We start from the raw sequence: 42,074 nt of genomic DNA, 5'->3' as shown, positions 1-42,074 counted from the left end.
AACTGTTCTACAAGACTATCCACGCAAAAACTGTTGTTGTATTGTATCGGGTAATTTCGAGGGAATTCCTCAGACCGGCGAAGCTGCCGGTATCTTCCACAGAAAGAATTTCTGTAAGTAGAGTTACTATAGCATACATGTCATTTAAAAACAATGCCTTACTTTACGAAATGCAAAAAGAGAAACCGATTGCGCCTCGCATTTGGTCTCTCTTTTTATCATCCTATTTTTCGCTGTAATGATGAGTTTCTTCCAACATCATATCTTTCACTTTCATTAAGCGAATCTGTGTACTTCTTTCATTCTCATCCAGCTTCATCGTAATATATTTTATACTTTGTTCCGTCTCCGGAATGATCACATGCTCAAGTGCATTGACACGGCGTCTCGTCTTCTCGATCTCCGCCGCCATAAGCTGGCAGGCTTTCTCACATTCAGCAAGACGGATCATATCCGGAAGAACATCTGCAAGCGATTTTACTGCTCCGTCCAAGTCTCCTGACGTAAAAGCAAAACCATAAGAATAAATATCATTTTCATCCGCCGTTCTTGTTTTATACTGAAATGTCGGAATATCCACGCTCATGACGTTTTTTTCTCCGGCTTCCAGATTCACTTCCTGCTTCGGAGCCATAAGCGCCGTATTCAGAGCCGCCTCTGACATGCCTGCTTTTGCGATTACGAAGTTTTTATTTGCAGAGCGGATTCCCGCTTCTACTTTTTTACGAACTTCCATGTTTTCCCGCACGAGATCAAGGTACTGACGCATCAGCTCGTCACGTTTATCTTTCAAAAGCTTATGACCACGAATCGCCGTGATCCGCTTCTTTTTAAGCCGCGTCAGCTCCATTCTGGTCGGATTCACTTGTTTTGCCGCCAAAATTCTACCTCCTTTTCCTGCTGCCGCAGATGATCGCAGCATGCTTCCTCTCAGTTTTTTGAAGATATTTCTCCACTTTCTTTTGCGCGCTGTATCTCTGCGGCTGATTTGTAAGTATCGCAGATTGCCTTGCGGCAACTATGATACATTCTCTTACTCTGCGTAATACTGATCTAAATATTTATCATCAATACGTTTCAATTCGGTTCTCGGCAGCATTCTAAGCAATTTCCATCCGATATCAAGAGTTTCTTCAATACTTCTGTCTGCGTTATATCCCTGCGATACATATTCCGCTTCAAAAGCGTCCGCAAATTTGGCGTACATCAAGTCGATCTCTGTCAACGCTGCTTCACCCAGAATGACCATCAGCTCTTTTGCATCTTTTCCTCGTGCATAAGCTGAGAAAAGCTGGTTCATCGTATTCGAGTGATCGGCTCTTGTTTTGCCTTCTCCGATTCCTTTGTCTTTCAGACGGGAAAGGGACGGAAGAACATCGATCGGAGGCGTGACTCCTTTTCTGTAAAGATCACGGCTCAAGATGATCTGACCTTCCGTAATATACCCTGTCAAGTCAGGAATCGGGTGTGTTTTATCATCTTCCGGCATCGTCAGAATCGGGATCATCGTAATACTTCCGTTCTTACCGTTTTGTCTTCCTGCTCTTTCATAAATAGAAGCCAAATCTGTATACATATATCCCGGATATCCGCGGCGTCCCGGAACTTCCTTACGAGCAGCCGACACTTCACGGAGAGCATCCGCATAATTTGTAATGTCTGTCAGAATAACGAGTACATGCATCTCTTTTTCAAAGGCAAGATACTCTGCTGCTGTAAGCGCCATCTTCGGAGTTGCGATACGTTCGATCGCCGGATCATTTGCAAGGTTAATAAACAAAACTGTTCTGTCAAGCGCTCCTGTCTCGCGGAAACTTTCCACGAAGAAGTTCGACTCTTCAAACGTAATACCCATAGCGGCAAACACTACGGCAAAGTTTTCATCTGTTCCAAGCACCTTAGCCTGTCTTGCGATCTGAGCCGCAAGCTGCGCGTGAGGCAGCCCTGACGCCGAGAAGATCGGCAGTTTCTGACCGCGGACAAGTGTATTCAGTCCGTCAATAGCGGAAACTCCTGTCTGGATAAACTCTTCCGGATAGCATCTGGCCGCCGGATTCATCGGCAGTCCGTTAATATCCATACGGGCATCCGGCAAAATTTCCGGGCCATCGTCAATCGGTCTTCCGAGACCGTCAAATACTCTTCCAAGCATATCTTCCGACACGCCAAGCTCCATGCTTCTTCCAAGAAAACGGACTTTACTGTTGGAAAGGTTGATTCCCGTCGCGCTCTCGAACAACTGGACGAGCACGTCGCTTCCGTTGACTTCCAACACTTTACATCTTCTTGTTTCTCCGCTTGCAAGCTCGATTTCTCCGAGCTCATCATAAGTCACGCCTTCTACGCCGCGCACAAGCATCAGCGGTCCGGCTACTTCCTGTATGGTTCTATACTCTTTCGGCATTTAGCGGTCCTCCTTTACAAATGCATTTGCAATCTGAGCGCTTAATTCCTCGTCTACTTTCACAAATTCCGCATCTAATGCATCTTCTTTCACATATTTAAAACGTCCGATCTGCTCACGAACCGGCATAGAGATCAGTTTCCGGAGAGACGCTCCTTCGCCAAGCGCGGCAACAGATCTTTCATAAAATGCATTTACTAATCTCATCATCATGTGCTGTTTCTTCAGAGAGGTATACGTATCTACTTCATGGAATGAGTTCTGATGAAGGAAGTCCTCTCGAATCGATCTGGCTGCTTCCATTTTCAGGCGGTCTGTCGGAGAAAGTGCATCCATTCCGACCATTTTTACAATTTCTTCCAGCTCTGCCTCTTCCTGGAGAAGTGTCATCATTTTCTGACGTCCTTCCATCCAGTCTTCCGCCACATTTCCGTTAAACCATTTTTCCATATCGTCAAGATACAGAGAATAACTGTTCAGCCAGTTGATCGCCGGGAAGTGTCTCTTATACGCAAGAGCTGAGTCAAGACCCCAGAATACTTTTACGATACGAAGCGTTGCCTGCGATACCGGCTCGGACGTATCGCCACCCGGAGGCGATACTGCGCCGATTACGGAAAGCGCTCCTTCCCTTCCGTCTTTTCCGAGAGAGATCACATGTCCTGCACGCTCATAAAACTGTGCCAGACGGCTTCCCAGATAAGCCGGATATCCTTCCTCGCCCGGCATCTCTTCAAGACGTCCCGACATCTCTCGAAGCGCCTCTGCCCAACGAGATGTAGAATCTGCCATCAGCGCTACAGAATAACCCATGTCACGGAAATACTCCGCGATCGTAATTCCCGTATAAATCGACGCTTCACGGGCAGCAACCGGCATATCAGACGTATTGGCGATCAGAACTGTTCTTTGCATCAGCGCCTGACCTGTCTTCGGGTCTTTCAATTCCGGAAACTCGTTCAAAACGTCTGTCATCTCATTTCCACGCTCTCCGCATCCGATATACACAACGATATCTGCTTCCGCCCATTTTGCAAGCTGATGCTGGATCACTGTCTTACCGCTTCCGAACGGTCCCGGCACTGCTGCCACACCGCCTTTTGCAATCGGGAAAAACGTATCGATCACTCGCTGTCCTGTTACAAGCGGCATCTTTGGCGGAAGTTTCTTTTTATACGGACGTCCACGGCGAACCGGCCATTTCTGCATCAATGTCAGTTCTCTGTCTCCGTTTTCCGTCTCAACGACAGCCACAACTTCTTCTACTGTAAACTCTCCTGCCTTGATTTCTTTAATTGTTCCCTTTACTCCATAAGGAACCATGATCTTCTGCTGCACGAGAACCGTCTCCTGCACTGTTCCGATCACGTCTCCCGTCTCGACTTCATCTCCGACTTTTGCAGTCGGAACAAATTCCCATTTCAGGTTTCGTTTCAAAGACGGAACTTCCACGCCGCGCTTTAAGCTGTTTCCCGATACTTTCATAATATCGTCCAACGGTCTTTGTATTCCGTCATATATACTTGTAATCAGTCCCGGTCCGAGTTCTACGGACATCGGCACTTCCATTGACTCTACCGGCTCTCCCGGTCCAAGTCCCGAAGTCTCTTCATATACCTGAATCGAAGCTTCATCTCCGTGCATCTCGATAATCTCTCCGATCAGACGCTGATTCGACACGCGGACTACGTCAAACATATTTGCATCGCGCATTCCCTCTGCAATAACAAGTGGTCCTGCGACTTTCTTAATCACTCCTGTGCTCATTAGCTTACTCCTCCAAACAGAATATCCGAACCGACCGCCTGTTCCACGGTCTTCTTTACACCGTTTACTCCCGCTCCCGTATTGCCTGACACGCCCGGTATCTGAATAATTGCCGGAAGCGTATTTTCACGGTACTGCTCTATCTCTTCTTCGATCTGTGCAGCCACGGCTTCGGTAATATATATAATCCCGTACTGACCGTCTGCAAGCTGTTTTAATTTTTTTCTGGCATCTTCCCGGGTCTTTACAGGGCAGATGCTAAGACCTAATGTGGCGAATCCGTAAATGCTGTCGTAATCGCCGATGACTGCTATCTTATACATACATCTCCCTTATCCTTTCCCTGATCGCCTCGTCCGAAAAACCGTTCTGTTTTCCTGTCAGTATAATCCGTACGGTCTTGATCTCCGTCTCTCTTGCGATCAAATATCCAAGCAGAGGTCCTACCGAAAACGCCTCGTACTTCTGCGGCTTCAACATCTCGATCATACGGTTGTCGCACCACCGTTCAAACGCGGAGGCTGACTCTCGAAGCGCCTGTGCGCCTTTTGCATACGCTGTTCCCTCCAGATACTGTGCGATCTCATCTTCTCCGGCAAGAGCCGCGCGGATGAGCTGTTCAACATTCACCCCATCACACTCCGCCATAGCGCTTCGCATGAAATCAGCGCTTTTTCCCGTTTTCCGGGAACGCACGGCAATCTTGATATCCGCAATAGCAACCATTGTATCTGCATAATTTTCAATGATCGGTTCACCGGATTCTTTTCCCGCTTTGCGAATAGCTTCAAGCGCCGCCTTATCAATCATAATATCGCACAACTGACCGTCTCTTGTATGAAGAAGCGTTTCAAGAGCTTCCTGCGCAACATTTCCCATATGAGACGGCAAACGCGAAAACTCTCTGTTCTCCACGATCCGAAGCATCTCTTCTCCCGGTATCGGGCAGTCATCATAAAAAATATTCGGATTACGCGCTTCCGTACAAACCTCTTTGATCGCAGCTTTCAGATTATGATACAACTTCGGATAAGAGAGAACATTAAATACGCTCGCATCAGGAGCGACCTCTTTGATCACTTCCCATGTTTTCTCTTCTTCACGCCGCAGGACGACATCAGGATCATCCTGATCCGCCATATCACCCCAGCCTTTCTCGACAACAAACTGCAGCGCTTCCGCCGCCGTTTTACAGGACAAAAGCTGCTCGATGACTGCATCAGAGAACAGGGCGACTTCCAGCGCACGTATACGTGCGACTGCGTAAGTATATTTTGTATTCCCCAATTCTAAACCTCCTTATGCTGTAACAATCCGCCGCATTAAAAATGCGGATTGTTATGCTCATTGCAGATCACTGTTTACGAAAAGAGCTGTCTCTTCACTACATCTGCCAGTTCTTCTCTTTTCGCATCAAAAACTGCTTTTATCGTACAATTTTCTTCGATGCCGCCATATACAAGGATAAATCCTCCGTCAATCTTTCTCGCCTCTTCGGAAATCACAAGTTTTCCGCCTTTTGCCTTTGCCGATGCATCGATTTTCTCTGCAAATGACTTCGGCATCCTGTCGAGATCTCTTTTAGAGAAGCAAATTGCTCCATCCTGGGCAAGCATATATTTATCAAGCATTTTTCCAAGCATTTCAAAATATGCCGCGTCATCCATGTTCATCACCTGACTGTACGCATCCTCAAGCACACTGCGGATCACATCCTGTTTTGCCGCCAAAAGAGCCTGTTTTCTGTTCATATCAGCCGACGATTCCGCCCGTTTTGCATATTCTTTCGCGTCAGCCGCAGCTTTTACACGGATATGTTCTGCATCCGCCCCGGCTTTTTCAACCGCATCTTTCACGATCTTTTCCGCATCTTTTTTTGCCTGATCGAGAAGTTCTGCCGCAGACTGCTCTGCCTCCTCGAAAATCCGGGATTTCATTTTATCTAATCCGCTCATTTATCGCTGTCTCCTTTTCATCAATTCCAAACCAGACGTCTTTTCCTTAAATCTGAATTCCGTTTACGGCAAGGAATGAGATCAGCAGCGCCAGAATAGCGTATGTCTCAACCATAGCCGGGAACAACATAGCTTTACCGAACTGCTCCGGTTTCTTTGCGACGATTCCGATAGACGATGCCGCCGTTTTTCCCTGTGCAATTCCTGAAAGAAGTCCTACGATACCGATCGGAAGACACGCTGCCAATATCAAAAGACCTGAAGATACGGAAACATCCAATGCTCCGCCTCCGAGAATACCGATCTTTGAAAGTGTGATAAATCCTACAAGCAGTCCATACAGACCCTGTGTACCCGGAAGGAGCTGGATAATAAGCACTTTTGCAAACTTACTCGGATCTTCTGTCACAACGCCTGCCGCTGCCTGTCCTGCAATACCTACTCCGATCGCCGATCCTGCTCCGGCAAACAATACCGCAACTGCCGCTCCGAGCAGTGCATAAACAATTCCTAAATTTTCCGCAATATTCATGATAAAGTTTCCTCCTTAACATCTGCATATTTTGTATTTTCTTTAAAAGGATTAAACGGCTCTCCGCCGCCTTCGTAAAATTTCCCGAAAAACTCCACAAACTGCAAACGGTTTGTGTGTACATACGCACCCAAAAGATTGATCGCCAGATTGAGCGTATGACCTGCGATAAAAATTACGACAAATGCGATCACGCCGATCACATTATTCGGAAGCATGCTTCCCATCTGGTTAATAACCGATGCGATTACTCCGGTTGCAAGTCCGAGCGCCAGCAGACGAGAGTAAGACAACACGTCGCTGAGCCAGCCGCTCACATTGTAAAGATCATATGCGCCAAGCGCCAGACGAAGCGCCGGGTTTTTCTTCTCTCTTCCCGACATAAGCACGATTCCCACCGCTCCTGCTATCGCCAATGCCTTCGCTCCTGTATTGAGCCATGCCGGAAATACAATATTCATCTGTGCGATAGATGCAAAAATATCGCTCGGCAAAAGCATCAATATAAGACCGATCAAAAGCATAAACCAAAGAACAACGTCACAGAAGAAGTCCATCACTTTTCCGTCTTTCAGACAGAGATATCCTTTGATCCCCAGTCCCACAAACAGGTGGATGACACCGAATAACAGTGAGAACACAAGCAGTTTCATCGGGTCGTTCAACGGCACAAACCAAAGCGCCGGAACGGTGATCGTCGTTCCGAAAAACTTCTCCGAAACAACATCTACGATATTTCCGAAATATCCTCCGAATAAAATTCCCCACACAAGAGTGGATAATCCACAATAGAAGAATAATTTCATCGATTTTTTCATTCCCTGAGACATTCTCGGGAATTTCTTCACAAGCACAGCGCAGACGATTGCCACAATCGCTCCATACGCCGCATCCGAAAGCATCATTCCGAAAAAGAATACATAGAAAAACGACATGATCGTCGTTGGATCAAGCTCCCCTTTGTGAGGAAGTCCGTAAGACTCTACAACGCCCTCCACACTTGCCGAAAACGGATTGTTCTTTAAAATAACCGGAGCTTCTTCGTTTTCCTGCAGTTCCTCAACATCTACCATACAGTCATATTTTTCTGTCAGATAACCGGAAAGATGCGCCGCCTCACACTGAGGAATGTATCCGCTTATGACAAACGTTCTCTCCGACTGCGGGATCTGACCGAGCACTGCGTATTTGTCCGCGCGTACTCTGTAGTAATCCGCTAATATTTTTAATTTTTCTCTCTGATCCGAAAGGTCTTTCACCTCATTCTCGATCTGTTCAATCCGCGCTCTGCAGTCTGCGATCTCACTTTCCAGCTCTTCTTTTTGAAACTTCGGAACGTCTCCCCACATCTGGGAAGGTCTTGCAAACCCGGCGCTTCTAAGCGCATCTTCCGCTGCCTGCACATCTTCTTTCATGCAGACGACTGCTAGATATACCATGCCCGGTTCTGATGAAACAATGTTTACATCTGCTCCGGTTATATCCGGCGCTTTCTCTGCCAAAATCCCATATACCGTCTCCGCGTCAGTACCTCCCGGCATCGTTCCGAAAAATACTGCCGTCCGGTCTGTCTCTGCCGGTGTCAGCGGAACGTCCAGGCTGATCCACGGATTGAGACTCTCGATACTGTTGTTCAGTTTCGTAATCTCCGCCATCTGTTCAGAGCGCTCTTTATCCAGCCTTCCGATCTGTTTTGCCGTTTTCAGAAGATCTCTTCGCTCATTGCGAATCCGCTCTTCTTCTTCCCGCTCAATCAATGCCTTTCCTTCTAAAGATGCAAACATCGACTTCTTCTCAGGAACATATTTATCAAGAATATCGATCGCCTGTTCTGCCAGAGTCGACGCTTTCTCGAAACCTGCCTTTTGCCCTGCAGTGTCCATCTTCTTAAAATCTTCATCTTCTTCGATTACATGATTGATCTCCACAACACCGAGGCTCTGTAATTTTTCGAGGATTGCTTTTCGGTCTTTCTTTAAGGCGCAGATGCTGATTCTCTGCATCTTAAGTACCGCCATCTGTCTATCCCTCCTTTACAGTCTTATTTCTGTTATGTCAATCTTTCCAACACAAGAGCAGCCGCCTCTTTCTTTCGTTCAAGAGCCGCCTTTTTCATCTGTTCTGCTTCTCTGCGCGTTTCTTCCGCCGCCTGTGCCAGCATAACTTCTCCGTCTTTCTTTGCCTGATTTGCTGTTTTCAAAGCGTCTGACTTTGCTTCGTCAATCAGCTTGTCGGCAGCCTGTTTTGCTTCTTCTTTCGCGGTCTTGAGGATTCTCTTGCTTTCCTGTTCCGCTTCTTTTACGATCTGATCTGCCTTATTTTCTGTTTCCCGGATAGATTTGATCGTTTCTTCTACCATTTCCGCAACACCACCTTCCGCTTTCTTTTCTATCTTTTTAGTTTTACCATACTTTCCCGCTTCATACGGGACGTTCCCTTTTCGGGAAACGATTCCCTCCTCCTGTGCCCTATCTGAACAGACGTAACACAGTGTACAGATTCAACGTTAAACGAATGTAAAACGCCCTCCCGCACCTTATCCGAACCGATGTAACCGCAAACGTTTCTTAGCAGTTTCTTAGCACATTGACACTATTATATACCGAAAGTCTTCAATAGTGAACTACACTTTTCCCGAATTTTTTTACATTATTTCGTCATTTTGCACATATTTTCACAACTTATTTCGTTCAGGTATTCCCATGCCATTCTAATTCATGAAGCTCTCCTTCCAACTCCATTTTCGCAAATCCGTTTTGACGCAGAGCTTCATAGAGAACAACCGCCACAGAATTTCCAAGATTCAAAGATCTGATCTGTCCCATCATCGGAATGCGCACGCAAGTATCTTCATGATCTACAAGAATCTCCTCCGGTATACCTGCGCTCTCTTTTCCGAACATAATGTAACAATCCGGTTCATACGCCGCTTCGGTATATACTTTTTTCGCTTTTGTAGTTGCCATATAGATTTTGGCACCCGGATTTTTCTCAAGGAAATCCGCATAATCAATATAAGTCGTGACATCCAGATCATTCCAGTAATCCATCCCCGCGCGTTTCAATGCCTTTTCGGATAATTTGAATCCAAGAGGCTCGATCAGATGAAGACGCGTCCCTGTTGCCACACATGTTCTTCCGATATTTCCGGTATTGGCCGGAATCTCCGGCTCATAAAGTACAATATTCAGCATAATTATTTTCTCTCATTTCTCAATCGCCCGATAAATCTTTCCAGCCGGCCGATTGCTTCTTTTAGATCTTCCAACGAATATGCGTAGGATATTCTCAAAAATCCTTCGCCGCATTCGCCGAACGCCGTTCCCGGAACAACTGCGACTTTCTCTTCATTTAACAGCCTGGTTGCAAATTCTTCTGAAGTCATTCCAAATTGTTTAATACTCGGGAAAACATAAAACGCTCCGAACGGTTCAAAGCATTCCAGTCCCATCTTTTTAAACTCATGCATGAGGAAGCGCCGTCTCTGATTATAGGATTTCCTCATTTCTTCTACTTCATCCCCACAGTTTCTAAGTCCTTGCACAGCCGCATACTGGCTGTTTGTAGGCGCACACATGATTGCAAACTGATGAAGCTTCGTCATCTGAGATATGATAACTTCCGGTCCGCAGCAATATCCGAGTCTCCAGCCTGTCATTGCAAACCCTTTTGAAAATCCGTTAATAACAAGCGTCCTCTCTCTCATTCCCGGAAGGCTCGCAATCGATACATGTTCTTCTTTATATGTAAGTTCCGAATAAATCTCGTCAGACATGACATACAGATCATGCTCTTCGACAAATTTTGCGATCGGTTCTAAATCTTCCCGCGTCATGATCGCTCCTGTCGGATTGTTCGGAAACGGAAGAACGAGAACCTTTGTCTTAGGCGTCGTATATTTTTCAAGTTCTTCTGCCGTCAGTTTAAATTCATTTTTTTCCTGAAGAGGAATGATCACCGGAACTCCGTCTGCCATAACCGTACACGGCAGATAAGACACATAACTCGGCTGCGGAATGAGCACTTCATCTCCGGGGTCGAGCATACAGCGAAGTCCGACATCTATTGCCTCGCTTCCGCCTACAGTGACAAGTGTTTCATGTACTGCATCGTATTTTACATGGATCTTTCTCTCAAGATAATTACAGATCTCTTTTCTCAGTTCTTTTAATCCGGCATTAGAAGTATAAAACGTCCTTCCTTTTTCAAGGGAAAACATTCCTTCTTCTCTTATGCGCCATGGCGTATCAAAGTCCGGTTCTCCTACTCCGAGGGAAATTGCGTCTTCCATCTCGTTCGCCACATCAAAAAATTTACGGATGCCGGACGGTTGTATCTCAACGATTTTTCTTGATAATGGATTTCTCATTACAGTGTCACCGGTATCCTTTCCGACCCTTTTTTCACGCCCATGATCGTTCCGTGGTCTTTATATTTTTTCAATATAAAATAAGTTGCCGTGCTCAAAACGCCGTCAATCGTAGACAGACGTTCAGATACGAATCTCGATACTTCTTTCAGCGTCTTGCCTTCCAAAGTTACAAGCAGGTCATAACTTCCGGAAATAAGATAAACCGCATATACTTCCGGATAGTTATATAACCGTTCCGCGATCCGATCGAATCCGCTGTCTCTTTGCGGCGTCACACGCACTTCGATCAGCGCCGTCACCATCTCTACGCCGGCTTTATCCCAGTCGATCAGCGTATGATATCCGCAGATGATCTTCTCTTTCTCCATATCTGCGATCTCATTTGCCACATCTGTTTCTTCCACACCGACTAACACTGCCAGTTCTCCAAGCTCTACCCGGCTGTGCTTTTCGATATACTTCAAAATCTCCATTCTCAACGCTTCTTTTTTCTCGTTCATTTTCTGCCTCCTATACCTTTATATATCATTTCCGTTTTACTTGTTGTAAAATAATATTTTATCATGGATAAAACTTTTCATCTGTATGTATTTTTATTATTTTTCACACTTTTTATAATCCTTCTGCCATCTCGCCAGTTCATCCGGCGCAGGTCTGTCCAGATATCTTATCTCTTCTTTGCTTGTGATCACCCGCGCATTCTGCGCTTTGGCAACCCCAAGCCTGACGGCTCGCGCCCCCGCCTTTTCCAGCACTTCAATCACCTGATCCGCTTCATCGGTCAAGATCAGATAACTTCCGGCAGAAGTCAGCTGATACGGATTCAGACGATAATATTCGCAGATTTCTACAGTCTCCTGCTTCAGCGAGATCGATCCCATTGCAATTTCAAAACCGATCTTTTCTTCCTCTGCCATTTCCCATAAGGCCGCCAAGATGCCTCCGCTTCCGATCTGCCAAACCGAAATATCTCTTCCTTTTGCCGCCTCTAAAATCTGCTCCGGCGTTATGAGCTGATCACGAAGCTTTTTTGCCTGCATCAAAAATGTGTTAATAAATCTTTGCGATAATTCTTCCTCCGCCGCTTCTAAAATGCGAAGAGAACCTTCCAGACCTGCATATCCGCATAAGAGCAATTCTCGATTTTTAACAAACTTCTGTCTGTTTCCCGTTTTTTTATCTGCAGTCTCTTCTAATGCATGCATCCCCGGATCTTGTACTTTCGTTCCGCCTGCACATGCGTACACGATCGGAGTTTGCACCGCCGCCGTTCCCTCTGCCGACAAAGACGTCAGCTTTGCTTTAATGCACTCGCAGCCTTTTTGGATTTCCCCGCAAACATCCGCAAGAAACTCTTCCTCTGTCTCTTCCGGAAAAAGAATTCTTACCGATATCCCTTCTGCCTGTATTTTGCGGGCTGCCAGTTCTCCCGCCGCGCCCAAAACCGCATAATACCCTATCCCGGCATGGCCGCCGCAAACACATACGTCTGCCCACGAAAAACTTCCGTCCGTCTGATCCATATGAACTTTCTTTTTCACCGACCGGTTCCATATAGTCGGTGAGATCTTTCCGATCTTCATATTTCTTTGCTTTTCCTTCCATTGTTATTTTAAAAATTGACAGCTCCGCCGCTTTCAGTATGTCTGCCTGTCCTTTACTCTGACAGATAATAAATCGCCGCGTTTCCTGTGAGCGGATCTCGGTTTTTATAATCAAACAACACTGTTTTCCCGTCAATTCGTTCCAAATGAGTCATTTTTCTCATCTGACGTCTGTCGTATCCTTCATATGCTTTCAAATAGGTCCGCTCTTTCTCTTCTTTTTTATAAAATGCCGCCGCTTCATCCGATGAAACTCCGCTTTCTCTAAGAAATTCCGGACGTTTTTTCACATTATCCCTCAAATACATATCCAATGTCAACATTTCCATATATTGTTCCGATCTTTCTTTACACGTTTTCACGATAAAATCATATAAGATCTCATACCTTCCGATCCGTGAATGACTTACGGCAAATGCATTTTTTTCATCATAATATGCCGCCAGACATTCATACATACAAAACGGAGATGCAAATTCTTGCTCTAATGCCGCCATCGTACAGCAAAACTGCCCGCTGTTATAATACACTTCAACCATCTCTTCTATCTGCTTTAACCGGATGACCTCCGCATAAGTAAGCCATTTTGTAGAAAGGACTTCATACGGCGCACGATCCTGATACACAATCCCGTATTCCTGCGCCCTGTCATGCATAACAGATCCTTTTAAAACTTTCAGAAAACCAAGCTGAAGCTGCTCCGGATTCATTTTATATACACGGTCAAATGATTTTCCGAAGCTTTCATATCCTTCATACGGCAATCCTGCGATAAGATCGAGATGCTGATGCACATTGTTTCCTTTTTTTAATTTTGTCAACAATCGTTGACAAAACATCGATTTTCATCGTTCTGTTGATTTCCCGGATCGTAATCTCATTTGCCGATTGAACACCGATCTCAAGCTGGATCAGACCCGGACGCATACGATTGATCAACGCGATCTCTTTTTCATTCAATAAATCCGCGGAAACTTCAAAATGAAAATTTGTGATTCCGTTATCATGCTCATGAATATAAGTCCAGATCGCCATCGCATGATCATGCCGGCAATTAAACGTCCGATCCACAAATTTCACCTGAGGTACTTTCTTGTCGATAAAAAACTGAAGTTCTTTTTTTACGAGCTCTATCTCCCGGAAACGTAAACATTTGTCGATAGAGGAAAGGCAGTAACTGCATGAAAAAGGACATCCTCTGCTCGATTCATAATAGATGATCCTGTTCTCAAAATCTTCAATATGATCATAGACAAACGGAATCGTGCTCAAATCAATAACAGGACGAAAATCATTTTGGATTACAGCTTTGTCCTTATTTCTATAAGCAATTCCCGGAATATCAGAAAAGAGTTCATCTCTTTTTACTCCGGAACAAAGCGCCCCTTTTTCTTCATGATAAACACGGAGCAGTTCCGCAAACGTCTCTTCCCCTTCTCCGCACATCACGCCTTCTACTTTCGGATACTGTTCCAGCACAGCCTTCGCATCGTAAGATACCTCAGGACCTCCAAGCCAGATTTTTGTATCCGGAAGAATCTTCGGCAGTTCTCTCAAAAGCTGTCCTACATATTCAATATTCCACAAATAGCAGGAAATTCCCAATAGGTCCGGTTTTCTCCTATATATATCCTGCAAGATCGCATCAAACGTCTGATTGATCGTATATTCCGCAACTTCGATTTCTTCCGTATAAGTTCGCGCATATGCTTTTAAGCTGTGGACGGCAAGATTTGAATGAATATATTTTGCATTTACTGCCGCTAATAGTACCTTCATAATTTCTCCTATCTCTTTTTCCAACAAAATTTATACTCTATAATAACACTAAAAATAATCCGCCGCAAAGAACTGTTACATTTTACTGTGATTTTGCGCTCTATTCATTGACATTTCTCTTAAAACCATGTAAAATTAAGACTCGTGCAGCCGGGGTGTTAGCGGTACCTTGTACCTGCAATCCGCTATAGCAGGGGTGATATTGTGCAGAGGGCGACAGCCGGCAGAGCTGCCTTAGGTAAGTGGCGTTGATGTTTGGGTCTTACGCGACGGGAATCTGTGAATCGTGTCAGGTCGGGAACGGAGCAGCACTAAGCAGAACCTTCCGGGTGCCGTAAGGGCGCCTGAACTGAGTTAACTGCCTAAGTAACGTCTGTTAGCCTAGCTCGAAGCACAATGCACGAAAAAGTATTTATAAAGTTTATATGATCTCAATGAAAAGTCCGTGCCGAAACAGCTATACTGCTGTAACGTCTGCACGGGCTTTCTTTTTGTAATGGCAGCGAGCTAAAGTCCGGACTTGCCGGAGACCTTGGCGACCGCTTACAATCCCGGAATGTGCCTTTAGCGCTTCCGGCGATTCTTTTCCCTCAGTTCCCTGAAAAATCCGGTCATAAGCGCACTGCACTCTTCCTCAAGCACTCCGGTTGTCAATTCTGCCTGGTGATTAAATTGTTTTATATCCAAAAGATTCAAAACCGATCCCGCACATCCTGCTTTTGGATTCATGCATCCGACAACAACGCGGGTCAGCCTCGACTGAATGATTGCTCCTGCGCACATTTGACATGGCTCTAACGTCACATACATTGTACATTGCTCCAGCCTCCAGTCTCCCATTTTTTTGCTTGCCTTTTTGATTGCCTTAATCTCCGCATGTGCCAACGGGTCTTTATCTGTATTCCTTCTGTTATAACCTCTGCCTATGATCTTTCCTTCATAAACAATAACGCATCCGATCGGTGTTTCATTAATCGCATATGCTTTTTGCGCCTGTTTAATGGCTGCCCGCATATACTTTTCATCTAACTTCAACTTCTCATTTTCTTCCATTATATCCCTCCTGTATGTTCCTCCGCTTTCTTTCCTCCCATACGTTCTTTTTCTTTTCTTTCATGAATAGATTAGATTGAAAAGACAAGAATCGAGGTAAAAGATGGACACGGGTACTTTTTATCTATATGAATATGAAAACAATGTACGAAAGCGCAATGCGGGATTTCTGAAAATCTACCGCCGCTATCAATCCTGTATTTTTCAGGCACACATCCGAAGCATCAGCCTTGAAAATGTTTTCGAGGCGGAAATGTATGCGTTCTTTTTCAAGGAAAATCAAATCTGCGCAAAACAGATCGCTCATTTTCCCATTGACTCCATGACACACAGCATACGTTTCTGCGCTCCGCAATCTTCCTTCCCCGAATGCCGCCGTCTCGAATCGATCGACGGGTTTTTCCTGAAATGTTCCGAGTCATCCTCCCTTTGGCTTACGCCGAACTGTCCTGAAAACATAGATTCAGATCAAATTCATTTTCTGGATACCGACTCCACGATTCAAAGCGACTCATATCCCGCCTCCCTATCCACCAGACCGGACAGCCCGCAGAACAACTCTCAGGAGAAGGCGAATCCTCTCACAAAAAGCGAATCACCGGATGAGGCGGAGCCTCGCGCGAAAGACGAATCACCGGATGAGACAAAACCTCCCGCGAAAGACGAATCACCGGATGAGACAAAACCTCCCACGAAAGACGAATCACCGGATGAGACAAAACCTCCCACGAAAGACGAATCACCGGATGAACCAGAACCTCGCGCGAAAAGCGAATCAAATTCCTCCATCCGGGGAGAAGTGCGGCAAAATGAGATCTCAAAAACCGGTCTTTCTCTTCCGCGAAAACTATCGCTTTCCGATCTGACAGTTCTTCCTCGGAAATTTTGGTTTCTTTCAAACAACAGTTTTCTTCTGCACGGTTACCACAGTTACGGGCATCTTCTCCTTACCGAGCAAAACGGACGGCTCTGGCTCGGAGTTCCCGGCATATATGACTTAAGAGAAGCCCGCGCGGCAGACCTTTTCGGTTTCCCACGCTTCTGCAGATCTTACGCCGATTCTGATATGCTGACTGACGACGAGCGAAACGCAAACGCTGATTTCGGTCATTGGTTTCGCTGTGTCGGACTCCGGCCTAGATGATCCCGTTCATTTCCTGATAGAGACGTTTTGCATAACTATCTGTCATACCGCACACATAATCCGTCACAAGCAGCAGGCGGAGATACAATTTCTCCGCTTCGCTTTTGCCTTCTGATTGGATTCGGTATGCATTCTTATAATTATCCGATATAAACGATATTACTCTCCTGTCAATCGTTCCCTGCTTTTCTTTTGTATCGAAATACAAAGCCGCCTGTACAAGACGCTCCATCAAATAATCTATAACAGCCGACTCAGATACTTCCATCTTGTAGATTGCCATTGATGAAAAAACATATCTGTCCGCCATGTCTCCAAGCAGTTCCATCAGTTCTTCCCCGTTTGTTCCGTAAAACAGATCCTGACCGAACTTTCCCGACATGATCGCATCGTAATTCGCCATAAATCCTTCTGTCGCACAGTTAAGCAAAAATCCCTGTGCATTTACAATCCAATTTTTCACGGCGTAAGATTCCGGATCATGCACCCGCTTTTGTATTCCCCTCTCGTAAAGCTGCCGAAGTCTGTATGCGGGTCGAAACGTACCGTTTCGTTTCTTCTCTTCCAACTCTTTTAGTTCCCGCTCCAGATCCGCATATCGGATAAATCCTTTCACAAAAGAATCTTCAATATCCGCCGTCTTATAGGCAAGATCATCCGCCGCTTCCAACATATATGTCAGCGGATGCCGGTTTCTTCCCGCCCCTGTCTCTTTTGTCACTTTATGAAATATTTCCTCGTCCGCAAAATAATATCCCATCTTCCGGTCTTTTATATTTCCACTGTTCTCATCTATCTGCAAAGATGATCCGGGGTATTTAATGATCGTATTCAGGAGCGCATATGTCAGATTCATACCATGCTCATCGACAAGATAGTGCAGTCTTGTCACAAGACGAAGCGCCTGAGCATTTCCTTCAAAGTGAAAAAAATCCTGTTTCATCTGCGCGGTAAACATCTCGGAAACATTCTTTTGGCAAAACGTAAGTTTCGGAAGATTTCTTTCAAACCATTCCCGGATCGCAATTTCTCCAAAATGTCCGAACGGAGGATTTCCGATGTCATGGATCAAGCCCGCACACTCAAGTATATGAGAAATATCCTCTTTCATCTGAGGCGTAAATCCTGAGTTTTTCCGATGCTCCAGTATATTTTCTCCTATCGTCTGCCCCAGTGATTTCCCAAGCGAAGATACTTCCAGAGAATGAGTCAGCCTCGTCCTTACGAAATCGCTTTTATCAAGAGGGAAAACCTGCGTCTTATCCTGCAGCCGGCGAAAAGATGCACTTCCGATTATGCGGTGATAGTCTTTTTCAAATTCACTTCTTAGATCGCCCGCCTTTGCAAAATTCCCGCCTGCTCTCTCACGTTTTGTCGAAAGCAGCCTGCTCCATTCCATACGTTATCGTCTCCTTTCCTCCCGCAAACAGGCGGAAGCGCCAAAATCCACATTCCGAAGTTGTAAATGGCCGCCAAGTCTCAGGCAAGCCCGAACTTTGACATATCGCCGTTGCAAATCAACCCCACAGAAAACTCTGCGGGGCTGTATCACTTTCCTTATTGTTCAATTATCCGCCGAATTGAAACGAAACGTCAATCGAGATAAATCGGCGGTTCATACGCCTTGCCGAGTAAAGCTTTCTTACGTTCCTGAAGTCCGAGAAATGCCCACTCTGTCATATCTGTCCATTTATGGATCGTACGGTCATACACCTGAACGTATCCGATCCTTGTCGGATGCATCCGCACGCTGTTCGACTGGTATTCTTTTCCGGTGTACGGATTCACATCGCCTGCCTGAGTATCCTCATCCGCATCATCATGTGTAATGACCGGCTCAAAATCTTCCGTGCTCCCGCTTTCTGCAAATGCCGTTTCATCTTCTGCCGCATCTTCTGTCCATTTTGCATCCGACGAAACAGACTCATCTTGAACTACAGCTCCTGCTTTGTCGGCATGATCCGTATCGTTTTGATTTACATTTTCTCCGATACCGCTTTCTCCGACCGCATCCGTCTGCACTTCATTTTCTTTTGGTGAAACTTCTTTTTCCGCTTTTGACTGTGAATCTCTTCTTCTGAAAAAACTTCCGAGCCTGCGTTCTTTTTTCGGCTTTTCGAGTTCCTTTTTAATCTCTTCTATCGACTCGCCCGCCTGCACGTTCTTTTCAAGTTCATTCAACTCTTCATGAATTTCGTATAATTCGCCGATCGTCATATCGCGATCGTTCGATACCTCTTCTCCCGGTGTCTCTAACCCTTCCGTATCCGGCATACTCATATCCGCTTCTTTTTCCGGCTGGATATATTCTGCCTCCACAGATTCTTCCGGCTGGATATACTCTGCTTCCACAGGTTCTTCCGGCTGGATATACTCTGCCTCTACAGGTTCTTCCGTCTGAATATACTCTGCTTCCACAGGTTCTTCCGTCTGAATATACTCTGCTTCCACAGGTTCTTCCGGTTCAATATACTCTGCTTCTGCCTTGTTTTGTGCAAACTCTTCTGTATGCTCAAACATCTCCGGCACAGTCTCTTCGATCAGTTTTTCTTCCGGCTCTGCATACTCCGCTTCTGCCTGCTCTTTTGCTGTCAGCTCTTTATGACCGGAGGCTTCTACAGCTTCAACTCTCGCTGCCGCCGCACGCTCCAACGCCGCAATGCTTCTTACTTCCCCTGCCCCTTCTGCCGACATGATACTCAAATGAAACGGACACTCAAGCATTTCCGCGATCATACGCATATCCTGTTCCTGAAAATTATCTCTGCCAAGACGCTGTGTCAGGTTCTGTCTCGACATTTTCTTCCCTGTTTTTTCCTCGATCAATTCCGCAAGCTGCTTGATCGTCATTCCTTTCCTTCCGAGAATGATCTTGACTTGTTCCCCAAATGTTAAATCCTGCATTTTTTCCTCCTTATGTATATTTATACTCTTTACCAACCCTTTACGGTATTCCCCATATACTTTATCCTATCTCTTTTTCCCAGTCTGCGTCAAGAGATTTTCCGCAATGCGGTTTTTAGAACCAGCGCGGACTGGACTGTTGCTTATACTTATACTTATGCGATTCTTCTGCACGGTACTGTCAGGCTTTTTATTGAAGAAGATATTCTTCCAGTGTCAGATTCTTTTTCATGATCTCTTCCGCCGCCGTTTTCCCTACATACCGATAATGCCACGGTTCATAAATGATTCCCGTGATATCCACCTTTTCCGGAGGATATCTTAAAATAAATCCATATTCCCAACAATGTTCCATCAGCCATTTTTGTTCGTCCGTCTCTCCCTGCCGGTCATCCAGACCTTCATACTCGGACGCTATAATATCCACTGCAAGTCCGGTCGCATGTTCGCTCGTTCCCGGAACTGCCACTGACTTTTTCGTCTCATCATAAGCTTCCAAAGGCGTACGTCCGTTTGCCATCCAGTCCTGCATGGTTGCATTAAACACTTCCTTCTGCTTCTCAGAAGAACGGTAAGCGGAAGCAACATACATACTAAGTCCCGCTTTTGCCCCATCGTCAAGCATCTGCCGAAGAGGTTCTTCGATACGCGCATCGACAAACCGTTCGCTTTCCAACTCCACCATAGATTCCGGCACATAAGAAACATCCAGAGGATGAGAGTCGTTGACAAGAACCAATGCCCACCCTTCTTTGTCGCTTCCTAAAGCCTCTGCGCTGTTATTCGCCGCCTCATGCTTCATGATCTCTTCTTTCAGCTCATTTGTTTTCTTTTTTAATTTTTCTTTTTCTGCGGCAAATTCCGCTTTATTTTTTGACAAAACCGACTTCGCGGCAACTCCTGTACACAGAACTCCCGCCACAAGACCGATCGCTATGCCGATGACCAACATTCGTCTCAGCCGGAATTCTCCGGTCAATTTTTTCATAATTTCAACTCCATATCTATATCGGCGGCAATCTCTTTCTCTGTAGAACAGATCGCCATTTTATATAGTTTATTCGGATGCTCATATTCCCGGTAATAATAATCTTGCCGAAACAGATCCGGTTTCCGTATCAAAACCGGCGGATTTCCCAATCGTATCTCAAACGAGTCAAGCGAAAGCTTCATACCGAATCTTGTCGCTTTCAAAAAACTTTCTTTGAGCACCCAGTATCTGTAAAATATATCCGCCCTCTCCTCCGGTGTCTTTCCCGACATCACTGCCTCATATTCCGAACCGCAAAAATACCGTTTTGCCAAATGCTCCCGCGCCCTGCCGATCTGCTGAATATCACACCCGACCTGTATGCGTTTTCCCTCTGCCAAATCCCCTCCCATACAGACGGCACACATGACAAACTCCCCTGAATGTGACAGGTTAAACACTGTTTCCTTCGGAAGTCTGTATTTCTTCCTCAACTTCTCCCACAGACTCCATGCCGCCACGCTCTGCACTCTCTTTAAAGGATCTGCCTGCGCCATTGCCTTTTCTTTCCGAAAACGGGGAAGCCGTTCAAAATATTTTATATATATTTCTTTATCGTAAAGCGGCGTAATGTCCGCCGCCCATCCCTTTACCATACTTTTCCTTATCTGTCTCTTAAATATCTCACTTCAAACGTTTCAATCGTGATCGGTTTATTAAACAATGTTCCCTGTGCATAATCACAGCCGATCTCCCTGAGTACATTAAACTGATCCTGAGTTTCCACGCCCGCTGCCTGAACAGACGCTCCCAACTGTCTGCATATGTCGATAACAGCCTGCGCCACGATCCGGCTCCTTCCGTTTCCGACAATATTTGAAATCACGCTCTTATCCAGTTTCAATCCGTCGAACTCCATAAGAGACAAGATCGAAAAACTTGAATCTTTTGCACCGAAATGATCCAAGATCACTCTTACATTTCCTTTTCGTATCTTACTGCTCGTCTCTGCCAGCATCTCCTGATTCATATCGCTGCTTGATTCCGAAACTTCAACTTCGAGATACTCGCATCTGACATGATGTTTTTCTATGAGATGCAGCATTTTATCCGCAAGTCCTTCCTGCCGAAGAGTTGCCCCTGCAAAATTCACCGAAACCGGGATCATCGGAATATCTCTTACTTCCCATTTATGAAGCGTTTTGCACACTTCCTCAAACACATAAAGATCAAGGTAATGGGAAAGTTTTGTTTCTTCCAGCATATTAAGATATCTTCCCGGATCTACTATTCCGAGATCTTTGTGATGATAGCGCACAACCGCTTCCGCTCCGCCGACCTCGCCTGTGAGCGTATCGATCTTCGGAACAAGACATACGATAAAATTCCCGTTTTCAATATCTTGTAAAAGATCTTCTTTTATGATCGGTTCGTGATGTCCTTTTTGCAAATTTTTGTAATATTTTCTTTTTTCCTCGCGCATCATCACTTCCGCGTTGTTGACAAGCTTGTCTACCTCGATATCGATCTTCTCCCACGCATAGCCGATAGAAACAAGTCCGAGACTGATATTGTCAAGCTTTGTATGCACCGCATGAACCTGTTTTGTAAAATCCTGATAAGACGTATTTTCTACAAGCACGAGATACTCATCTCCCGTCAGCCGATATGCTTCCCCACTGTGAAAATACTCCTCCAGAACTTCTCCGACACGAATTACGACTTCGTCTCCGTAATCTCTCCCGAACTCTTTATTAAAATTTTTCAGTCCGTTGATATCGACGGAAAGCGCGCCGATCGATTTTAATTTCTTCTCATCCACAGTATCAAAATAGTGAACAAGACTGTTTCTGTTCAAAAGACCGGTAAGATCGTCATGATAACTCAGATATTCCTGCTGCTTCTGCATCTTCTGCAGTGCGATTGCCTGCGGAATATACTGAACGATAGCGCGCATCAAGTCGATGGTGCAGCCTCCCCGTCTGACTCCGACAACCGCAAGAACAGCAGTCACATCTTCACTGATCGGAAGAAACACGCTATAATCCCGAGCCGTCGTATCGGTAATCTCTGTTTTCATCCATTTCGGCTGACGCTCTTCCGGGAGAAGTTTCATCCGATCACGCTGCCACTCGATATTCTCATCGCACCACTCGTAGATCGTCTCGATGTCTCCTCTGTCTTTTTCAATATAATAAGCATACTCCGCATCATAATAGCTGCGAACCGTACTTAATATTTCGTTTACGATCTCGCTAAGAGACCGGATTTTGTAACCTTCACTCATAATTCCCCGCCCGTTTCATTTTCTTTGATCTGTAAATCCATATATTTATTTAAACTGTTCTGTCTGACATTTTTCTGTGCATTTTAATGCAAATAATTTACTTGCATAAGCATTATTATTTTAGTATACAGCCATATAAAATGCAAGATAAAAAAAGAGCCAGTCACTCGTGATCTGACTCTTTTTATCTGTTTCTTTTCACAAACATGCTATCGATGTATCCTTTCGACAACCGTAAGCATCTGTCACACTTAATAGTGGATCAGGTCTTTCGCTCCCTGTGCAAGTTTCAGGCGGTTCATCGCCCGAGCAAGAGATGCCTGCGTGTGGTAATATTCCTGAATGCTTTGTTTCTGCCGCATCCGCTCTTGTGCATGTTCCCTTTGTTCTCTGGCATGACGCACGTCAATATCTTCCGGGCGTTCCGCCGTATCGACGAGCAGTGTCACACGGTTATTCACGATCTCCGCAAAACCTGTTCCGACTGCGATTTCCGTCACTTCACCTTCTGTTGATTCCATGCGCGCAATACCGACAACAACGGCGATCACCATATTTTCATGGTGCGCCAGTACGCCTTTTTCTCCGTCCGGCGCCGGAATCGTCAGTTTCTTACATCTTCCATTGAAAAATACTTTATCACTTGCTATGATTCTCAATCCAAATGTATCCATAATACACCTCTGCCTACTCCGCCGCCTTTGCTTTCTCGATCACATCGTCGATTGAACCTACATTGAAAAATGCCGACTCAGGATACTCGTCCATCTCTCCGTCGATGATCATCTTAAATCCTCGGATCGTCTCTTTCAGCGGCACATATTTTCCCGGAACTCCGGTAAACGTCTCAGCCACAAAGAACGGCTGCGACAAAAACTTCTGGATTTTTCTCGCACGCATAACGGTTGCTTTATCTTCATCCGACAACTCTTCCATACCGAGGATTGCGATAATATCCTGCAGTTCTTTATATTTCTGAAGAATCGCGATCACTTTGTTCGCCACTTCGTAATGCTCTTCCCCAACGATCTCCGCTTCCAAAATACGGGAACTTGACTCCAGAGGATCAACTGCCGGATAGATACCTTGCTCTACCACTTTTCTCGAGAGAACCGTCGTCGCATCCAAATGAGCAAACGTCGTTGCCGGAGCCGGGTCTGTCAAGTCGTCGGCAGGAACGTATACCGCCTGTACGGAAGTAACCGAACCGTTTTTCGTTGACGCGATCCTCTCCTGAAGTTCTCCCATTTCCGTAGCAAGCGTCGGCTGATATCCGACCGCCGACGGCATTCTTCCAAGAAGCGCAGACACTTCCGATCCCGCCTGTGTAAAACGGAAAATATTATCAATAAACAACAAAACATTTCTGTGTTCTTCATCGCGGAAATATTCTGCCATAGTAAGCCCTGTTTCCGCCACGCGCATACGCGCTCCCGGCGGCTCGTTCATCTGACCGAACACTAACGCCGTCTTTTCAAGAACTCCCGATTCTTTCATCTCTGTCCACAAGTCATTTCCTTCACGGGAACGCTCTCCTACTCCTGTGAATATGGAGTATCCGCCATGCTCTGTCGCTATGTTTCGGATCAGCTCCTGAATAAGCACCGTTTTTCCTACTCCGGCGCCGCCAAACAGTCCGATCTTTCCCCCTTTTGCATAAGGAGCAAGAAGATCGATTACTTTGATTCCCGTTTCCAGGATCTCAACAACCGGGCTTTGGTCTTCAAATGTCGGAGGATCTCTGTGAATCACCCACTGATCTGCATCTGTGATCTGTTCGCCGTCATCTACCGTCTCTCCAAGTACGTTAAACAATCTTCCCAGCGTCTTCTCTCCGACCGGAACTTTAATCCCCGCTCCTGTTGCAGTTACTTCCATGTCTTTGTGAAGCCCTTCGCTTGCAGCCAGCATCAGACAGCGAACTTCATTGTTTCCGAGATGCTGCGCCACTTCCATAACACATTTCTTTCCGTTATTTTCAACTTCCAAAGCGTCTTTGATAAAAGGAAGGTTCCCGTCTTGAAACACAACGTCTACAACAGGACCCATAACCTGTATGATTTTTCCTTTATTCATGATCTTTCTCACTTTCTTAGAACTATAGCGGCATTCTGCCGCCTGTTTGACATACTGATCTTCCCGAGGTATCAGCCCCGGCTTTTTTCTGCTGCATTTCTATTTTCGCTGTGCCCTTGCCCCGCTGCACACTTCTGTAATTTCCTGTGTGATCGCCGCCTGCCTTGCTCTGTTATATATGATCGACAAGTCATGGATCAGACTTTTCGCACTGTCTGTCGCAGATTTCATCGCCATCATGCGGGCGTTATGTTCGCTTGCATATGCTTCCACAAGCGCTCCGTAGACGATTCCGGTCACATAATTCGGAATGATACTATCCATTACCGCTTCTGCAGACGGATACAGCGCGATTGCTTCTCTGTGCACGTTCAACGGCATTTTCATTTCGTTAAACGAGCTTCTTTCAAGCGGAAGAAGCTTCATTACTTCTGCTTCTGCCTGAACAGAATTTTCCATCCTCGTATAAACAATATAGATCTCGTCCAATTCCCTCTCCCTGAACTGGTCGAGCAGAACCGCGGCAATATCCCTCGCCCTGTGCATCGTCGGATTTTGTACCGTATATTGAAAATTGGTATCGATCTGCACGTCCCGCTTTGCAAAGTAATGACGACCGAGTTCTCCTACGATAAACAATTTATGAATCCCCGGACGGGCCAGTATCTCTTCTTCTAATTTCACGATATTATGATTATACGCCCCTGCCAGTCCTTTATCCGCCGTAATAACGATCGAACCGATCTTGCGCTCTCCTTCCGGAACATTCTCGCGCGCCGAAAAATATCCATGATGCAAGTCCGGCAAATGTCTGAGTATTCTCGATATTTCGCCTTGCAGGCCATAAAAGTAAGGCTCTGTATCCGCAAGTTTTTTCTTCGCATGGGTCATTTTCGACGAAGAGATCATATACATCGCGTTCGTAATCTTCATCGTATCTTTTACACTGTTGATACGGCTTTGTATCTCTCTGATATTTGCCATATTATCACCTGCTCTTTTTAAATTCCTCTGCGATCAACACAATCTGATCGATCAATTCATCAGACAACACTTTTTTCTCTTCGATCTCTTCGCCGATATTTGGGTATTTCGTATCAAACCACGTCATGAGATCAAGACGGAACTGACGTATTTCTTTTTTATCGATGCCGAGGAATATTTTGTGTGTCGCGGCACAAAGAGTAATTACTTTTTCATGCAGTGACATCGGATGATATAACGGCTGTTTCAAAAGTTCCATCAGTCCGCTTCCATATTCCAGCTGTTCCTTCGTCGCAGGATCCAGGTCCGAGCTAAACTGTGTAAACACTTCCATCTCTCTATACTGCGCGAGATCGATACGGATACTTCCCGACGCTTTTTTCATCGCCTTCGTCTGTGCCGCCCCGCCTACACGCGATACGGAAAGACCGACATTTACCGCCGGACGCATGCCCGCCGCAAACAATCCGCTCTCCAAAAAGATCTGTCCGTCTGTGATCGAGATCACGTTCGTAGGAATATATGCAGATACGTCTCCTGCCTGTGTCTCGATGATCGGCAGCGCAGTGATCGAACCGCCGCCGTTTTCATCACTTAATCTGCTTGAGCGTTCCAGCAGTCTTGAGTGAAGATAAAATACATCTCCCGGGTAAGCCTCTCGTCCCGGAGAACGTCCGAGCAAAAGGGAAAGCGCCCTGTATGCAACCGCATGTTTTGACAGGTCGTCATACACGATCAATACGTCTTTTCCTTTATACATAAAGTATTCTGCCATTGCGGTTCCCGCATATGGAGCAATATACTGAAGCGGCGCGCAGTCGCTTGCCGTTGATGACACGACGATCGTATAATCAAGAGCGCCGTTTGTCTTTAATGTATTAACAACTTTTGCTACCGTAGACGCTTTCTGTCCGATTGCAACATAGACACAGATCACATCTTTGTCTTTTTGATTCAAAATCGTATCAAGAGCGATCGACGTTTTCCCTGTCTGTCTGTCTCCGATGATCAGCTCTCTTTGCCCTCTTCCGATCGGAAACATAGAGTCAATAGAAAGGATTCCCGTCTCCATCGGAACACTGACAGATTTTCTGTCAACGATTCCGGGCGCTTCCTGCTCAATCGGACGATAACCGTCGGCTTCTATACTTCCTTTTCCGTCTATCGGCTCGCCAAGCGCATTTACGACTCTTCCTATATAAGCGTCTCCAACCGGAACTCCGGCTCTCTTTCCCGTACGGGTTACTTTCGTTCCTTCACTGATTCTTGTATCGCTTCCGAAAAGAATACAGCCGATCTCGTTTCTTCGGATATCCTGAACCATTCCCTTCAATCCGTTTTCAAACGTAACGATCTCACCGTACATCGCATGATCTATTCCATAAATCGAAGCGATCCCGTCGCCTACTGTAATGACAGTTCCCACTTCACTGTCTTTGCTCATCATATCAAAATTCTCAATCTCTTCTTTTAAGATCGAAATGATTTCATTTGAGTTGATCGAACTCACCTCGCTCACCTCCGTGTTAATCTTTGTTCTAATCTGTCCAGACGGCCTTTCGTGCTCCTGTCATACTCATCGTTTCCTACCCGCAGAATAAATCCGCCTATCAGAGAATCATCTTTTTTCATCTCAATATACGCGCGTTTTGCTCCGTATTTTCTGCACAAAAACGATTCCATGCCTTTTTTTTGTTCTTCACTTGGAAGCGCCGTGTAAAAAAGAACCGCTCTTATGATCTGTTCCTCCTCATCTGCCCGCATATCGTATGCGTCAAAAATTTCTCCAAGCAGACGAACCTTACGATAACGGCAGACAATCTTCAGAAAGTTTCTCATTTCCCGCGGAAACACTTTATCTATGACCTGTTCCTTCTTCTCTTGACGAATCGTCGGATTGTCCAGAACATCTGTGATCTGCGGTACTTCCGAAAATATTTCACGAGTTTTTTCTATCGTCTCTTTCGGAATATTCAGTTCAAAAAGCGTTTCTGCGTATCTCACTGCCGAAGAAGAACAAATTACTTTTCTATTTGTTTTCATTTCCGTGTCCCTCTCCTGTTTCTCTTAGAAACTGATCGAACAACTGACTCTCTCTTTCTTCGTCCGACTTCCCGCCTGCAATCTTCGCCGCCGAAGCGATCGCAAGACCGGTGATCTCGCCCTTCAGTTCATGGATCGTTTTTTCCCGTTCAATGCGGATTGTCTCTTTTGCCGACGCGATCATGCTGTCCGCTTTGTTCCCCGCTTCTTCCAGAATACGGTCATACTCTGCCTTTGCGCTTTTTCTTGCATTTTCTACGATCTGAACAGACTCCTGTTTTGCTCCGTTTAACGCCGCTTCATATTCTTGTTTCATTTTAAGAGCGCCATCCTGCGCATCCTGCGCGCTCTGCAGTCCGTCTGCAATCAGTTGTTTACGTTTCTCCATAATGTCTGTCACAGGCTTGATCAGAAAATGTCTCAGCAAGAGATAGAGAATTATCACATTTATTATTGTATAGACAAGATTCATATTTATTTCTATCATCTTTTTCCCATGCCTTTCCCGTCATTTTCACAATGTAACATCTGACTTTATTAACCGAGAAGAATGATGATCAAAATTCCGATAATAAATCCATAAATAGCCGTTGCCTCCGCAAGCGCACATCCGAGAATCAGATTCTTACTGATCTTACTCTCTGCTTCCGGCTGTCTTGCGATCGCTTCTGCCGCTTTTCCTGTTGCGATACCGATACCGACGCCTGCTCCGATACCTGTCAATACTGCTACTGCTGCTCCGATTGCTATAATTGCTTCCATGTTTTTTGTTCTCCTTTAATTTTTTAATCTGTTTGATTGTTTTTTATTGATTGTTTTTTATTCTTAATCGTTTCCATCATTTGAAACAGCCCGGCTGTTTATCTTTTGATTCTATTCCATTTCCTCCGTCATAAATAACGCGGTCAGAAATACAAATACATATGCCTGAAGAAGCCCGTCAAAGATATCAAAATAGAAACTTACGGGGATCGGGCAAATAAGCGGCACAAAATATTTCAAAAGTTCCAGCACTACAAATCCCGCCAGCATATTTCCGAAAAGCCGCATACAAAGCGACAATGGGCGGATCACAATTTCCAATATCGTAATCGGCGCCACAACCGGAACCGGCTTTGCAAAATGTTTCATCCAGTGGACTACTCCGTTTTTATGAATTCCCGAAAATTCAATCACGCACATACTCATGATCGCCAGCGCCGCAGTCACATTCAAGTCTTTTGTCGGCGGTTTAAAACCTAACAATCCGATCGTATTCGACACTGCCAGATAAAGAAGTACCGTGATAAGATACGGCACATAAGCTTTATTTTCTTTTCCGATAATTCCTTCAAAGAAATCCTGCGCCCAACCGATCATTGACTCCAATGCAAGCTGTACCTTTCCGGGATTTTCAACCTTAAGGTTTCTTACTAATATAATGGATAAAAGAACCAAAACTGCCATAATGATCCAAGTGACAACAACCGATTCCGAAATTCCTCCTAAAACAGGAAGTTTCAAAACCGTTTTACAATTCAGTTCCTCCATCAATGTTTCTGTCAGATTTCCCGTATTGCTCCCTCCTTTTTCTTTGCTTTTTTATTACAGGCTTCCGTTCGTTTTGGGTATAAAAAAAGAGCTCTTTTCCATCGAGAACCGTTCCCCATCGAACCCCTGTTATATCTTCATCTCTTAGGTCCGACCGTTTTCGGTACAAGCCGTTTTTTCTGTATTTCCGGCTTCCCTAAAAGTCGAGTAAAACATTACACCCGAAGAATATTTTTGTCAATATTTCCACTTTATTTTCTGTTTTGGCAAAAAATCCGTTTTTTTCTTTCATTTTGCCACCTCATAACATAAAAAAAGATGAAAATTTATTCAATTTTCATCTCTCTTTTTTAACAATATTCTTTTTCTGTAAATTATCAAAAATTATATACAATGCACCCGCTGTTTTTGCAATATATTTTGTCGCTTTCCACAATCTTTATGTCTATTTTTTAACAAACATTGTCAAAAATAGACTTGTTTCTGTGATAATGTTTATAAAACCACATCTATTGTACCGACTGCCGTCTCCCAAGCGCCGCTTATGACGCCTGTTTCATATACCTTTTCTTCTTTCTGTCATCTGTCTCCGTTTTTTGCACTGCCTTTCGGCACTTTCTGCGATTTCTCCTGTATATCTTGCTCCACTTCCGAAGACTCTCTCGCAATTCTCAAAAAGTCTCTGTCATGCGCTTTTCTTCTCGGTATAAAGCTTCCTGCCACCTTTCCTTTTCCTCTGCTTTTCACATAGAAAAATCCAAGTACGGAAAATACAGCCGCGCCGATAAAATTAACGATCAAATCCTGCATCGTATCAAGCAGTCCGATATCAAGATATCCTCCCAATCCAAGAGATTGTCCGTTCACCGCAACATCTGTTATGTTTTGTATCGCATACGGCACATTATGTCCGCCCGGATCAAGCATAACAGATCGAATCGTATGGATAACCGTATCTTTCTGCATATCGAGTTCCATGATCATATCCATCCCAAACTCAAAAAACTCCCACACAACTCCGATCGTCATCGAAAAACAAAACGCTACGATTGCCGTAAAAAGCGGCGACAGTGAAAAAACCGTCCGGTCACTTCTGTTCAGCAGATCAACAAGCGAAAATCCGATCGCCGCCGCAAGAAAACCGTTCAATGTATGTAACACTGTATCCCAGAACGGAAATACAAGATAAAATTCACTGATCTCGCCGAGTATCTCTGCCGAAAAAATAAATACAAGAATGATAATCTCCAATGCTGTCGGCAGTTCCACTTTAAATGTAATCTGTGCCAAACTCGGAATCACAAGCAAAAGAAGCGTAAGTATACACAAAAATACATTTTCATAATTCCGATTCAAAAGTTGGAGCACGAGCATAATGATCACAAGCGCCCTCAATGTAAAATACACTATAGCCGAACTTTTATGTTCCCTTAGCTCCATGCTAAGAGCTGTTGTCCAATTTTTAAATTTTCCGGCCGCTTTCTTATTATCTCTTTTGCCATTTACGTCATTTACATTATCATTCTTATTTTTCTTTTCTCTCATAAACCTCTTTCCTCTGTTTCTGATCTTTCCTTATCAGACCCTTTGCCGCTTTTCTATTCAAGACCGCCTTCTTTACTTTTTTACTTTTACAGTTACATGTATAAAATTATACCTGCCGCTCCGCTTACGAGCATCAGCATGATCGGGTTGATCTTCCGCTTCCGCGACAAAAACAACACTCCTCCGAAAATAGCTACCGCGCCGATATCAAGCGATTCTTTCATTGTTTTTAAATCCGGATCTCCTGTTCCGAAAAAAGAAAGCAATATGATCGTTGCCGCGGCTGATACGATCAATCCCAGAGAAGCTGCTTTCAATCCGTTAAGCGTCTCAAAAATATAGACTGACTCTTTATGCTTCTGAAAAAAACGATACAGAGTCAATGAAATCGCAACTCCGCAAAAAACGCATCCGACTGTTGCCACAACCGCGCCTGCCGCACCTGCGATCTGCAAGCCGACAAACGTAGATGTATTCACTGCCAGAGGACCGGGCGTCATCTGAGATATCGTAATAATATCCGCAAATACTTTTTCTCCGATCCATCCCGCTTTTACTACAACTTCTTCATGGATCGAAGGGATTACCGCATACCCGCCTCCGATACTGACAAGGCCGATCTTCAAAAATGTCAAAAATAATTTTAAAAGAATTTCCATTTGTGACCTCCGCTTCTTACGTAAACCCGAAGGATACAAAGCCCGCAGCATACTGCCAGAATCAGCGCCACATTTACATCAAAAATAAAATTTGCTATAAAGGCGATCGGAATAAGGGAAAAAAGAAAAAATGATTTTTCTTTCAATATCACAGTGCACATATCTGCTACAACACTGACGATCAAAGCCGCAACTCCGGATTGCATTCCTTTTAAAACAGCGGCAACAATTTTATTTGCAATAAATAAATCATAAAATCCTGAAATGATTCCGAGAATCACAAGCGGCGGAATTACAGAAGCCGCACAGCTAATCACCGCCCCTGCCGTTCCCGCCGCCTTATACCCCGACAACGCCGCCAGATTCACCGCGATCGCCCCCGGACTTGACTGCGCCACAGCGGACATCTCCATCAGCTCATCTTCTGTAAATATCTTTTTCTTTTCAACAAAACTTCGGCGTACAAGAGGAACAACAACATAACCTCCGCCAAACGCAAACATGCTGATATAAATATTCACTGCAATCAGCCACAAGTAAATGCCCGGTGTTATTGACTTTTGTTCCTCATTGCTCATTGTGATTCCTTCCTCTTTCCTGCACCTTTCATTCCGGCATGCGTAAAATATATTCAAACGGGCATACCAAAAGATCAGTAAGGTTTCTCAGCCGCCTTGTTTCTTTGTTTTCATTCGTTTAATTACTTTCAAACGGGTAAATTCTTCACGCTCTTTTTCTTCCAAAGCATTCGTGATCGTATATACAAGTGATGTATACATCGGAATCGTGATATTCTGCAATGCATTTGCCCTCTTCTGCGTCTTTTTGATATTTCCCGCAAGGCGGTACGCCGCATTTTCTACCATAGACAATTTCACCGTCAGATCTTTTACCTTGCGGAATGCTTCTCTCGCCTTATCGATCGATTCACGGGTCGTACTAAATGAATACGTTGGCTTTCCGGCATCAGGCATATATTTGACATGAGGGATTTCCGTTCCCATAATACTGCGCGTCTGGATCGTGATCGAATTTTCGATCGGAACTGTATATGCAAGCATCTCAACATTGCTGATTCCGTTTTCGATGTTCGCCCTTTGCAGACATTCATACGCATAAGTGAACGTCGTGTCGATCTCTTCTTGGATCGTCCGTGCTTCATCGATCAGATCCATCAGTTCTCTGATCAGTATATTTCTTTTTTTATCCATCAGATCATAACCTTGCTTCGCCAACGCAAGCGAATTTTTCGCCAGCATAAGATTTCCTTTTGTCGGAAATGTACGCGGATCCATATGCCTCCTCCTTCCCCGCTTTTATTTTTACTCTGAAAGGATCAGTTTCTCTGCACCCTAACTTATTCTTCTTCAGACGGTTTATAATATTTATCAAGAATCTTCGTATCAACGCGGTCAAGCTCTTCTCTCGGCAAACGTCCGAGCAGTTTCCATCCGAGATCAAGCGTCTCCTCCATTGTACGGTTTTCATTCATTCCCTGACCGATATATTTTTCTTCAAATTCTTTTCCGAACTCAAGATACTTCTTATCAATAGGCGACAATTCATCCTCACCTATAACAGACGCCAGATTTCGGGCATCTCCGACTTTTGCATATGCGGAGAACAACTGATTTGCCAGATCCTGATGATCTTCTCTCGTATATCCCTCGCCGATACCGTCTTTCATAAGACGGGACAATGACGGAAGAATGTTGATCGGCGGATAGATCGACTGTCCGTTAAGGGGACGGTCAAGTACAATCTGCCCTTCTGTAATATATCCCGTCAGATCGGGAATCGGATGTGTGATATCGTCATTTGGCATCGTAAGAATCGGAAGCTGTGTTACAGAACCGTTCACTCCCTGTACGATCCCCGCTCTTTCGTAAATCGTGGCAAGTTCACTGTACAAGTATCCCGGATAACCTTTTCGGCTCGGAATCTCACCTTTTGACGAAGAAACTTCACGCATCGCTTCTGCAAAGGATGTCATATCAGTCAAGATTACAAGAATATGCATATTCTGTTCAAACGCCAGATATTCCGCCGCCGTCAATGCCACTTTCGGCGTGATAAGACGTTCCACAACAGGATCGTTCGCCAGATTCAAAAACATGGCTACGTGATCCGCAACCCCGCTCTCCTCGAACGTATTGCGGAAGAAATCCGCCACATCATGCTTTACACCCATTGCCGCAAATACGATCGCGAACTTTTCATCTGAATTTTCTCCCAGAGACGCCTGTTTTACAATCTGCGCCGCCAGTTGGTCATGGGGCAGACCATTTCCCGAAAAGATCGGCAGTTTCTGTCCGCGGATCAGCGTCGTCAGTCCGTCGATCGCAGAAATTCCTGTTCTGATATAATTTCGAGGATACTCTCTCTTCACAGGATTGAGAGGAGATCCATTCACGTCTCTTCTTAACGTAGAAGCAATCGGTCCAAGTCCGTCGATCGGATTTCCGATCCCGTTAAACGTTCTGCCAAGTATATCCGGCGAAAGCGCGATCTCCATCGGATGGCCTGTCAGTTTTGTATGCGTATTTTTCAGGGACATATTTTCAGAGCCTTCAAATACCTGAATAACGGCTTTATCTTCATATATTTCTACGATACGGCCGATCTTTCTCTGCGTACCGTCTACGACGAATTCCACGATCTCGTCGAAAAATGCATCCTGTACGCCCTCCAGCGCGATCAGCGGGCCGTTGATGCTGCTTAATCCTAAATATTCGATTGACATGATCTTCGGTTCTCCTTATGCATTCTTTTCCAAAACATTCTGATAAAACGCGTCGATATCACGATGATATTGAGCAAACATTTCCAATCTGTCGTTCGGCACATCATATTTGATCGAGATTACACGGTCGAAAATATTTTCCGCCTTCAGCACAGACATAGGATGCCCCATCGTCACAAGCGTCCTTGCCTGTTTATAAAGATATAAAATTGTGTCCATCATCAAAAACTGTTTTTCCATTGAGACACATGTATCGTCTTTATGAAATGCGTTCTGCTGTAAAAATCCCAAACGGATCACGCGGGCAATCTCAAGTACAAGCTTCTGATCATCCGGCAGAACGTCGCTTCCGATCAATTTTACGATCTCCAACAGGCTGCTCTCCTGATTCAGAAGCGCCATTAACCTATTTCTATAATCAACAAACTGCGGGGATACATTATCCTGATACCAATGGCTTAAATCGTTCAGATATTCGCTGTAACTTGTGAGCCAATGAATTGCCGGAAAATGTCTCGAATACGCAAGACTTTTATCCAGTCCCCAAAAACAGCGCACAAAACGTTTCGTATTCTGTGTGACCGGCTCGGAAAAATCACCGCCCTGAGGCGATACCGCTCCGATGATCGTAACCGATCCGTCTGTTCCGTTCAGATTGTGCATCATTCCGGCTCTCTCGTAAAACGCCGACAATCTTGATGCCAGATAAGCCGGAAATCCTTCTTCTGCCGGCATCTCTTCCAAACGTCCCGAAAGTTCCCTCAGTGCCTCGGCCCATCTGGACGTAGAATCTGCCATGATCGCCACATCGTATCCCATATCCCGGTAATATTCCGCCAGCGTAAGTCCTGTATAAATACTTGCCTCACGGGCAGCCACCGGCATGTTTGACGTATTTGCGATCAGCGTTGTTCTGTCCATAAGCGGATTGCCTGTCCGCGGGTCTGTCAATTCACCGAACTCTTCCAGAACCTGCGTCATCTCATTTCCACGCTCTCCGCATCCGATGTAAATAATAATATCCGCATCCGCCCATTTGGCGATCTGATGCTGAGTCATTGTCTTTCCGGTTCCGAATCCTCCCGGAATCGCAGCAGTTCCTCCCTTTGCGATCGGAAACATCGTATCGATGATACGCTGTCCGGTCACAAGCGGAACAGACGCCGGAAATCGGTGATGTGTCGGGCGGGGCACACGGATCGGCCACCGCTGTGTCATAGTCAGCTTCTTTTCACCGCCATCCGGAAGTTCTAATATAACGAGAGTTTCATCGATCGTATACTCTCCGTCTTTTACAACCTCTTTTACCGTTCCTTCCACATCCGGAGGAATCATACATTTGTGAAGGATCGCATGTGTCTCCGGCACTTCCGCTATAATATCTCCGCCATGAAGGTACTGACCTTTTTCAACGACGATGTGAGTCTTCCATTTTTTCTCTCTGTCAAGCGAATCCACGCTGACTCCTCTTGTAATAAACGCGCCGCCTGTCTCTGCAATTCTCTCAAGCGGACGCTCGATTCCGTCAAATATATTATTCAGGATTCCCGGCGCAAGCGTTACCGAAACCGCATTTCCGCTTGCGACAACTTCCTCTCCCGGTCTAAGTCCTGTCGTTTCTTCATACACCTGGATCGTCGTCCTGTCTTTATCAAGAGCGATCACTTCGCCTACTAATTTTTGTTTTCCGACATAAACCATTTCCGACATACGAAATCCTGTATTTCCTTTCAGGTAGATGACAGGTCCGTTAATTCCATAAATCGTTCCTGTGTTAAGCAATTCCGTCACCTCCTAAAAACAAAAATTTGTCATATTCGTCCTGGATCTGCGTTTTAAACGAATGGTCCATCAAAATATTACGCGAACGGATTACCGCGCGCACCCCGCCGATAAAATCTTCCGCACTCACCGTAAGCTTCGCCCCGGTTTCTTTTTCCAGCTCCGTACGTTTTTTTTCATCGGACGGATTAATATAAATAACGACCGGGTCATCGCCTGCAAACCGCTCTGCCTTTCGGATACACTTAACAAGAAAGTCGTCGTATGCTTTTGTTTTCATATAATCGTTCACAAGCTGCATCGCTTCTTCAAACACTTTGTCTTTCAGCTCCTGCTGCACTTTTCCCTGGCTTCGTTTAATCTCCAGCTGAGACTTTGCCAATGCCTGACTTACTGTCCGTTTTGCATTTGTCGTCTCTGCTTTTATGCGCGTTTCCGCCTGCCGCATCATCTCTGACTTATGGTCGCTGAATATTTTTTCCAGCGCTTCTCTGTGCGCATCTATGATCGCATTTCCTTCTGCGCGCGCCTGCTCCATAGACACAGTCTGCATATATGTGAGTTTTTCTTCAAGAGTCAACCGAAAGCCCTCCCTTTTCTACGATTTATCTGCTTCATTTGCCTGATTTATTTTCTGCTCTATCACTGCTTTGTCCGCTGTATTCTTCATTCGTCGGAATGAATATCTCCGCCTTATAATTTCAATCCGATCGCTTCCGTTATATAAGATGTGATAAAATCTTTTTTTCGTCCCGTTCCGTGCCGGTCCGGAATTTCCACAAGAAGCGGCATCTTACGTTCCAATCGGAATGTATCGATGATCGCCGGAAACTCCCTGCCGAATTTCTCTGTCAAAAGTACAATTCCTATACTTTTGTCTTCAAGAACACGTTCCAACGCCTGCTTTAGTTCATCTTGTTCATGAACGACAATGCCGTCTACTCCTGCCAGACGCATCCCGGTATATGTGTCAACATTGTCGCTGATCAGATACATCTTCATAACTTCAGATCCTTTTCCTTTCTGCCTTACCGTTTACGCTGCTCCCGCCGCGCCGTCCGCATGTATCTTTATTACAGGTTTCCTAAAATCATGAAGGAAATGATCAAACCATAAAGACACACTCCTTCTGCAAGACCTACAAAAATAAGAGATTTTCCGAGTACGCTTGAATCTTCACTGATCGCACCTAACGCTGCGCTGGCTGCGCTGGCAACCGCAATTCCGCCGCCGATACAGGAAAGTCCCGTAACGATCGCAGCCGCAAGATATCCCATGCCTGTTGCGAATCCCGCATCGGCAGTCACAGCTTCCGCAGCCTGTACATTCGGTCCGCCAAGAAGCATGATCGATGCAATCGCAAACGCTCCGAAAAAGAAGAAAGCATTCGTTCCTATTGCTCTTTTATAACGTTTTCTGCTCTTTTCCCCAAGAAGATAATACCCAAACGGTACGATAATGCTCACGATCAGCGTGATGATAAAAACGATTTTTGTTCCCATTGTCATTGTAAGTTCCTCCTATGATATGATGAATTTTAAGAAATCTATTTTCGGCTGTTTTTCTTTGTCTTTCTTTTTGCATACGGATCAAATGCATGACCGCTGCCTTTATAAAAACGGCTGAACAGTTCGTAATATTCCAGACGCAGCACCTGGATTCCGACGATCAGACCTTCGAATCCGCAAACGAACAGGTTTCCGAAGATCACGCCTGCCCAGTTCGGACTTCCGCTCTCTGCTCCCGCCAACTGCAGCACAACTTCCATGATCGCGGCATGACTCACCGCAAACGCTCCGATACGGATAAAGGAAATCGTATTAGAGAAGTAACTGAGCAATGTTTCAAAGAGTTCAAAAAATCCCTGCACAACAAACATTGCCTTTCCTGTCTCCATCTTATCCGCCCGCTTCTGAAGCATCCTCGTAAGGGGTTCTCTGAAAAAGATGAGCAAAAGCGGGATTCCGAACATGATCGCCATAACGATTCCGCCCGGAAGCGGATTTCCCGTCATAAAGAGAACGACTGTCACTACGACCGCAAGATAAAATACAAGTCCTGCCGCACCGTTCGGATCAAACCATGCGCTTTCCATATTTTTCCCTCGTACCGCATTGATAATGTGAAGCACCATCGCAACCATGATCAGAAACATACCGAACGCCACCGCAACAATAAACACCGTATTCAGCTTTCCGAGAAACGGCAAAGTCGTCATATGATCGATCGGCCGTATCCACAGCGCCGGAAGAACGTCTTCAAATCCGAAAATACTTCCAAACAGAAATCCGAAGATCGTGGAAAAAACACCTGCCGTCGCAATAATCCCCGCAAGCGGCGCTTTCTTAAACTTATAGACCAATCCTCCGCCGATCATCAAAAGCAGTCCCTGCCCGACATCTCCGAACATCACTCCAAAGATAAATGAGTACGTCAGACCGACAAACATCGTCGGATCCATCTCGTTATGTGCCGGGAGTCCATACATACTGACGAACATTTCAAATGGTTTGAATAATTTCGGATTTTCCAGCTTTGTCGGCGGTTCTCCGAAATATGCGTCATGATCGTCTTCCACAACGACGAATACTTTATCGTCTTCCTTTACTTCCTCAACGAATTTATCTACATCATCTTCCGCCATCCATCCGCACAGAATATAGTAATCTTCCTGTTTATCTTCCATTCTGGCCGCAAGTTTTCTCACATCGAAGTTATTGGACAGTTCTTCCAGCCTGTCCCTTGCCGCAACTAACTGCGGAGCGCGGTCCGCCAGCATCTCTCCTGCCTGTTTATCCAGATCTTCAATTTCTAAATTGACACGGGCAATCTCGTTTTCGAGTACCCGGTATGCCGTATCGGGAGTTCCTTCAAATTCATCCTTCAACTCGATTCTTTCAAAATGCAGCGACCGGAATACCGCGTCAACTTTCTGTGTCTCCGCCTGCGAAACGAAATATACTCCATAAACATAACTTTCATCCCGCTCTCCTTCTACGAAGATTGCTTTTAGATCATCCATAAGATATTTTTGCATCTTATGATAAAATTCCACTGCGATACGGCCGAAACGATAAGTGATATATCGATAATGAAGCACACGGTGAAGATCGCATTCCAACGGTCGAAACGGCGCTACGATCTGCTGTTTCGCCCTGTATTCTTCAATTTTCTGCTTAAGCTTTTCCTTTTTTTCCTGAAGTGTACGATAATCTTCATCCGCCTTGCGTACAAGCTCAAACATATCGTCAAGACCGAGTTTCGTATCCGGCTCTACTGTTTCTGCATTCGGAAGATATCCGACAAATTCATTTGCCTTACTTAACACTTCCCTGTAGGGGTTCAGCTCCACAAAAGGTCTTAAGTTATCTACTGTCTTAAGTTCCGACAGCGCAGACTCAAGCTGAATCTCATACCGCGAAAGATACTGATCGGTAACACGGTCGATATCATTTCGCGGACCTGATATATTAATAAATTTCATCTTTACGATCATCGGGTTCTACCTCCAATGTATGCTGCCGTTTCTCCCGGATTCAGTCCGTACCGGACGCATTCCATAACGGTTGTCAGCTTTTTCAATTCTTCTTCTTTTAAGAAGAGATAGGTGTTGATCGCGGAGACCGAATACGGATTCTTTCGCCGGTCTGCCGTGTACAGATGATGCAGACAGTCCGCATACATCTGCTCCATTGTCAAATTTTGTTTGAAATTATAATGCCGGGCATAAGTTGTTCTTATTACGACATTTTCAAACTCCTCGACTCCCGGAGCCTCCACCATATCTTTCACTAATTCTGTTGACAATTTATAGTGTATCGGAATCAGCATCAGATAGATATCCGCGGGCTTCATATTGTAATACTTTTTCGCCCTGTAGATCCACTGAATATTCAAAAGATCGATCTTTGACCCACGATCTCTCATAAACAGCTCAAGATCCGACTTTTTCAAAATCTTCTTCTGCTCTTTCCATGTAGATGTATAATAATAAAGATCCAACGCCAGATTGTAATCATAAAGAGTCACATTATCGGTATCTTTTATTTTTTTCAACGGAGCGTAATACTCCGTTTCTTTTAGATTTTCCACAAGCTCATCTGTCGTTCTGGCTGTGATCAGCTTTCCGATAGATATTTGCGAATACCGGTCAAAAAACGCACTTTTATAATTAAGATCAAACGGTTTCTTATAATGGTTGATCACGATACGCAGACAGTAATTGATCAGCTCGATCTCGTATCCTTTCATGATCAGCTTCATAAATTCTCTCTGACTCTGCCCGCAGAAACGGTAAATCTTTGTGTAATCGTGATAAAGCGACTGCACAAGCACCTTCTCTATGTTTCCTCGATGGATCTGATCTTCCGTTAAAGTGTCAAGCACTTCCGCATACGCCGTATTTTTCCGCAGATAGTCCGCAATATCCGGAACACTTCGTAAATTTGCTATATCCGCAAACTGCTCCGGCGTCAAAAGCTTCGCCTCCATTGCCCGGATCTTTGTCACAATCCCGCTGTACTTAAGTAAATTTCCCATAAGTTACACCTCTGTGATCCGTCTCAATATCTCATGCGCATATTCTGTATGCTTCTCTTCATATTCTTTCCGGAGGCTGCAGATCGTATCCTCACTTGCGCCGCTGCTGCTGTTAAGAACTCTCGACTGTTCTTTTTCCAACTGTTCCCGGATTTTCTCAAGGCGTGCTTTCGTTTTATTTTCTAAGTCCTCGTCAAATTTTTTCCGTTTTTCATCAAATTCCTGTCCAAGTACGTCTTTTTGCTCTTCTGCATGACGAACAATCGCAGACGCTGCATTTTCAATTTCCGTCAATTTATCCAAAATAGCGTCCATAAAAAGCCTCCTGTCAGCAATAATATATCCCTATGATACACCTTTTCCTCCAAAATGCAAGCCACATCTTCCAAAAATGCGCTCCCTTTAACATTCCCTTAACATCCGTCCATGTTATCCTCTGCCTAAACAGGAACGATTCTCAAACATCCGCAAATCTTTGACCTGACATATGCTGCATATTATGATACAATCTAGTATAACGACCAAAATACAAGGAGACACATATGAGACTTAGAAATATTCCCCGCGCCGACGATACTCTTCAGGCACATTTTACTGTAATCAAGAATCCGAAAGAGTTCCGCGGAAACTGGACTTCGGTTTTCGGAAACGACCGTCCGATACGGATCGAGATCGGAATGGGAAAAGGACGCTTCTTATTAAATATGGCAAAAACCTATCCTAATATCAACTTTATCGGAATCGAACGATATTCCAGCGTCCTGCTTCGGGCAGTAGAAAAATTTGACACCGAAGAATTTTCAGATTTGCCGAATATCCGCTTTGTCTGCATGGATGCAAGAGAACTGCCGGAAGTATTTGCCGAATCAGAAGTCGACCGCATTTACCTGAATTTTTCCGACCCATGGCCAAAATCACGTCATGCAAAACGCCGTCTTACATCAACAGAGTTTTTATCCCGTTATGAAAAAGTCCTCCCACCGCAAGGACTTGTGGAGTTCAAAACGGACAACACCCCTCTTTTTGACTTTTCTCTGGAACAGGTAAAGGAAGCCGGATGGACGCTTCAGGCTTTTACATACGATCTGCATCACAACAAAGAGCTAAACAAAGAAAATATTATGACAGAATATGAAGAAAAATTTTCTTCAAAAGGAAACCCGATCAATAAACTGATCGCAATGAGAAAATAACGGCGGCAGCACGGATATGCTATAAAAAGCAGGGTGAGACGCTTCCAACGAACCTCTCCCTGTTTTTTTCATATAATATAGAAAGATGTATGAGACGCTTTCCGGCCTCGCTTATTTAAGCTGTCCGCTCAATCCGTTCCGTTAAAAGGAGTTTATATGAAACGAAAACATCAAAAATACCGTCTCTGTGAAATATGCTACTGTCATCC

At 44.9% G+C, this 42,074-nt stretch carries 41 protein-coding genes, 1 other RNA gene and 1 pseudogene; 3 read left to right on the top strand and 40 right to left on the bottom strand.

All coding sequences use genetic code 11. The features are described 5' to 3' along the window. Positions 1–223: 223 nt before the first annotated feature. From RUMTOR_RS12510 to RUMTOR_RS13965, 14 genes and pseudogenes are all read right to left on the bottom strand, one after another. Positions 224–880, bottom strand: a complete 657-nt coding sequence (locus RUMTOR_RS12510; RefSeq protein WP_009321516.1) for a V-type ATP synthase subunit D — start codon at positions 878–880, stop codon at positions 224–226. Between the two features lie 153 nt (positions 881–1,033). Beyond that, positions 1,034–2,404 carry a V-type ATP synthase subunit B gene (locus tag RUMTOR_RS12505; RefSeq protein WP_004848556.1) on the bottom strand — a complete coding sequence of 457 codons (1,371 nt, stop codon included), beginning with the start codon at positions 2,402–2,404 and terminating at the stop codon, positions 1,034–1,036. Further along, a complete protein-coding gene (locus tag RUMTOR_RS12500; RefSeq protein ID WP_004848555.1) occupies positions 2,405–4,171 on the bottom strand; it encodes a V-type ATP synthase subunit A in 1,767 nt (588 codons plus the stop codon). Further along, entirely contained in the window at positions 4,171–4,494 is a 324-nt protein-coding gene (locus RUMTOR_RS12495) for a V-type ATP synthase subunit F (RefSeq protein ID WP_004848552.1), read from the bottom strand. The genes RUMTOR_RS12500 and RUMTOR_RS12495 overlap by 1 nt, the downstream gene beginning before the upstream one ends. Next, positions 4,487–5,458: a V0D/AC39 family V-type ATPase subunit gene (locus tag RUMTOR_RS12490; protein ID WP_009243682.1), complete on the bottom strand. Its 972-nt coding sequence runs from the start codon at positions 5,456–5,458 to the stop codon at positions 4,487–4,489. Before RUMTOR_RS12490 ends, RUMTOR_RS12495 begins: the two co-directional genes overlap by 8 nt. 74 nt (positions 5,459–5,532) lie before the next feature. After that, positions 5,533–6,126, bottom strand: coding sequence for a V-type ATP synthase subunit E (locus RUMTOR_RS12485; RefSeq protein ID WP_004848548.1), 594 nt, complete (start codon positions 6,124–6,126; stop codon positions 5,533–5,535). A 46-nt stretch (positions 6,127–6,172) separates the two neighbouring features. Further along, positions 6,173–6,658 (bottom strand): V-type ATP synthase subunit K, encoded by a 486-nt coding sequence (locus RUMTOR_RS12480; RefSeq protein ID WP_004848546.1) that lies wholly within the window; start codon positions 6,656–6,658, stop codon positions 6,173–6,175. Further along, the gene (locus RUMTOR_RS12475; RefSeq protein WP_004848544.1) at positions 6,655–8,676 is read right to left on the bottom strand and encodes a V-type ATP synthase subunit I; all 2,022 of its coding nucleotides are present in this window, start codon (positions 8,674–8,676) and stop codon (positions 6,655–6,657) included. Before RUMTOR_RS12475 ends, RUMTOR_RS12480 begins: the two co-directional genes overlap by 4 nt. A 32-nt stretch (positions 8,677–8,708) precedes the next feature. Beyond that, positions 8,709–9,017, bottom strand: coding sequence for a hypothetical protein (locus RUMTOR_RS12470; RefSeq protein ID WP_004848537.1), 309 nt, complete (start codon positions 9,015–9,017; stop codon positions 8,709–8,711). Positions 9,018–9,348: 331 nt separating this feature from the next. Continuing rightward, a complete protein-coding gene (locus RUMTOR_RS12465; protein WP_004848535.1) occupies positions 9,349–9,852 on the bottom strand; it encodes a tRNA (cytidine(34)-2'-O)-methyltransferase in 504 nt (167 codons plus the stop codon). Between the two features lie 2 nt (positions 9,853–9,854). Then, positions 9,855–11,027, bottom strand: a complete 1,173-nt coding sequence (locus tag RUMTOR_RS12460) for an aminotransferase class I/II-fold pyridoxal phosphate-dependent enzyme (protein WP_004848534.1) — start codon at positions 11,025–11,027, stop codon at positions 9,855–9,857. Beyond that, on the bottom strand, positions 11,027–11,530 hold the full coding sequence (locus tag RUMTOR_RS12455; RefSeq protein WP_004848531.1) for an Lrp/AsnC family transcriptional regulator: 504 nt from the start codon (positions 11,528–11,530) through the stop codon (positions 11,027–11,029). The genes RUMTOR_RS12460 and RUMTOR_RS12455 overlap by 1 nt, the downstream gene beginning before the upstream one ends. 96 nt (positions 11,531–11,626) lie before the next feature. Next, positions 11,627–12,613, bottom strand: a complete 987-nt coding sequence (locus RUMTOR_RS12450) for an AIR synthase-related protein (protein ID WP_004848529.1) — start codon at positions 12,611–12,613, stop codon at positions 11,627–11,629. A gap of 74 nt (positions 12,614–12,687) precedes the next feature. Further along, a pseudogene (locus tag RUMTOR_RS13965) lies at positions 12,688–14,413 on the bottom strand (B12-binding domain-containing radical SAM protein). Between the two features lie 142 nt (positions 14,414–14,555). On the opposite strand from RUMTOR_RS13965, the gene ffs reads away from it, so the two are divergent. Beyond that, positions 14,556–14,817, top strand: an RNA gene (gene ffs, locus RUMTOR_RS12855) — signal recognition particle sRNA large type. Between the two features lie 160 nt (positions 14,818–14,977). On the opposite strand, the gene tadA is transcribed toward ffs, so the two are convergent. Next, positions 14,978–15,466, bottom strand: a complete 489-nt coding sequence (tadA, locus tag RUMTOR_RS12440; protein ID WP_004848523.1) for a tRNA adenosine(34) deaminase TadA — start codon at positions 15,464–15,466, stop codon at positions 14,978–14,980. A gap of 103 nt (positions 15,467–15,569) precedes the next feature. On the opposite strand from tadA, the gene RUMTOR_RS12435 reads away from it, so the two are divergent. Further along, positions 15,570–16,610: a DUF6128 domain-containing protein gene (locus RUMTOR_RS12435; RefSeq protein ID WP_004848519.1), complete on the top strand. Its 1,041-nt coding sequence runs from the start codon at positions 15,570–15,572 to the stop codon at positions 16,608–16,610. On the opposite strand, the gene RUMTOR_RS12430 is transcribed toward RUMTOR_RS12435, so the two are convergent. The 25 genes from RUMTOR_RS12430 to RUMTOR_RS12310 form a co-directional block, all read right to left on the bottom strand. Beyond that, entirely contained in the window at positions 16,603–18,009 is a 1,407-nt protein-coding gene (locus RUMTOR_RS12430; RefSeq protein ID WP_004848514.1) for a deoxyguanosinetriphosphate triphosphohydrolase, read from the bottom strand. The genes RUMTOR_RS12435 and RUMTOR_RS12430 overlap by 8 nt on opposite strands. Before the next feature lie 194 nt (positions 18,010–18,203). Beyond that, entirely contained in the window at positions 18,204–19,514 is a 1,311-nt protein-coding gene (locus RUMTOR_RS12425) for a hypothetical protein (RefSeq protein ID WP_009243684.1), read from the bottom strand. A gap of 190 nt (positions 19,515–19,704) precedes the next feature. After that, positions 19,705–20,502 (bottom strand): D-Ala-D-Ala carboxypeptidase VanY, encoded by a 798-nt coding sequence (locus tag RUMTOR_RS12420; RefSeq protein ID WP_004848508.1) that lies wholly within the window; start codon positions 20,500–20,502, stop codon positions 19,705–19,707. Next, on the bottom strand, positions 20,499–21,140 hold the full coding sequence (locus tag RUMTOR_RS12415) for a 4'-phosphopantetheinyl transferase family protein (RefSeq protein ID WP_004848506.1): 642 nt from the start codon (positions 21,138–21,140) through the stop codon (positions 20,499–20,501). The genes RUMTOR_RS12420 and RUMTOR_RS12415 overlap by 4 nt, the downstream gene beginning before the upstream one ends. Positions 21,141–21,148: 8 nt before the next feature. Next, the gene (locus RUMTOR_RS12410; RefSeq protein ID WP_004848504.1) at positions 21,149–22,771 is read right to left on the bottom strand and encodes a bifunctional diguanylate cyclase/phosphodiesterase; all 1,623 of its coding nucleotides are present in this window, start codon (positions 22,769–22,771) and stop codon (positions 21,149–21,151) included. Positions 22,772–23,022: 251 nt separating this feature from the next. Then, complete coding sequence (gene atpC, locus RUMTOR_RS12405) at positions 23,023–23,445, bottom strand: ATP synthase F1 subunit epsilon (RefSeq protein WP_004848501.1); 423 nt, start codon at positions 23,443–23,445, stop codon at positions 23,023–23,025. A gap of 13 nt (positions 23,446–23,458) precedes the next feature. Next, a complete protein-coding gene (gene atpD / locus RUMTOR_RS12400) occupies positions 23,459–24,847 on the bottom strand; it encodes a F0F1 ATP synthase subunit beta (protein WP_004848500.1) in 1,389 nt (462 codons plus the stop codon). A gap of 99 nt (positions 24,848–24,946) precedes the next feature. Then, the gene (atpG, locus tag RUMTOR_RS12395; protein WP_004848498.1) at positions 24,947–25,831 is read right to left on the bottom strand and encodes an ATP synthase F1 subunit gamma; all 885 of its coding nucleotides are present in this window, start codon (positions 25,829–25,831) and stop codon (positions 24,947–24,949) included. Between the two features lie 4 nt (positions 25,832–25,835). Next, positions 25,836–27,341, bottom strand: a complete 1,506-nt coding sequence (atpA, locus tag RUMTOR_RS12390) for a F0F1 ATP synthase subunit alpha (protein WP_009243685.1) — start codon at positions 27,339–27,341, stop codon at positions 25,836–25,838. 5 nt (positions 27,342–27,346) lie between these two features. Next, the gene (gene atpH / locus RUMTOR_RS12385; RefSeq protein ID WP_004848494.1) at positions 27,347–27,874 is read right to left on the bottom strand and encodes an ATP synthase F1 subunit delta; all 528 of its coding nucleotides are present in this window, start codon (positions 27,872–27,874) and stop codon (positions 27,347–27,349) included. Next, a complete protein-coding gene (gene atpF, locus RUMTOR_RS12380) occupies positions 27,861–28,346 on the bottom strand; it encodes a F0F1 ATP synthase subunit B (protein ID WP_242647709.1) in 486 nt (161 codons plus the stop codon). Before atpF ends, atpH begins: the two co-directional genes overlap by 14 nt. 65 nt (positions 28,347–28,411) lie before the next feature. Then, on the bottom strand, positions 28,412–28,636 hold the full coding sequence (gene atpE, locus RUMTOR_RS12375) for an ATP synthase F0 subunit C (protein ID WP_004848489.1): 225 nt from the start codon (positions 28,634–28,636) through the stop codon (positions 28,412–28,414). 111 nt (positions 28,637–28,747) lie between these two features. After that, the gene (locus RUMTOR_RS12370; RefSeq protein ID WP_004848488.1) at positions 28,748–29,404 is read right to left on the bottom strand and encodes a F0F1 ATP synthase subunit A; all 657 of its coding nucleotides are present in this window, start codon (positions 29,402–29,404) and stop codon (positions 28,748–28,750) included. A 579-nt stretch (positions 29,405–29,983) separates the two neighbouring features. Continuing rightward, the gene (locus RUMTOR_RS12365) at positions 29,984–30,949 is read right to left on the bottom strand and encodes a DUF2238 domain-containing protein (protein WP_004848480.1); all 966 of its coding nucleotides are present in this window, start codon (positions 30,947–30,949) and stop codon (positions 29,984–29,986) included. Between the two features lie 92 nt (positions 30,950–31,041). Continuing rightward, on the bottom strand, positions 31,042–31,608 hold the full coding sequence (locus tag RUMTOR_RS12360) for a chromate transporter (protein WP_004848478.1): 567 nt from the start codon (positions 31,606–31,608) through the stop codon (positions 31,042–31,044). After that, positions 31,593–32,186: a chromate transporter gene (locus tag RUMTOR_RS12355; protein WP_004848476.1), complete on the bottom strand. Its 594-nt coding sequence runs from the start codon at positions 32,184–32,186 to the stop codon at positions 31,593–31,595. Before RUMTOR_RS12355 ends, RUMTOR_RS12360 begins: the two co-directional genes overlap by 16 nt. 87 nt (positions 32,187–32,273) lie before the next feature. Beyond that, a complete protein-coding gene (locus tag RUMTOR_RS12350; protein WP_004848475.1) occupies positions 32,274–32,903 on the bottom strand; it encodes a V-type ATP synthase subunit D in 630 nt (209 codons plus the stop codon). A 62-nt stretch (positions 32,904–32,965) separates the two neighbouring features. Continuing rightward, positions 32,966–34,351: a V-type ATP synthase subunit B gene (locus RUMTOR_RS12345; protein ID WP_004848473.1), complete on the bottom strand. Its 1,386-nt coding sequence runs from the start codon at positions 34,349–34,351 to the stop codon at positions 32,966–32,968. A 15-nt stretch (positions 34,352–34,366) separates the two neighbouring features. After that, on the bottom strand, positions 34,367–36,133 hold the full coding sequence (locus RUMTOR_RS12340) for a V-type ATP synthase subunit A (protein WP_009243688.1): 1,767 nt from the start codon (positions 36,131–36,133) through the stop codon (positions 34,367–34,369). After that, a complete protein-coding gene (locus RUMTOR_RS12335; protein ID WP_009320138.1) occupies positions 36,126–36,713 on the bottom strand; it encodes a V-type ATP synthase subunit E in 588 nt (195 codons plus the stop codon). The genes RUMTOR_RS12340 and RUMTOR_RS12335 overlap by 8 nt, the downstream gene beginning before the upstream one ends. A 113-nt stretch (positions 36,714–36,826) precedes the next feature. Beyond that, complete coding sequence (locus tag RUMTOR_RS12330) at positions 36,827–37,135, bottom strand: V-type ATP synthase subunit F (protein WP_004848467.1); 309 nt, start codon at positions 37,133–37,135, stop codon at positions 36,827–36,829. A 71-nt stretch (positions 37,136–37,206) separates the two neighbouring features. After that, positions 37,207–37,641 carry an ATP synthase subunit C gene (locus tag RUMTOR_RS12325; RefSeq protein ID WP_004848465.1) on the bottom strand — a complete coding sequence of 145 codons (435 nt, stop codon included), beginning with the start codon at positions 37,639–37,641 and terminating at the stop codon, positions 37,207–37,209. A gap of 38 nt (positions 37,642–37,679) precedes the next feature. Further along, a complete protein-coding gene (locus RUMTOR_RS12320) occupies positions 37,680–39,629 on the bottom strand; it encodes a V-type ATP synthase subunit I (protein ID WP_004848463.1) in 1,950 nt (649 codons plus the stop codon). Continuing rightward, positions 39,626–40,672, bottom strand: a complete 1,047-nt coding sequence (locus RUMTOR_RS12315) for a V0D/AC39 family V-type ATPase subunit (protein WP_004848461.1) — start codon at positions 40,670–40,672, stop codon at positions 39,626–39,628. The genes RUMTOR_RS12320 and RUMTOR_RS12315 overlap by 4 nt, the downstream gene beginning before the upstream one ends. A gap of 3 nt (positions 40,673–40,675) precedes the next feature. Then, positions 40,676–40,987 (bottom strand): hypothetical protein, encoded by a 312-nt coding sequence (locus RUMTOR_RS12310; RefSeq protein WP_004848459.1) that lies wholly within the window; start codon positions 40,985–40,987, stop codon positions 40,676–40,678. Positions 40,988–41,214: 227 nt separating this feature from the next. On the opposite strand from RUMTOR_RS12310, the gene trmB reads away from it, so the two are divergent. Next, positions 41,215–41,865: a tRNA (guanosine(46)-N7)-methyltransferase TrmB gene (gene trmB / locus RUMTOR_RS12305; protein WP_004848458.1), complete on the top strand. Its 651-nt coding sequence runs from the start codon at positions 41,215–41,217 to the stop codon at positions 41,863–41,865. Positions 41,866–42,074 lie beyond the last annotated feature (209 nt).

This window comes from [Ruminococcus] torques ATCC 27756 (genome assembly GCF_000153925.1).
In the GTDB taxonomy this organism is placed as follows: Bacteria; Bacillota; Clostridia; order Lachnospirales; family Lachnospiraceae; genus Mediterraneibacter; species Mediterraneibacter torques.
Note: the sequence above shows the minus strand (reverse complement) of the source record. Positions and strands in the feature narration are given on the sequence as shown.

What these genes read in the sequence shown, in the direction of transcription:
- RUMTOR_RS12370 (WP_004848488.1), bottom strand. Translation starts at nt 29,404, where the DNA reads ATGGAGGAACTGAATTGTAAAACGGTTTTGAAACTTCCTGTTTTAGGA.
- atpC (WP_004848501.1), bottom strand. Translation starts at nt 23,445, where the DNA reads ATGGATACATTTGGATTGAGAATCATAGCAAGTGATAAAGTATTTTTC.
- RUMTOR_RS12365 (WP_004848480.1), bottom strand. Translation starts at nt 30,949, where the DNA reads ATGAGAGAAAAGAAAAATAAGAATGATAATGTAAATGACGTAAATGGC.
- tadA (WP_004848523.1), bottom strand. Translation starts at nt 15,466, where the DNA reads ATGGAAGAAAATGAGAAGTTGAAGTTAGATGAAAAGTATATGCGGGCA.
- RUMTOR_RS12325 (WP_004848465.1), bottom strand. Translation starts at nt 37,641, where the DNA reads ATGACAATGGGAACAAAAATCGTTTTTATCATCACGCTGATCGTGAGC.
- RUMTOR_RS12450 (WP_004848529.1), bottom strand. Translation starts at nt 12,613, where the DNA reads ATGAAGATCGGAAAGATCTCACCGACTATATGGAACCGGTCGGTGAAA.
- trmB (WP_004848458.1), top strand. Translation starts at nt 41,215, where the DNA reads ATGAGACTTAGAAATATTCCCCGCGCCGACGATACTCTTCAGGCACAT.
- RUMTOR_RS12415 (WP_004848506.1), bottom strand. Translation starts at nt 21,140, where the DNA reads ATGGTAAAGGGATGGGCGGCGGACATTACGCCGCTTTACGATAAAGAA.
- RUMTOR_RS12480 (WP_004848546.1), bottom strand. Translation starts at nt 6,658, where the DNA reads ATGAATATTGCGGAAAATTTAGGAATTGTTTATGCACTGCTCGGAGCG.
- RUMTOR_RS12485 (WP_004848548.1), bottom strand. Translation starts at nt 6,126, where the DNA reads ATGAGCGGATTAGATAAAATGAAATCCCGGATTTTCGAGGAGGCAGAG.
- RUMTOR_RS12495 (WP_004848552.1), bottom strand. Translation starts at nt 4,494, where the DNA reads ATGTATAAGATAGCAGTCATCGGCGATTACGACAGCATTTACGGATTC.
- RUMTOR_RS12500 (WP_004848555.1), bottom strand. Translation starts at nt 4,171, where the DNA reads ATGAGCACAGGAGTGATTAAGAAAGTCGCAGGACCACTTGTTATTGCA.
- atpF (WP_242647709.1), bottom strand. Translation starts at nt 28,346, where the DNA reads ATGAATCTTGTCTATACAATAATAAATGTGATAATTCTCTATCTCTTG.
- RUMTOR_RS12505 (WP_004848556.1), bottom strand. Translation starts at nt 2,404, where the DNA reads ATGCCGAAAGAGTATAGAACCATACAGGAAGTAGCCGGACCGCTGATG.
- RUMTOR_RS12330 (WP_004848467.1), bottom strand. Translation starts at nt 37,135, where the DNA reads ATGAAGATGTATCTGATCAGCGACAATGTTGACACATATACCGGGATG.
- atpH (WP_004848494.1), bottom strand. Translation starts at nt 27,874, where the DNA reads ATGAAAACAAATAGAAAAGTAATTTGTTCTTCTTCGGCAGTGAGATAC.
- RUMTOR_RS12460 (WP_004848534.1), bottom strand. Translation starts at nt 11,027, where the DNA reads ATGAGAAATCCATTATCAAGAAAAATCGTTGAGATACAACCGTCCGGC.
- RUMTOR_RS12355 (WP_004848476.1), bottom strand. Translation starts at nt 32,186, where the DNA reads ATGAGCAATGAGGAACAAAAGTCAATAACACCGGGCATTTACTTGTGG.
- RUMTOR_RS12345 (WP_004848473.1), bottom strand. Translation starts at nt 34,351, where the DNA reads ATGTCAATCGAATATTTAGGATTAAGCAGCATCAACGGCCCGCTGATC.
- RUMTOR_RS12350 (WP_004848475.1), bottom strand. Translation starts at nt 32,903, where the DNA reads ATGGATCCGCGTACATTTCCGACAAAAGGAAATCTTATGCTGGCGAAA.
- atpG (WP_004848498.1), bottom strand. Translation starts at nt 25,831, where the DNA reads ATGGCAAATATCAGAGAGATACAAAGCCGTATCAACAGTGTAAAAGAT.
- RUMTOR_RS12410 (WP_004848504.1), bottom strand. Translation starts at nt 22,771, where the DNA reads ATGAGTGAAGGTTACAAAATCCGGTCTCTTAGCGAGATCGTAAACGAA.
- RUMTOR_RS12455 (WP_004848531.1), bottom strand. Translation starts at nt 11,530, where the DNA reads ATGAACGAGAAAAAAGAAGCGTTGAGAATGGAGATTTTGAAGTATATC.
- RUMTOR_RS12435 (WP_004848519.1), top strand. Translation starts at nt 15,570, where the DNA reads ATGGACACGGGTACTTTTTATCTATATGAATATGAAAACAATGTACGA.
- RUMTOR_RS12315 (WP_004848461.1), bottom strand. Translation starts at nt 40,672, where the DNA reads ATGGGAAATTTACTTAAGTACAGCGGGATTGTGACAAAGATCCGGGCA.
- RUMTOR_RS12360 (WP_004848478.1), bottom strand. Translation starts at nt 31,608, where the DNA reads ATGGAAATTCTTTTAAAATTATTTTTGACATTTTTGAAGATCGGCCTT.
- RUMTOR_RS12465 (WP_004848535.1), bottom strand. Translation starts at nt 9,852, where the DNA reads ATGCTGAATATTGTACTTTATGAGCCGGAGATTCCGGCCAATACCGGA.
- RUMTOR_RS12470 (WP_004848537.1), bottom strand. Translation starts at nt 9,017, where the DNA reads ATGGTAGAAGAAACGATCAAATCTATCCGGGAAACAGAAAATAAGGCA.
- atpD (WP_004848500.1), bottom strand. Translation starts at nt 24,847, where the DNA reads ATGAATAAAGGAAAAATCATACAGGTTATGGGTCCTGTTGTAGACGTT.
- RUMTOR_RS12430 (WP_004848514.1), bottom strand. Translation starts at nt 18,009, where the DNA reads ATGGAATGGAGCAGGCTGCTTTCGACAAAACGTGAGAGAGCAGGCGGG.
- atpE (WP_004848489.1), bottom strand. Translation starts at nt 28,636, where the DNA reads ATGGAAGCAATTATAGCAATCGGAGCAGCAGTAGCAGTATTGACAGGT.
- RUMTOR_RS12310 (WP_004848459.1), bottom strand. Translation starts at nt 40,987, where the DNA reads ATGGACGCTATTTTGGATAAATTGACGGAAATTGAAAATGCAGCGTCT.
- RUMTOR_RS12420 (WP_004848508.1), bottom strand. Translation starts at nt 20,502, where the DNA reads ATGAAAAAATTGACCGGAGAATTCCGGCTGAGACGAATGTTGGTCATC.
- RUMTOR_RS12320 (WP_004848463.1), bottom strand. Translation starts at nt 39,629, where the DNA reads ATGATCGTAAAGATGAAATTTATTAATATATCAGGTCCGCGAAATGAT.
- RUMTOR_RS12425 (WP_009243684.1), bottom strand. Translation starts at nt 19,514, where the DNA reads ATGCAGGATTTAACATTTGGGGAACAAGTCAAGATCATTCTCGGAAGG.
- RUMTOR_RS12475 (WP_004848544.1), bottom strand. Translation starts at nt 8,676, where the DNA reads ATGGCGGTACTTAAGATGCAGAGAATCAGCATCTGCGCCTTAAAGAAA.